Origin of the sequence: Streptomyces mexicanus (assembly GCF_902506575.1) — a bacterium.
Taxonomy (GTDB): Bacteria; Actinomycetota; Actinomycetes; order Streptomycetales; family Streptomycetaceae; genus Streptomyces; species Streptomyces mexicanus.
Genome location: NZ_LR732544.1, coordinates 246,145 through 298,050, shown reverse-complemented (window position 1 = coordinate 298,050; position 51,906 = coordinate 246,145). Strand labels below are relative to the sequence as shown.

Annotated in this window: 48 protein-coding genes and 6 pseudogenes; 29 read left to right on the top strand and 25 right to left on the bottom strand. The window is 70.1% G+C overall.

Annotated features, from left to right (window positions below):
- Nucleotides 1-51 precede the first annotated feature (51 nt).
- Complete coding sequence (locus tag GV126_RS01375) at nt 52-750, top strand: response regulator transcription factor (RefSeq protein ID WP_438947870.1); 699 nt, start codon at nt 52-54, stop codon at nt 748-750.
- Nucleotides 747-2,324, top strand: a complete 1,578-nt coding sequence (locus GV126_RS01370; RefSeq protein ID WP_236569833.1) for a HAMP domain-containing sensor histidine kinase — start codon at nt 747-749, stop codon at nt 2,322-2,324. Before GV126_RS01375 ends, GV126_RS01370 begins: the two co-directional genes overlap by 4 nt.
- On the opposite strand, the gene GV126_RS01365 is transcribed toward GV126_RS01370, so the two are convergent.
- Nucleotides 2,304-2,891: a pyridoxamine 5'-phosphate oxidase family protein gene (locus GV126_RS01365; protein WP_159662043.1), complete on the bottom strand. Its 588-nt coding sequence runs from the start codon at nt 2,889-2,891 to the stop codon at nt 2,304-2,306. The two genes, GV126_RS01370 and GV126_RS01365, sit on opposite strands and share 21 nt — an antisense overlap.
- Before the next feature lie 247 nt (nt 2,892-3,138).
- Between GV126_RS01365 and GV126_RS01360 the strand changes: the two genes are divergently transcribed.
- The 5 genes from GV126_RS01360 to GV126_RS01340 all read left to right on the top strand — a co-directional run bounded on the left by GV126_RS01360 (nt 3,139) and on the right by GV126_RS01340 (nt 9,097).
- Nucleotides 3,139-4,332 carry an argininosuccinate synthase gene (locus tag GV126_RS01360; protein ID WP_159662042.1) on the top strand — a complete coding sequence of 398 codons (1,194 nt, stop codon included), beginning with the start codon at nt 3,139-3,141 and terminating at the stop codon, nt 4,330-4,332.
- Nucleotides 4,333-4,455: 123 nt separating this feature from the next.
- A complete protein-coding gene (gene argH, locus GV126_RS01355) occupies nt 4,456-5,883 on the top strand; it encodes an argininosuccinate lyase (protein ID WP_159662041.1) in 1,428 nt (475 codons plus the stop codon).
- Nucleotides 5,884-5,949: 66 nt separating this feature from the next.
- Nucleotides 5,950-6,921 (top strand): aldo/keto reductase, encoded by a 972-nt coding sequence (locus tag GV126_RS01350; RefSeq protein ID WP_159662040.1) that lies wholly within the window; start codon nt 5,950-5,952, stop codon nt 6,919-6,921.
- Nucleotides 6,922-7,009: 88 nt separating this feature from the next.
- On the top strand, nt 7,010-7,558 hold the full coding sequence (locus GV126_RS01345; protein ID WP_236569832.1) for a TetR/AcrR family transcriptional regulator: 549 nt from the start codon (nt 7,010-7,012) through the stop codon (nt 7,556-7,558).
- A 27-nt stretch (nt 7,559-7,585) separates the two neighbouring features.
- Nucleotides 7,586-9,097: an MFS transporter gene (locus GV126_RS01340; RefSeq protein ID WP_159662039.1), complete on the top strand. Its 1,512-nt coding sequence runs from the start codon at nt 7,586-7,588 to the stop codon at nt 9,095-9,097.
- A gap of 45 nt (nt 9,098-9,142) precedes the next feature.
- On the opposite strand, the gene GV126_RS01335 is transcribed toward GV126_RS01340, so the two are convergent.
- The gene (locus tag GV126_RS01335; protein ID WP_159662038.1) at nt 9,143-9,814 is read right to left on the bottom strand and encodes a lysophospholipid acyltransferase family protein; all 672 of its coding nucleotides are present in this window, start codon (nt 9,812-9,814) and stop codon (nt 9,143-9,145) included.
- 1,438 nt (nt 9,815-11,252) lie between these two features.
- Between GV126_RS01335 and GV126_RS37415 the strand changes: the two genes are divergently transcribed.
- The gene (locus GV126_RS37415) at nt 11,253-12,188 is read left to right on the top strand and encodes a universal stress protein (protein WP_159662037.1); all 936 of its coding nucleotides are present in this window, start codon (nt 11,253-11,255) and stop codon (nt 12,186-12,188) included.
- Nucleotides 12,189-12,284: 96 nt separating this feature from the next.
- Here GV126_RS37415 and GV126_RS01325 read toward each other — a convergent pair whose 3' ends face one another.
- Nucleotides 12,285-14,045, bottom strand: a complete 1,761-nt coding sequence (locus GV126_RS01325) for an MOSC and FAD-binding oxidoreductase domain-containing protein (protein WP_159662036.1) — start codon at nt 14,043-14,045, stop codon at nt 12,285-12,287.
- Nucleotides 14,046-14,300: 255 nt separating this feature from the next.
- Here GV126_RS01325 and GV126_RS01320 point away from each other — a divergent pair, with 255 nt between their 5' ends.
- The 3 genes from GV126_RS01320 to GV126_RS01310 all read left to right on the top strand — a co-directional run bounded on the left by GV126_RS01320 (nt 14,301) and on the right by GV126_RS01310 (nt 17,529).
- Complete coding sequence (locus GV126_RS01320; protein ID WP_185947060.1) at nt 14,301-14,516, top strand: VOC family protein; 216 nt, start codon at nt 14,301-14,303, stop codon at nt 14,514-14,516.
- Between the two features lie 559 nt (nt 14,517-15,075).
- The gene (locus tag GV126_RS01315) at nt 15,076-16,653 is read left to right on the top strand and encodes a GMC family oxidoreductase (protein WP_159662035.1); all 1,578 of its coding nucleotides are present in this window, start codon (nt 15,076-15,078) and stop codon (nt 16,651-16,653) included.
- Nucleotides 16,654-16,854: 201 nt separating this feature from the next.
- On the top strand, nt 16,855-17,529 hold the full coding sequence (locus GV126_RS01310) for a helix-turn-helix domain-containing protein (RefSeq protein WP_159662034.1): 675 nt from the start codon (nt 16,855-16,857) through the stop codon (nt 17,527-17,529).
- Nucleotides 17,530-17,626: 97 nt separating this feature from the next.
- Here the strand turns inward: GV126_RS01310 and GV126_RS37070 are convergent, their stop codons facing one another.
- The 4 genes from GV126_RS37070 to GV126_RS01295 form a co-directional block, all read right to left on the bottom strand.
- On the bottom strand, nt 17,627-18,106 hold the full coding sequence (locus tag GV126_RS37070; protein ID WP_268977480.1) for an aminotransferase class III-fold pyridoxal phosphate-dependent enzyme: 480 nt from the start codon (nt 18,104-18,106) through the stop codon (nt 17,627-17,629).
- A 43-nt stretch (nt 18,107-18,149) separates the two neighbouring features.
- Nucleotides 18,150-18,395: an aminotransferase class III-fold pyridoxal phosphate-dependent enzyme gene (locus GV126_RS37065; protein ID WP_268977479.1), complete on the bottom strand. Its 246-nt coding sequence runs from the start codon at nt 18,393-18,395 to the stop codon at nt 18,150-18,152.
- A 405-nt stretch (nt 18,396-18,800) separates the two neighbouring features.
- Nucleotides 18,801-19,229, bottom strand: a complete 429-nt coding sequence (locus tag GV126_RS01300; protein ID WP_185947059.1) for a hypothetical protein — start codon at nt 19,227-19,229, stop codon at nt 18,801-18,803.
- The gene (locus tag GV126_RS01295; RefSeq protein ID WP_159662033.1) at nt 19,226-19,600 is read right to left on the bottom strand and encodes a hypothetical protein; all 375 of its coding nucleotides are present in this window, start codon (nt 19,598-19,600) and stop codon (nt 19,226-19,228) included. Before GV126_RS01295 ends, GV126_RS01300 begins: the two co-directional genes overlap by 4 nt.
- Nucleotides 19,601-20,576: 976 nt before the next feature.
- Here GV126_RS01295 and GV126_RS01285 point away from each other — a divergent pair.
- Nucleotides 20,577-21,221, top strand: coding sequence for a hypothetical protein (locus GV126_RS01285; protein WP_328707319.1), 645 nt, complete (start codon nt 20,577-20,579; stop codon nt 21,219-21,221).
- 518 nt (nt 21,222-21,739) lie between these two features.
- Here the strand turns inward: GV126_RS01285 and GV126_RS36120 are convergent.
- Nucleotides 21,740-22,040, bottom strand: a pseudogene (locus GV126_RS36120) (dihydrofolate reductase family protein); the annotation flags it as partial.
- Nucleotides 22,041-22,223: 183 nt separating this feature from the next.
- On the opposite strand from GV126_RS36120, the gene GV126_RS01275 reads away from it, so the two are divergent.
- Nucleotides 22,224-23,027, top strand: coding sequence for an SDR family NAD(P)-dependent oxidoreductase (locus tag GV126_RS01275; protein WP_159662032.1), 804 nt, complete (start codon nt 22,224-22,226; stop codon nt 23,025-23,027).
- A 533-nt stretch (nt 23,028-23,560) separates the two neighbouring features.
- Here GV126_RS01275 and GV126_RS01270 read toward each other — a convergent pair.
- On the bottom strand, nt 23,561-23,851 hold the full coding sequence (locus GV126_RS01270; RefSeq protein ID WP_159662031.1) for a hypothetical protein: 291 nt from the start codon (nt 23,849-23,851) through the stop codon (nt 23,561-23,563).
- Nucleotides 23,852-24,010: 159 nt separating this feature from the next.
- On the opposite strand from GV126_RS01270, the gene GV126_RS01265 reads away from it, so the two are divergent.
- From GV126_RS01265 to GV126_RS01255, 4 genes and pseudogenes are all read left to right on the top strand, one after another.
- Nucleotides 24,011-24,643, top strand: coding sequence for a hypothetical protein (locus GV126_RS01265; RefSeq protein WP_159662030.1), 633 nt, complete (start codon nt 24,011-24,013; stop codon nt 24,641-24,643).
- A 264-nt stretch (nt 24,644-24,907) separates the two neighbouring features.
- Nucleotides 24,908-25,219, top strand: coding sequence for a hypothetical protein (locus GV126_RS01260; RefSeq protein ID WP_159662029.1), 312 nt, complete (start codon nt 24,908-24,910; stop codon nt 25,217-25,219).
- Between the two features lie 232 nt (nt 25,220-25,451).
- Nucleotides 25,452-25,707, top strand: a pseudogene (locus GV126_RS37570) (restriction endonuclease); the annotation flags it as partial.
- Nucleotides 25,708-26,139: 432 nt separating this feature from the next.
- On the top strand, nt 26,140-26,709 hold the full coding sequence (locus GV126_RS01255; protein ID WP_159673181.1) for a GNAT family N-acetyltransferase: 570 nt from the start codon (nt 26,140-26,142) through the stop codon (nt 26,707-26,709).
- Between the two features lie 179 nt (nt 26,710-26,888).
- On the opposite strand, the gene GV126_RS36110 is transcribed toward GV126_RS01255, so the two are convergent.
- Both GV126_RS36110 and GV126_RS36105 read right to left on the bottom strand, forming a co-directional pair.
- On the bottom strand, nt 26,889-27,353 hold the full coding sequence (locus tag GV126_RS36110) for a hypothetical protein (RefSeq protein ID WP_236569831.1): 465 nt from the start codon (nt 27,351-27,353) through the stop codon (nt 26,889-26,891).
- Between the two features lie 98 nt (nt 27,354-27,451).
- The gene (locus tag GV126_RS36105) at nt 27,452-27,631 is read right to left on the bottom strand and encodes a hypothetical protein (RefSeq protein WP_236569830.1); all 180 of its coding nucleotides are present in this window, start codon (nt 27,629-27,631) and stop codon (nt 27,452-27,454) included.
- Here GV126_RS36105 and GV126_RS37565 point away from each other — a divergent pair.
- Nucleotides 27,605-27,760, top strand: a complete 156-nt coding sequence (locus GV126_RS37565) for a Tn3 family transposase (RefSeq protein ID WP_201299906.1) — start codon at nt 27,605-27,607, stop codon at nt 27,758-27,760. The genes GV126_RS36105 and GV126_RS37565 overlap by 27 nt on opposite strands.
- 370 nt (nt 27,761-28,130) lie before the next feature.
- On the opposite strand, the gene GV126_RS01240 is transcribed toward GV126_RS37565, so the two are convergent.
- The gene (locus tag GV126_RS01240; protein WP_185947093.1) at nt 28,131-29,093 is read right to left on the bottom strand and encodes a zinc-binding dehydrogenase; all 963 of its coding nucleotides are present in this window, start codon (nt 29,091-29,093) and stop codon (nt 28,131-28,133) included.
- A 94-nt stretch (nt 29,094-29,187) separates the two neighbouring features.
- Here GV126_RS01240 and GV126_RS01235 point away from each other — a divergent pair.
- The 3 genes and pseudogenes from GV126_RS01235 to GV126_RS37560 all read left to right on the top strand — a co-directional run.
- Nucleotides 29,188-29,827 (top strand): annotated as a pseudogene (locus GV126_RS01235) (TetR/AcrR family transcriptional regulator).
- 120 nt (nt 29,828-29,947) lie between these two features.
- Nucleotides 29,948-31,015 carry a tyrosine-type recombinase/integrase gene (locus GV126_RS36095; protein ID WP_236569829.1) on the top strand — a complete coding sequence of 356 codons (1,068 nt, stop codon included), beginning with the start codon at nt 29,948-29,950 and terminating at the stop codon, nt 31,013-31,015.
- A 221-nt stretch (nt 31,016-31,236) separates the two neighbouring features.
- Nucleotides 31,237-31,466: pseudogene (locus GV126_RS37560) on the top strand (helix-turn-helix domain-containing protein); the annotation flags it as partial.
- Between the two features lie 70 nt (nt 31,467-31,536).
- Here the strand turns inward: GV126_RS37560 and GV126_RS01215 are convergent.
- The gene (locus GV126_RS01215) at nt 31,537-31,710 is read right to left on the bottom strand and encodes a winged helix-turn-helix transcriptional regulator (protein ID WP_236569828.1); all 174 of its coding nucleotides are present in this window, start codon (nt 31,708-31,710) and stop codon (nt 31,537-31,539) included.
- A gap of 907 nt (nt 31,711-32,617) precedes the next feature.
- Here GV126_RS01215 and GV126_RS35580 point away from each other — a divergent pair.
- From GV126_RS35580 to GV126_RS36080, 7 genes are all read left to right on the top strand, one after another.
- Nucleotides 32,618-33,229, top strand: a complete 612-nt coding sequence (locus tag GV126_RS35580; RefSeq protein ID WP_185947057.1) for a hypothetical protein — start codon at nt 32,618-32,620, stop codon at nt 33,227-33,229.
- Between the two features lie 238 nt (nt 33,230-33,467).
- Entirely contained in the window at nt 33,468-34,070 is a 603-nt protein-coding gene (locus GV126_RS01205; RefSeq protein WP_159662027.1) for a TetR/AcrR family transcriptional regulator, read from the top strand.
- A 229-nt stretch (nt 34,071-34,299) separates the two neighbouring features.
- Nucleotides 34,300-35,478, top strand: coding sequence for a cytochrome P450 (locus tag GV126_RS01200; RefSeq protein WP_236569827.1), 1,179 nt, complete (start codon nt 34,300-34,302; stop codon nt 35,476-35,478).
- Between the two features lie 33 nt (nt 35,479-35,511).
- Complete coding sequence (locus tag GV126_RS01195; protein WP_159662025.1) at nt 35,512-35,709, top strand: ferredoxin; 198 nt, start codon at nt 35,512-35,514, stop codon at nt 35,707-35,709.
- 21 nt (nt 35,710-35,730) lie between these two features.
- Nucleotides 35,731-36,117 carry an FAD-dependent oxidoreductase gene (locus tag GV126_RS36090; protein ID WP_236569826.1) on the top strand — a complete coding sequence of 129 codons (387 nt, stop codon included), beginning with the start codon at nt 35,731-35,733 and terminating at the stop codon, nt 36,115-36,117.
- Complete coding sequence (locus tag GV126_RS36085) at nt 36,111-36,557, top strand: FAD-dependent oxidoreductase (RefSeq protein ID WP_236569825.1); 447 nt, start codon at nt 36,111-36,113, stop codon at nt 36,555-36,557. Before GV126_RS36090 ends, GV126_RS36085 begins: the two co-directional genes overlap by 7 nt.
- A gap of 76 nt (nt 36,558-36,633) precedes the next feature.
- Complete coding sequence (locus GV126_RS36080) at nt 36,634-36,945, top strand: oxidoreductase C-terminal domain-containing protein (protein WP_236569824.1); 312 nt, start codon at nt 36,634-36,636, stop codon at nt 36,943-36,945.
- 89 nt (nt 36,946-37,034) lie between these two features.
- Here the strand turns inward: GV126_RS36080 and GV126_RS01185 are convergent, their stop codons facing one another.
- The 5 genes from GV126_RS01185 to GV126_RS01165 form a co-directional block, all read right to left on the bottom strand.
- Nucleotides 37,035-38,015, bottom strand: a complete 981-nt coding sequence (locus GV126_RS01185) for an alpha/beta hydrolase (protein WP_159662024.1) — start codon at nt 38,013-38,015, stop codon at nt 37,035-37,037.
- A 50-nt stretch (nt 38,016-38,065) separates the two neighbouring features.
- Nucleotides 38,066-39,694, bottom strand: a complete 1,629-nt coding sequence (locus GV126_RS01180; protein ID WP_159662023.1) for a flavin-containing monooxygenase — start codon at nt 39,692-39,694, stop codon at nt 38,066-38,068.
- Between the two features lie 85 nt (nt 39,695-39,779).
- Nucleotides 39,780-40,628, bottom strand: a complete 849-nt coding sequence (locus tag GV126_RS01175; protein WP_159662022.1) for a helix-turn-helix domain-containing protein — start codon at nt 40,626-40,628, stop codon at nt 39,780-39,782.
- A 412-nt stretch (nt 40,629-41,040) separates the two neighbouring features.
- A complete protein-coding gene (locus GV126_RS01170) occupies nt 41,041-42,141 on the bottom strand; it encodes an acyl-CoA dehydrogenase family protein (protein WP_159662021.1) in 1,101 nt (366 codons plus the stop codon).
- A 46-nt stretch (nt 42,142-42,187) separates the two neighbouring features.
- Nucleotides 42,188-43,420 (bottom strand): acyl-CoA dehydrogenase family protein, encoded by a 1,233-nt coding sequence (locus GV126_RS01165; protein ID WP_159662020.1) that lies wholly within the window; start codon nt 43,418-43,420, stop codon nt 42,188-42,190.
- Between the two features lie 280 nt (nt 43,421-43,700).
- Between GV126_RS01165 and GV126_RS01160 the strand changes: the two genes are divergently transcribed.
- Entirely contained in the window at nt 43,701-44,648 is a 948-nt protein-coding gene (locus GV126_RS01160; protein ID WP_159662019.1) for a LysR family transcriptional regulator, read from the top strand.
- A gap of 4 nt (nt 44,649-44,652) precedes the next feature.
- Here GV126_RS01160 and GV126_RS01155 read toward each other — a convergent pair whose 3' ends face one another.
- The 7 genes and pseudogenes from GV126_RS01155 to GV126_RS01135 form a co-directional block, all read right to left on the bottom strand.
- Complete coding sequence (locus GV126_RS01155; RefSeq protein WP_159662018.1) at nt 44,653-47,076, bottom strand: CaiB/BaiF CoA transferase family protein; 2,424 nt, start codon at nt 47,074-47,076, stop codon at nt 44,653-44,655.
- 193 nt (nt 47,077-47,269) lie between these two features.
- Nucleotides 47,270-47,395 carry a hypothetical protein gene (locus GV126_RS37060; RefSeq protein ID WP_268977384.1) on the bottom strand — a complete coding sequence of 42 codons (126 nt, stop codon included), beginning with the start codon at nt 47,393-47,395 and terminating at the stop codon, nt 47,270-47,272.
- A 3-nt stretch (nt 47,396-47,398) separates the two neighbouring features.
- Nucleotides 47,399-47,539 (bottom strand): annotated as a pseudogene (locus GV126_RS37410) (TetR family transcriptional regulator C-terminal domain-containing protein); the annotation flags it as partial.
- Nucleotides 47,494-47,880: pseudogene (locus GV126_RS01150) on the bottom strand (TetR/AcrR family transcriptional regulator); the annotation flags it as partial. The pseudogenes GV126_RS37410 and GV126_RS01150, both read right to left, overlap by 46 nt.
- Nucleotides 47,881-47,968: 88 nt before the next feature.
- Complete coding sequence (locus GV126_RS01145) at nt 47,969-50,356, bottom strand: acetyl-CoA acetyltransferase (RefSeq protein ID WP_159662017.1); 2,388 nt, start codon at nt 50,354-50,356, stop codon at nt 47,969-47,971.
- A gap of 103 nt (nt 50,357-50,459) precedes the next feature.
- Complete coding sequence (locus GV126_RS01140) at nt 50,460-51,578, bottom strand: MBL fold metallo-hydrolase (protein ID WP_159662016.1); 1,119 nt, start codon at nt 51,576-51,578, stop codon at nt 50,460-50,462.
- Nucleotides 51,579-51,649: 71 nt separating this feature from the next.
- Nucleotides 51,650-51,906: electron transfer flavoprotein subunit alpha/FixB family protein (locus GV126_RS01135; RefSeq protein WP_201299783.1), on the bottom strand; the 257-nt coding region annotated here is incomplete at its 5' end.

Here is a 51,906-nt window from a genome sequence, read left to right as displayed (position 1 = left end):
GCGCGCGCGGCGGGCGCCGGCGGGCGCCCCGGGGGGGGGGCCGGCGGGGGGGTGGGGCGGGGGGGGGAAGGGCGGGCGCCGGCCGGGGCGCACGGGGGCAGGCGGGCGCGGCGGGGGGAGGCCGTCGGGGGGGGGGGGCGTCGCGGCCGGCCCGACGGCGTGGGGCCGGCGCTCGCCGCCGCCCGCGAGCTGCTGCCCGACGCGGTCGTGCTGGACGTGATGCTCCCCGACACCGACGGCTTCGCCGTGCTGCGCTCGCTGCACACCGTGCGGCCCGACGTGTGCGTGCTCTTCCTCACCGCGCGCGACGCCGTGGAGGACCGCATCGCCGGGATCACGGCGGGCGGCGACGACTACGTGACCAAGCCGTTCAGCCTGGAGGAGGTCGTCGCCCGGCTGCGCGGCCTGCTGCGGCGCGCCGGGATGGCCCGGCAGTCGGCGGACGGCCCGCGGCTGATGGTGGGCGACCTGGTCATGGACGAGGACGCCCGCGAGGTCACCCGGGCCGGCGAGCTGATCGAGCTGTCGCCGACCGAGTACGAGCTGCTGCGCTTCCTGATGCGCAACCCGCGCCGGGTGCTCAGCAAGACCCAGATCCTGGACCGGGTGTGGTCCTACGACTTCGGCGGCCGGGCCCACGTGGTCGAGCTGTACATCTCCTACCTGCGCAAGAAGGTCGACGCGGGCCGCGAACCCATGATCCACACGGTGCGCGGCGCGGGATACGTGCTCAAGCCGGCGGTCCGGTGACCGGGGCGGCGCGGGCCGCGGCCCGGTGGACACGGCGGCTGCCGCGGCCGCGCACGCTGCGGGCCCGGCTCACCGCCGGACTGGTGGTGCTGCTGGCCGTCAGCTGCGCCGCCGTGGGCGTGGCCGCGGTGGTCGGGCTGAACGGCTTCCTCACCGGCCGGCTGGACGAGCAGCTGGCGCAGACGGGGCCGAGCTTCGCGCAGAGCCTGGAGCACGGCACCGCCCGCGGCCCGGCAGAGGGCACCGGCGCGGCCAAGCCCTCCGACCACGACGGCGACGAGCACGGCGACACCCGCCGCCAGGCCGCCGAGACCTTCGGCGCCCGCCTGGTGGACGGCACGGTGACCAACGCCGCGGTCGTCCCCTCCCGCGCCCACCCGGACTTCGCCGTCGCCCTCACCGCCGCCGACCGCAGGGCGCTGGCCGCCCTCCCGGCGAACCGCACCGGCCACACGGTGTCCGTCTCCGCCCTGGGCGACTACCGGCTGATGGCCTGGCCGGGCCGGGACGGCGACGTCCTGATCACCGGGCAGCCGATGGAACCCGTCCGGGCCACCGTCCACCGGCTCGAACGGGTCGCCGGGGTCGTCTTCGGCGCGGCCCTGGCGCTGGCCGGCGTCGCCGGAGCGGTGTGGGTGCGCTGGTCGCTGCGGCCGCTGAGCCGGGTCGCGGCCACCGCCACCCGGGTCAGCGAGCTGCCGCTGGCCAGCGGCGAGGTGGCGCTGCCGGCGCCGCGGACCCCGCCGGCCGACCCGCGCAGCGAGGTGGGCCGGGTCTCCACCGCCTTCGACCGCATGCTCCACCACGTGCAGGACGCGCTGACCAAACGGCACGCCAGCGAGAAGCGGCTGCGCAGCTTCGCCGCCGACGCCAGCCACGAGCTGCGCACCCCGGTCGCCTCGGTGCGCGGCCACGCGGAGCTGGCGCTGCTGCACCCGGGCCCGGTGCCCCCTGAGGTCACCCGCGCCCTGGAACGCATCGCCGCCGAGTCCGCCCGCATGGGCGAGCTGGTCGACGAGATGCTGCTGCTGGCCCGGCTGGACGCGGGCCGCCCCTTGGAGCGCCGCCCGGTGGACCTGACCCGGCTGGTGCTGGACGCGGTCACGGATGCGCGGGCCGTGGGCCCCGGGCACCGCTGGACGCTCGACCTGCCCGAGGATCCGGTGACGGTGCCCGGCGACGCCCACCGCCTCCAGCAGGTGGTGTCCAACCTGCTGGCCAACGCGCGGCTGCACACCCCCGAGGGCACCGAGGTCACCGTCACCCTGGAGACCGGCGCGGACACCGCGTCCCTGTGCGTCCACGACGACGGGCCCGGGGTCCCGGCGGAGGTCCGGCCGGGCGTCTTCGAACGCTTCACCCGCGCCGACCGCCGCCGCACCGACCTCTCCGGCGGTGCCGGGGCGGGCCTGGGCCTGTCCATCGTGGCGGCGGGGACGGAGGCGCACGGCGGAAGCGTGGCCCTGGACAGCCGCCCGGGCGCGACGGCGGTCACGGTCCGGCTGCCCCTGCACCCCCCGGGCACGGGCACCCCGGACCGCGAGCGGCCGGTGTCAGACCGGGGACGGCGGTAGCGGCAGGGGCAGCCCGGGCAGCCCGTCCAGGCTGGTCGCCACGTGCTCCTTCTTGGCGAAGTAGCCGCTGAGCGAGGCGTCGTCCTCGCGGGCGAACCGCTTGCCGTGCAGGTCGCGGTCCTGCTCGTACGCCATGAAGGGCACCGCGTAGCCGCAGGTGTCCCGGATCAGCTCGGCGTGGACGACGATGACGGCGCGCAGCCCGTGCACGCTCCAGTCGATGCCGGGGAAGTGCCCGAGGAGCTGGGCGAAACGCGGGTCGTCGCGGAAGACGGGCTCGCCGCGCCCGTGCACGCGCACGATGTTCGGCGGGCCCTGGAACGCGCACCACATGAGGGTGATCCGGCCGTTCTCCCGCAGGTGCGCGATGGTCTCGGCGTTGGACCCGGCGAAGTCGAGATAGGCCACGGTGTGCTCGTCGAGCACGGCGAAGGAGCCCTTGAGGCCCTTGGGGGAGAGGTTGACCGTGCCGTCGCCGGAGAGCGGGGCGGTCGCGGTGAAGAAGAGGGGCTGTTCCTCGATGAAGGTGCGGAGCCTGCCGTCTATGCGGTCGTAGGTCTTTCCCATACCCGGCGATTGTCCGGGCTTTTCTTTCGCCTGTCTAAGGGATTCCAGGGTCCGGACAGCCGCCCCGCGCATCCTCCGGTACGCCCGCAGGCGCCCGTGCGCACGCCCACGGACCGCCCGCGCCCGCAGACCTCGCCGGGTACGCCCGCAGGCCCCGCGCGGCGACCCGCCGCCCGCCCGGATTGACGAACCATGCAGAGTTCTGCATACTCATGCATGTCAGCGAATGCACTGTGAGGAGAAACCCGTGACCGAGCGCGTCGTACTCGCCTACTCAGGCGGTCTGGACACCTCCGTCGCCATCGGCTGGATCGCCGAGGAGACGGGCGCCGAGGTCATCGCCGTTGCGGTCGACGTCGGCCAGGGCGGCGAGGACCTGGACGTCATCCGCAAGCGCGCGCTCGCCTGCGGTGCCGTCGAGGCCGAGGTCGCCGACGCCAAGGACGAGTTCGCCGACGAGTACTGCCTCCCGGCGATCAAGGCCAACGCCCTCTACATGGACCGCTACCCGCTGGTCTCCGCCCTGTCCCGGCCGACCATCGTCAAGCACCTGGTCGCCGCCGCCAAGAAGCACGGCGCCACCACCGTCGCCCACGGCTGCACCGGCAAGGGCAACGACCAGGTCCGCTTCGAGGCCGGCATCGTCGCCCTCGCCCCCGACCTGAAGTGCATCGCCCCGGTCCGCGACTACGCGATGACCCGTGACAAGGCGATCGCCTTCTGCGAGGCCAAGGGCCTGCCCATCGCGACCACCAAGAAGTCCCCGTACTCCATCGACCAGAACGTCTTCGGCCGCGCCATCGAGACCGGCTTCCTCGAGGACATCTGGAACGCCCCGATCGAGGACATCTACGAGTACACCTCCAACCCGGCCACCCCGCGCGAGGCCGACGAGGTGATCATCACCTTCAAGCAGGGCGTCCCGGTCGCCATCGACGGCAAGCCCGTCTCCGTCCTGCAGGCCGTCCAGCAGCTCAACGAGCGCGCCGGCGCCCAGGGCATCGGCCGGATCGACATGGTCGAGGACCGCCTCGTCGGCATCAAGTCCCGCGAGGTCTACGAGGCCCCCGGCGCCATCGCCCTGATCACCGCCCACCAGGAGCTGGAGAACGTCACCGTCGAGCGCGAGCTGGCCCGCTACAAGCGGCAGGTCGAGCAGCGCTGGGGCGAGCTGGTCTACGACGGCCAGTGGTTCTCCCCGCTCAAGCGCGCCCTGGACGGCTTCATCGACGAGGCCAACCAGCACGTCTCCGGCGACATCCGGATGACCCTGCACGGCGGCCGCGCGGTCGTCACCGGCCGGCGCTCCGAGCAGTCGCTGTACGACTTCAACCTGGCCACCTACGACACGGGCGACAGCTTCGACCAGTCCGCGGCCAAGGGCTTCATCGACATCTACAGCCTGTCGTCGAAGATCGCGGCCAAGCGCGACCTCGCCTAGGGCGCGAGCGGACCTCCGCCGCGACGCGCGGGTCCCCCTCACGGCATCAGCCTGACAGCCGCCTCCCCGCCTGGAAAGGTGGGGAGGCGGTGGCACCTCCGTACCTTCTCTCGGAGCAACGCAGTGAGCAGCAACAGCGGTGACGTACGGCTCTGGGGCGGCCGTTTCGCCGACGGTCCCGCCGAGGCCCTGGCGAAACTGTCCGCGTCCGTCCACTTCGACTGGCGGCTCGCCCCCTACGACATCGCCGGCTCGCGCGCGCACGCCCGCGTGCTGCACACGGCGGGACTCCTCACCGAGGACGAACTGACCCGGATGCTCGCCGGGCTCGACCGGCTGGAGGCGGACGTGGCCTCCGGCGAGTTCACCGGCACCATCGCCGACGAGGACGTCCACACGGCCCTGGAGCGCGGCCTGCTGGAGCGGCTCGGCCCCGACCTCGGCGGCAAGCTGCGCGCGGGCCGCTCCCGCAACGACCAGATCGCGACCCTGTTCCGCATGTACCTGCGCGACCACGCCCGGATCATCGGCGGCCTGATCGCGGACCTGCAGGACGCGCTGATCGGCCTGGCCGAGGCCCACCCGGACGTGGCGATGCCCGGCCGCACCCACCTCCAGCACGCCCAGCCGGTGCTCTTCGCCCACCACGTCCTCGCCCATGTGCAGGCCCTGTCCCGGGACGCCGAGCGGCTGCGCCAGTGGGACGAGCGCACCGCCGTGTCGCCGTACGGCTCCGGCGCCCTGGCCGGCTCCTCCCTCGGCCTGGACCCCCAGGCGGTGGCGCGCGACCTCGGCTTCGAGCACGGCAGCGTCGGCAACTCCATCGACGGCACCGCCTCGCGCGACTTCGTCGCCGAGTTCGCCTTCGTCACCGCGATGATCGGCGTGAACGTCTCCCGGATCGCCGAGGAGATCATCATCTGGAACACGAAGGAGTTCTCCTTCGTGACCCTCCACGACGCCTTCTCCACCGGCTCGTCGATCATGCCGCAGAAGAAGAACCCGGACATCGCCGAGCTGGCGCGCGGCAAGTCCGGCCGGCTGATCGGCAACCTGACCGGTCTGATGGCCACGCTCAAGGCGCTGCCGCTGGCGTACAACCGTGACCTTCAGGAGGACAAGGAGCCGGTCTTCGACTCCTGCGACCAGCTGGAGGTGCTGCTGCCCGCCTTCACCGGCATGATCGCCACCCTCACCGTGCACCGCGAGCGCATGGAGGAACTGGCCCCGGCCGGCTTCTCCCTCGCCACCGACATCGCCGAGTGGCTGGTCAAGCAGGGCGTGCCGTTCCGCGTCGCGCACGAGGTGGCCGGCGAGTGCGTCAAGGTCGCCGAGTCCGAGGGCAAGGAGCTGGACGAGCTGACCGACGAGCAGTTCGCGAAGATCTCCGCCCACCTGACGCCCGAGGTCCGCACGGTCCTCAACGTTCCCGGCGCCCTCGCCTCCCGTAACGGCCGCGGCGGTACGGCGCCCGACGCGGTCGCCGCGCAGCTGGCGGAGCTGAAGGCGGACGTGGCCGCTCAGCACGCCTGGGCCGACGCCAAGAAGTGACGTCGCGGCGTCGCGGGTTACGTTGGTCGGCGACCGCAGGGAGTTGCCGACCGAACGGAGCCCGCGATGCCCTTCGCCCGACTGGCCGCCGCCACCACGCCCACCTGCCGCATCGGCCTCGGCCTGGCCGCCGTCGGGCGCCCCGGATACATCACCCTCGGCCGGGAACGCGACCTGCCCGCCGACCGCACCGTGGACGCCCTGCGCGCGCGCACCCACGACCTGCTGGACGCCGCCTACGCGCAGGGCGTCCGCTATCTCGACGCCGCCCGCTCCTACGGCCGCTCCGAGGAGTTCCTCGCCGACTGGCTGCGCGCCCACCCCGAGATCGACGACGTGGTGATCGGCAGCAAGTGGGGCTACACCTACACCGCGAACTGGACCACCGACGCCGAACGGCACGAGGTCAAGGACCACGGCCCGGCCACCTACGAGCGCCAGCGCGCCGAGACCGCCGCCCTGCTCGGCGACCGGCTCGACCTCTACCAGATCCACTCGGTGACCCCCGACAGCCCGGCCCTGACCGACAAGGACCTGCACGCCCGGCTCGCCGAGGCCGCCGCCCAGGGCCTGACCATCGGGTTCTCCACCAGCGGCCCCGCCCAGGCCGACGCGATCCGCGCCGCGCTGGAGGTGAGCGTCGGCGGTGAGCCGCTGTTCCGGACCGTGCAGTCCACGTACAACGCCCTGGAGACCTCCGCCGGCCCCGCGCTCCAGGAGGCGCACGACGCCGGGCTCACGGTGATCGTCAAGGAGGGCATGGCCAACGGGCGGCTGGCCGAGCCGCACGCCCCCGAGGCGTTGCGGGCCGTCGCCCGGGAGACGGGCCAGGGCTGCGACGCGGTCGCCCTCGCCCTGATCCTGCGCCGCCCGTGGGCCGGCGTCGTCCTCTCCGGCGCCGCGACCGTCCCCCAGCTGATGTCCAACCTGCACGCCGCGGCCGTCGACCTGGACGACGAGCAGCTCGCCCGCCTGGCCACCCTCGCCGAGGACCCGCGCGCCTACTGGGAGCGGCGCGCACAGCTGCCCTGGCACTGACGCACGCCGCAGCCGGATCCGCCTCCCCCGGTGATGCACACATGCCCAGAATGAGACAAGAATGTCTCACCTGGGCTACGCTTGTCTCATGGCCCTCGATCGTGACCACGTACTGCGCAGCGCAGCCGCCCTGCTGACCCGGAGATCCACCGCGACCATGGACGAGGTCGCCAAGGCCGCCGGGATCAGCCGGGCCACCCTGCACCGCCACTTCGCCGGGCGCGACGCGCTCGTGCGCGCCCTGGAGGACCTGGGCATCGCGGAGTGTGAGCGGGCGCTGGAGGCCGCCCGCCTGGACGAGGGTCCGGCCGCGCAGGCCGTGCACCGTCTGATCCGCGCGATCGAGCCCGCGGCCGGTCTGCTGGCCTTCCTCTACACCGAGAACCAGCTGTTCGAGGGCGAGGAGCAGAACGCGGGCTGGGCCAGGATCGACGAGCGCCTGACGGCCCTGTTCCGGCGCGGCCAGGCGAGCGGCGAGTTCCGCATCGACCTCACCCCGGCCTGGCTCACCGAGGCGCTGTACGGCCTGCTGGCCTCCGGCGCCTGGGCCGTGACCGAGGGCCGGGTCGCCCGCAAGGACTTCACCTACATGATCGCCGAGCTGCTGCTCGGCGGCGTACGGCGTACGAACGCCTGAGAAGAAACGCCTGAGAAGAGAGGAACCATGACCAGCACCCTGCAGCCGGCCCCGGTGACGGAGGCGGACCGGCGCCCGGGCCGGTGGCTCGCGCTGGGCGTCCTCGTCCTGGCCGTGCTGCTGGTGGCCGTCGACGCGACCGTCCTCGGTCTCGCGACCCCCTACATCAGCGACGACCTGGAGCCGTCCGGCACCCAGTTGCTGTGGATCGGCGACGTCTACTCCTTCGTCATCGCCGGCCTGCTCGTCTCCATGGGCAGCCTCGGCGACCGCATCGGCCGCAAGCGGATCCTGCTCGGCGGCGCCACGGCGTTCGGCGCGATATCCGTGCTCAACGCCTACGCGAGCAGCCCCGAGCTGATGATCCTGGCGCGGGCCCTGCTCGGTGTCGCGGGCGCGACCCTGATGCCGGCCACCCTCGCCCTGATCCGCAACATCTTCCACGACCCGCGCGAACGCAGCCTCGCCGTCGGCATCTGGGGCGCCACCGCCTCCGCCGGCACGGCCGTCGGCCCCATCGCCGGCGGATTCCTGCTGGAGCACTTCTGGTGGGGCTCGGTCTTCCTGATCAACCTGCCCGTGATGGCCGTCCTGGTCCTGGTCGGGATCAAGCTGCTGCCCGAGTCCCGCAACCCCGACCCGGGCCCGTGGGACCTGCCCAGCGTCCTGCTGTCCCTGGTCGGCATGATCGCCGCCGTGTACGCGGTCAAGGAGGCCGCCGCGCACGGCATCGCCTGGCCGGTCGTGGTCACCGCGCTGGTGGGCGTCGGTGCCCTGTCCTGGTTCGTCCACCGCCAGCTGACCCTGCCCACGCCGCTGCTGGACGTCCGCCTCTTCGCCAACCGCGGCTTCAGCGGCGCGGTGGTGGCCGACCTGTTCACCGTGCTCGGCATGTCCGGCCTGGTGTTCTTCCTGTCCCAGTACCTGCAACTGGTGCAGGGCAGGCGACCCTTCGAGGCCGGGCTGGCCGAACTGCCCGCCGCCGTGGGCGCGGTCGCGGCCGGCCTGGTGGCCGGACGGGTCGCCCGGCGCTTCTCGGTGCGGGCGGTGGTCTCCGGCGGGCTGGCCGCCGTCGGCCTGGCACTCGCCGCGCTGACCCTGCTCGACGCCTCCACCGGCTACCCGCTGCTGGGCACGGCCCTGCTGGTGGTCGGCGTGGGCGCCGGCTTCTCCTTCACGGTCACCGCCGACGTCATCCTCGCCGGCGTGCCCCGGCAGCAGGCGGGCGCCGCCTCCGCGGTCTCCGAGACGGCGTACGAACTCGGTGCCGCGCTCGGCATCGCGCTGCTCGGCTCGATCGTGACCGCCGCCTACCGCGGCTTCACCGGCCCGCGGGGCACCCCGCCGCAGGCCCACGAGTCACTGGGCGGCGCGGTGGAGGCGGCCGCGGACCTGCCCGCCCACACCGCCGGGGAACTGCTGTCCGCCGCCCGTGACTCCTTCGTCCACGGCCTGCACCTGGCCTCCGGCGCGGGCGCGGCGGTCCTGCTGGCGACGGCGGCCGCGGCCTGGTTCCTGCTGAAGGGCCACAAGCTCTGAGGCCGGTCCCCGCGGACGCGGGGCGACGGCCCCGCGCGGCCGGGGCTACGCGGCCTTCGCCTTGGTGGCGTACATGTCCACGTACTCCTGCCCGGACAGCCGCATGACCTCGGCCATCACCGAGTCGGTCACCGCCCGCAGCACATAGCGGTCGCGGTCCATGCCCTCGTAGCGCGAGAACTCCATGGGCTCGCCGAAGCGGACGGTGACCTGGCCGGTCCGGGGCATGCCCGTGCCGCCCGGCTGGATCTTGTCGGTGCCGATCATGGCGAACGGCACCACCGGGGCGCCGGTCATCAGCGTCAGCCGCGCGATGCCGGTGCGGCCCCGGTACAGGCGCCCGTCGGGGGAGCGGGTGCCCTCGGGGTAGATCCCGAAGACCTTGCCCTCCTCCAGGATCCGGCGGCCCGTCATCAGCGCGGCGACCCCGCCCTTGCCGCCGTCGCGGTCGACCGGGATCATGCCGACGCCGGTGAAGAACCAGGCCATCAGCCGGCCCTTGAACCCCTTGCCGGTGACGTACTCGTCCTTGCCGATGAAGAAGACCTGACGGTCGCAGACCAGCGGCAGGATCATCGAGTCGATGAACGTCAGATGGTTGCCGGCCAGGATGACCGGACCGTCACCGGGGATGTGCTCCGCGCCCTCCACCCGTGGCCGGAACATCAGGCGCATGACCGGGCCGAGCACTGCCTTGATGAGCGCGAAGCGGGACAACTGGCCCTCCGGTGTCCAGGGATTCCTTATGAGTCTGTGCAGGTGAGGACGATACTCGCGGCGCGGGTGCGCGCGCACATCGGGCTCACCACCTCTTACACACTGTTGACGTACGTTTACCTGCACGTCCCTGCCGTCGCCCGACGGCGACACGGCCGGAGGGCTGTGACGGAGATTACGGATCGTCACCCGTCCCGCTCGCGCCCGTCCGTGTCCGGCACCCGCGCCCGCCCCTCTGCCCCGCGGCGGCGCGCACCCCGCGTGCGCGTCCCGGGCGGCCGGCCTCGGGGTCGTCATCCGCGCGACACCGGGCGGCGGCGCCGTGTTCGGCGCGAGGTCTCCCGGATGTCATGCCCACGCACCTACGATCGGCGCGCACGGACGACACGAGCGCAGGAGGCGGTCATGGGGACGCAGCAGCCGCGGGAGCGGGCCGGGGCGGGGGAGAGCGGCGAGAGCACCGGGAGAACGGGGACGGGGGAGACCGGCGGGACGGGCCGCCGGGCGCCGCCCCGCGCCGCGGGGGCCGGGGGCCCCCCGCCCGGCCCCCGGCCGCCCCCCCCGGCCCGGGGCCCCGCCCGGCCCGCCGCCCCCCGGGGGCCGCGGCCGCGGGCGCCCCCCCCCCCGCCCCCCCCCCCCCCCCCCCCGGCGGGGCCGGCCCCCCCCCCCCCCCGCGCCGCCCCCCCCCCCGCCGCCCCCGCCCCCCCCGCCCCGCGCGCCGCGGGGCCGCCCCGCGCCGGCGCGGGGCGGCGCCGCCGAGGCGCCCGCAGATAGGGCAGTGCCCCTGGACCGATCGGGGGTATCGGTCCAGGGGCACCGGGTGAGGGACTGCCAGCCGGCGACAGGGGGGCGCGGGCCGACGGTCCGGCCGGCTGGGCCAGGGGATGTGACGTCCCGTTCCGGTCCAGCCGGGGTCTTCTACAAGGGGCGGCGCAGCACGAGCGCCAGGGCGGCAAGCGCAGTACCGAGGATCCAAGTCTGCCGCCAGGTCCACCATGGCAGTGCGCGACGCGGGCGCCGGCGGTGCCGGTTCACCCGTTCTCCCAGGTGCCGCGGCGGGCAAACAGTTCGATGGCCGCCCATGTCGTCGGCCAGGAGTCGGCGAATCCTCCGCCGTACAGGGGCCGCAGGTAGGAAACGCTGGCCCGGACATGAGCCCGTCGCCGAGGAAAGCGGGCGTGGACGGTTTTGGCCCGGCTGGAGCGTGGGTGATGGTCACCGCGCTGGTCAGAAGGCGCCAGCCTCATTCCCCCGCCCCCGCCCCGCCGGTGCGGGGGCGGGAGGTCCTCCGGCGGTCGGCGCAGCCTGACCACAGAGAGCGGCAAGACACCCTCCGGCGGGAGGGCCAGGAGTTCCCGGACGGGCAGGTGGGATTCTGCTGGGTGGGGCAGGGGACGGTCCAGGTGGAGGGTGTAGTGCTGGCGGCGGCCGTGCGGTGATGCAGGGCTGGTGGGCCGGCGAGGCGACGGCGCGGCGGAAGTTCTCCGGCTGGATCGGCGAGTACGGCAACCTCCACGGCGTCCGGATCACCCTCGTTGACGAGGACACCGAAGCCACCTTGTTGCGCGAGGCCCGACGCGCCACCGTCGTCGTCACAGGCTGCCGGGGAAGAGGACCCATCACAGGTACGCTGCTGGGCTCGGTCAGCCGCTCCTCGGCGACGCGCGCCCCCTGCACCGTCGTCGTCGTACGCTGCCCCCGAAAGAACCGGCAACCAGCCAATGGTCCGATCGTGGTCGGCGTGGACGACCCCGCAAGCGGCGCTGCGGCGATCCGCTTCGCCTCCACGAGGCCCAGGCGCGACACTCCGTCCTGGAAGCCATACACACCTGGCGTCGCCCCGGCCACAGGGCCCAGGCGCATCCCCTATTCGTCGGGAACCCCGCGCACGAACACGAGGATCAGGCAGCGGCCATGCTCGACCGTGCTCTGTGCGATGCAGAACGTGATCATCCCGACATGCCGGTGCGCCGTGTCATCACGGAGGGCTCCGCCCGCCACGTGTTGCTCGCCCACTCGGCCACGGCCGACCTCCTCGCCCTTGGCGCTCCACGACGGCGCGGCCCCCTCGGGCTGCCCTCGGGAGCATGGCACATGCAGTGCTCCGTCACGCCGTCTGCCCGGTCGCAGTGGTACCTCAGCACTGAGGTGTGTCCCTGCCGCCGGAGGACTTGCATGCCCTCCTGGCCCCGGTCGGCCTGGTGCGGGCGCGCCGCCTGGACCGCCCTGCTGCCCGGAAGCTGGTGGTGGCTGCCGTCCGCAGCGAGCTCAAGGCCGTCCAGGGGTCACGGGCCGCGCGGATGCGCTCAAGGTCCTCGCCGACCGGCTAATCGTCAACCGCAGCGGCTTGCCCCGTAAGCGGCATGTCCCGTAAACCGACAGCCGCCGTTGCGTTCGGCGTCGTGGTATGGGGCGCTGAAGAGGGCTCGATGGGCTTCGGCAAGATCGCATTTCGACAGCTGCCAGCTCATTAGAGATCGAGGACGACCTCGGTGGTCGGTGCACTGCAGCAGACGAGGATGGTCCCGGCCTCGGGCAGTTCGAGGGGCGGGGTGGTGTAGGTGATGTCACCTGCCACGAGCTGAGTGATGCAGGTGTGACAAACGCCAGTGCGGCAGGACCAGCGTGTGGGGATGTCGCAGGCTTCGGCGAGATCGAGGAGGGAAGCATGTGCGGGTGACCATGGGGTGGTGACGCCGCTGCGAGCGAAGGTGATGAGGGGGCCGGTGCCCCTGGGACCGGCTGGTTGGTGCGGCCGGACGGCGCCAGTGGGCGCGATGCCAGGGTTGATGGCTGGGAGGGCGCTGAATTGTTCCGTGTGGATCCTCTCGGGGCTCAGGCCGCGATCGCGCAAGAAGCCGGCAATGTCGTCCATGAAGGCAGGCGGTCCGCAAAGGTAGGCGTCGGCGTCGGCGGGGATGCCCAGGACCGCGAGGGATGAGGCAGTAGGGCGGCCCTGGGTGATGTAGGACCTTTCGGGGCCTGCGGTTTCGCAGGTGTAATAGATGTGCTCGTGGGCGTTGGGGAGTCGCCCGAGAAGCGTGTGCGTCTCGTCCGCGAAGGCGTGGTGGGCGCGGTCGTGTGCGGTGTGGATCCACCAGACAGGCCGTGGATCTCTTTTGGCGGCTAGGTGGTGAAGCATGGCGAGCACCGGAGTAGCACCGATCCCCGCGGAGATGAGAGCGATCGGGCGGGTGCCTTCTTGGAGTACGAACGTTCCGCGAGGGCTGGCGACGCCCAATAGGTCCCCTGGGAGAAGCCTGGTATGGATGTAGCTGCTGACTTTCCCGTGGGGTTCGTGCTTGACGCTGATGCGGTAGGTGCCTTCTTCGGAAGTGGACGAGAGTGAGTAGGTGCGCACGGCGGGGGCGGCGTCGGCGACGGGTAGGCGGAGGGAGAGGTACTGGCCTGGGCGGGCCTCGGGTAGGGGTGTGCCGTCAGTGGTCTTGAGGTAGATCGACGAGACGGTGGGGGTCTCGGGGACGATGCGTGCGACGCGCATCGTTTTGAACCCAGGCCATCTTGGCGCCTCTCTGGGTTGTTGGGCGGTGGCGCGTTCGCCGGGCCATCCCGGCTCCTGTGTGGGTTGTTGGGCGGCGGCGAGCTCGCGGAAGGACTGCTGCCATCCGGGGCTGAGCGCGGGGATGTCCAGGGCTTTGCGTAGCTTCGCGGGGTCACGGCCGGGGAGGTAGAGCAGTGCGTCGGTGTCGGCGACGCTGAGTTCTTCCGGGCCCTTGCGGGTAAGGGTGATCTCGTCGCCGGCCTGGACGTGTCCCTCGCTGATGACGCGCAGGTAGAAGCCGGGGCGGTGGTGGGCGACCAGCAGGGAGGCCATGGCGGGTTCGCCCAGGCGCATGCCGACGCGATAGCAGGTGACGCGTGGCTGGGTGACTTCGAATTCGGCTTGGCCGATGCGGTACCGGTCGCCGATGCACACGTCGTCGTCGGGCAGTCCGTCGACGGTGAAGTTCTCCCCGAACATCCCGAAGGTCAGGTCGTCACGACCGAGTTGCTTCTGCCAGTACTGGTAGGACTGCAGCTGGTAGACGAGGACGGCGCGGATTTCGCCACCGTGTCCGGCGAGGTCTCCTTGGCCGTCTCCTTCGACGTTCAGCCGCCGGACCATGCGTGAGCCTTGGACGGGGACCTTCCAGGCTCCGGTGCGGACGGTCCTTCCCTGCCAGGAGACATCCTTGGGCATGCCTACGTTGACGGACAGCAGCGTGGCCATTGCGGACCTCCTGCGGGGTGGCCGGCCGGGTAGCTTTTCTGGCTCTGTGATCTGTTCCTTGGGGCCGATCCTAGTTCCGGGCCGGTGCCGCCGCGATTTCGTGATCATGGATCTGGTGGTGCATTCACTGAGACTCTTCGAAATCGTGGAACCGGCGCGGAAGGACTGTGTCCATTCGTTTTCCCTGGGCAAATCATTCGTATCGTGCATGCTCGCAAGGTGGCGGGGTCGCGCGGTACTGACCAGAATGATCAGATGGACTACACGCTCGAAGTCGTCATCCTCCCTGTGACCGATGTCGACCGCCCTTTGGCCTTCTACACCGAGCGTCTGGGTTTCCACCTGGACGTGGATTACGGGTCCAGTCCCGATTTCCGTGTCGTACAGCTGACGCCTCCTGGCTCCGCGTGCTCGGTGCAGATCGGAGTGGGTCTCACCGACGCCGAGCCTGGCTCCGTGCGGGGCCTGTAGTCGAGGATTTCGTCGGCGGTCTTCGTCCAGACGAAGGGTCTGGGGTGTTCGTTCCAGTCCGCGAGCCAGGTTCGGATGTCGCGCTCGATGTCGGCGCCGGACGTCGGTGCGCTTGGGGGGCGCCTCGCCTGAAGAGAGCCTTGACGGTCCTGCCGGGATGGGCGTCGAAGACCGACGTCCTACGTAGGCCGGGGCGGACAGCGCGGCCGGCCCACACTGGTCTCCCGCAGCGCCACCGCCCAGGACGCCGCCCTTGCCGCCGAGCTCTGGGACCTCTCGCACGGCTCACGGCCACGTCCTTCCCCCTCGGCTGACAGCTGGGAGGCGCACCCCGCCACCTGCCCCCGGTGTGCGCGGCGCCGCCTCAAGAGACGGACGCGCTGTTCGTGGGGCCGGGACACCGGTCAGGCCGTCAGCGCATCGAGGTCGTAGGCCGCCGCGCTGTTCAGGGCCGGGCCAAGCGGACTGGGGAGGCTGTTCCGCTGACTGGCACAGGCTTGGGGAGGAACGGGCCTGCGGGGTTGTATCGAGAGGACCGTATCAGAAAGGTCCTTTCATCATGGCTTGTGTCATTGGTTACGACTATGTGGTGGTCGGTGCGGGGACGGCCGGGAGTGTGCTCGCGGCTCGGTTGTCGCAAGACGCGGCAGTGCGAGTGCTGCTGATCGAGGCAGGGAGCGCGGAGATCGAGGCACCGGTGCGGACGCCGCGGGCGTGGGTGTCGTTGATGGGGTCTTCCGCGGATTGGAACGATGTGTCTGTGACGCAGGCGGCCACGGGTGTGTCGTATCCGCTGCCGCGGGGGCGGGGGATCGGCGGTTCGAGCAGCATCAATGGAATGGTCTTCCTGCGTGGGCACCATTCCTCCTATGACGCCTGGGGCCAGGCCGGCGCCCGGGGATGGGGGTTCGCGGACTTGCTGCCCTTCTTCCGGCGCAGCGAAAGTACTCAGGGGCGCGATCCGTCTGTGCGAGGTGTGCACGGGCCGATGCGGGTGGCGCCGGCGTCCCGGCCCCATCCGGTATCAGTGGCAGGCGTGGAAGCGGCCGTCGAGGCCGGACATGCGCGTGCCGCCGATCCTGCCGGCGGTCTGCAGGAGGGGGCGGGCCTTCACGATCTCACCATCGTCGCAGGACGTCGGCAGAGCGCGGCGGATGCCTACCTGCGGCCCGTGCTGTGTCGATCGAACCTGGACGTCGTCACCGATGCCTTTGTCCATCGTCTCCGGATGGTGGGTGACCGTTGCGTCGGGGTGTGCTATTCCCTGGGCGGGGAAGAGGTGACGGTCGACTGCTCGGGCGAAGTGGTTCTGGCGGCGGGGGCGATTGGCTCACCACACCTGTTGATGCTGTCGGGCATCGGGCCCTCGGAGCATCTGCGGGATGTAGGGGTCGACGTGGTAGTGGACCTTCCCGGAGTAGGAGCCAACTTCCAGGATCACCCGCAAACCAGCATCGTCTACAGCGCCGCGGCACCGATCCCGGTGAGCCGCAACAATCATGGCGAGGCCAGTGTCCTGTGGCGCAGCGAACTGACCGGGTGGCCTGATCTGCAGGCTTTGTTCGTAACGCTCCCCTATCACAGTCCCGCCTTGCACGGGCCTGCGGAGGGTTACTCGATCGCTGTGAGTCTCATGACGCCGCGGAGTCGAGGGTGGGTGCGCCTCGCTAGTCGTGAGCCGGATGTGGCGCCGCTGGTGAACCCGAACTACCTGAGAGACAGTCGCGACGTCGAGGCCCTGGTACTGGGTCTGCAACGTGCCCGCGAGATCGGTGAGGCACGTGCTCTTTCCGCGTGGCGGGGATCCGAAGTGCTTCCCGGCCCCGGCCTGCGTGATGCATCAGCCCTGCGAAAGCATGTACATGAAAGTCTCACCACCTACTTTCACTACGCCGGTACCTGTCGGATCGGAAGCGATGAAGAGGCCGTCGTAGACGATCACCTGCGAGTTCACGCTGTCCACGGTCTGCGTGTAGCAGATGCTTCCGTCATGCCGTCCATCGTTTCAGCCAACACGAACGCCGCGGTACTCGCCATTGCCGAACGGGCCGCTGACCTCATGTCTCAGAACCCCCCATATGGCAGTCAGCGTCGACTCCCTCACCCACAGCGACCGCCGTTTCGGGTCATTCGATAGTGATCCCGCATTGATTCGACATTGTCTAAACAATGCAAAGATCCTCCCCTCGCCCGCCGGGGCACCTTCCACTAACCTCTCACGTGTATCAAGTTTTCGGCGTCGGCGCCGAGGATAACTGTGGTGGTGTGCTTTTGCCGCACCCGCCTCCTGTGACAGGCCGACGTCGGAAGAGTCAAGAACCGTCGGAAGAGCGAATAAATGACCGACGACTCCACCGCTGCCCCCGCGGTGACAAGCGAGGAAGCAACCCCCGCTGGAGTGGTGCACAACACGTTCGCGCTCGTACGTGTCCTGAGCCAGGTGCATCGGCCGGTCGGCGTGACGGATCTGGCGTCGGTGGTGGGTATACCGAAGACCACCGCGCACAGGCTTCTGGAGCAGATGGCCCGGGAAGGTATCGTGACGCGCCGTGATCACAAGTGGGCACTTGCGCCGGGCTTCGGTGATCTGGCACGGCCGGCGCACCAGCCCTCGCCTGTGGCGCTGGTTGCGCGTCCGCGGCTGCAAGCTCTGTCACAGGCCACCGGCGCGACCCTGTTCCTGCACCGGCAGTCCGGGGACACCTTGGAGACCTTGTGGTGCTGGTTTGGACCGCACTTCCGCCGTGTGATGCCCCCGGCGGAACAACGGCTGGCCGCCGTCCACCCGGCCTCGGCAATCTGGCGCGCACTCCGCTTCGGACAACTGGCCGCCGAATATCAGGAGGTGCACCCGGGGTGCAACTGCATCGCTGCGCCCGTCTGCCTCCCGTCCGGTGGCACCGGCGTCGTCACATTGGTTCGGCCGGACAACCTGGAGGTCGAGTCCCTCAAGCGTCCTCTGGAGAGGGTCGCGTCCAGGATCCTCTCCGACATGCGTCGCCTCGGGTGTTGACGGCAGACGACGTTCGCGCGCACGGCGCTGGACGGATACAGCCCATCGGCCGGTGCCTGGTGCCATACCCCTCCCATTGTTTCGTTCGCCGTCGGCGCTACCGGGACACGCCACGAGGCTCGGCCAGAACCGAGCGATACGACTTCTCGAACAGGTCCGCCATCACCGTGATCTCCTCGGCGGTGGTGACCAGCGGCGGTGCGAAGGCGACGGTGTCGCCGATGGCCCGGAGCAGGAGACCGTTGTCGACCGCCTTGGCCATGACGGCCGCACTCATATCGCCTTCCTTCCTGCCTCCGACGCCCGCAGTGAAAGTAACCGCAGCGAATCCGTAGCCCCTGACGTCACGGACGGCCTCCGCACCGCGAAAGACGTCGAGACATTCCATGAGCCGGGGTGCTGTGTCCCGTACGTGACGGGGAATGTCTTCGTCGACGAGGACGGCGAGGGCCTCGCGCGCGACGGCCGCGGCCACCGGATGCCCGGAGTAGGTGAAGCCGTGACCGAAGGCGCCGATGCTCTTGGAGCCCTCGGCGATGGTGTCCATGACCCGCTGCCCCACCATGACTGCGGAGATCGGTGCATAAGCGGAAGAGAGCCCCTTCGCCAGAGTGACCAGGTCAGGGGCTGAGCCCGAATTCGGCGGTGGCGAACATGGACCCTGTGTGGCCGAAGGCGGTCACGACCTCGTCGGCGATGAAGAGAATGTCATACCGGGCGAGAACCTCCTGTACACGGGCGTAGTAACCGGGCGGGGGGATGATAATTCCGCCCGCGCCGAGGATCGGTTCCGCGATGAACGCGGCGATCGTGTCGGCGCCCTCGGCTGCGACGAGCTGTTCCAGACGGGCGATGAGATGGCCCACGTACTGTTCTTGTGTCATGCCACGCCTGCGCCGCTCGGATCGCCCCGGCACCGAGCCGGGCAAGCCGGTTCTGCAATCGCTCGAACACGAGGCGGCCTGCGGCGTCCCATACGACCAGCCCGCTTTTCCATCGCGGCCGCATCCGGCAGCTGCACGGCCCCTGCTATGACCCCGGAAACGCTGGCCCCATGCGGTCACCTCGACCGGCTGCACCGGGAGCACCGCCTTGTCGTCCTGCGGGGGCAGATTGGGATGATCGACAGTCGCCTGGCCAGGGCCCGCGCCAGTGGGGCTGGGCCACCCTCCACCAGGACGCCGGTGGTGTTGGTACATGCCGTCCCACCTGGTCGACCACCCCGGTTGCTGCGCCGCTTCGTGGATGTGACAGGTCCCATGGACGCAAGCTCAGGGAGTGCCGGCGATCGCGCAGGCGCGGCACGGGGGACGGCCGCAGGTGCACTGCAGGATTCCGTCCAGCACCTCGTGGTCGTGGTAGAGGCACTCGTCGCGGCAGGTATGGCGGGGGACGAAACCCGCCTGGAGCTCGTCCGGCCACGGCTCCTCGCCCTCCCGGCAGCGCGTGAAGCGCTCGGGGTCCATAGCGTGCAGCTGCTGCATGCCTGCCCGGGCCTCGCCTTCCAGGGTGCCCGCCTGGGCGAGCATGCCCTTGAGCTGCTCGGCGAAGCCGGAGAACCTGGCGTCGCCGGTTCTCACATGCGCCGCGTTCAGCGCCATGATGGCATTGCCCAGGAATCGCCGCGCATCTTGAAGATTGGTGACGTGGTGCAGCTGAATGCCCGTCACGCCCCTGACCCACACAGCCTCGTTGCTCACTTGCCCACCTTCCGGACGAGAGTCATCCTCTGGTTAACCGGCGAGCTGACGACCGTGTCCGGATAGGCGTGCCAGCCCACGCTGACGGTGATCAGGATCTTGGAGTGGCCGGGGCCCTGGGGCAGCACTCTTGAGTCGATGTGGTACTGGTCGATCACCTGGCGCAGTTCGTCGACGCGGTCCGGGAACAGCCTGAGATCCTCGACCTCCTTCACGTCGGTCAGCGGGTCAAAGGGATGGTCGGCGGCTCGCTTCAGCCAGTACGCCGACCCGGTGTCCGAGCCGAAGTGCCAGCGCATGGCCGTGCGGATGAACCTTTCGGAGTCGGGGCGCACCGTCGGCCACAGGTCGAGCACGAAGAGGTATGACATGGGGTGCCTCCAGTAACTGCAGTCGCCCCTTCGTCGGTGGAGCTCGCGACCGCGCTGGTGACGAGCCCGCGAAGAGCGACCTTCTCCAGACAAACCCGTACCGCCGAACGGCTCAACGGGTGTTCCAGCCAGTGGAACGCTCCTCCGGTCGGAAAAGGGAAGGGCCCTGAGCTGGGCGCGCGTCGCCGGCACAGCCTTCTACAGCGACATCGGCTTCGGCGTGCTCACACCTCGCCGGCTTCACGTACGCGACGCAGCAGGCGAAGCTGCCAGACCACTAGATGTGGCGGTGCAATTACGCTGAAGACCACGGCCTCACACGTCCCGCAGGCAGAGCAACCTCGCACGCATCGAGGCGACAGCAGGAGGACATCCCGGATCAGCGGCTCTATCCATACCGGAGCCGTCCGCGCCTGCAACCTGAGGCGGATACTTCCGCGCCACGGTCACCCGACCTCGGTGGGTGACGCGATCCTCCACCATGGCTCAGCGAGATCTTCAAGATCCTGAGACTGGCTGACGGGCCCGGCTACCGGCGGCGATCAAGGTGCACAGGCTAGCCCCAGGGCTGGTACGCGCTCACCCGAATGATCTTCCACGGCCATGTCGGATAGCGTCACCAGCGCTACCAGGACGGCGTGGAAGACCAGATCGGCGCCCTCGGACTCGTCGTTGTCCGGCACGCGCGACACGCGGGTCCGCCACCCCTTCAGCTCCCCGTCAGTCCGGCGGAGAGCTCCTCTGCGCGATCCGGACACCGCCATGGGCTGAGCCCCGCGCATGTCTCGCCGGGCACTCGGCCAACGTAAGCGCGTCGGACCGCGTTGGGCGCCGGGTGGAGCGTTCGGTTCGAGGACGTGCCGCCGGTACGCGGGTTCGGCTGGAGCAAGGGGGACCGCAGTTTCCCCGGCTGGTACTACGCGGTGACGACCAGCCACCATGTGGTTACGAGTCGTGGCTGGAGCGCGACCGGCTAATGCTGCTGGACTTCGCCCCGGACGTGGTGGGGATCGCCTCTACGCATGGAGAGATCGTCATGACCCACGGCATCACCCGTGCCTACCGCCTCGTCGCCGGCTCAACCCCTGAAGAAACTCTGGAAGCGTTCTTGACCCAGGCGCGCGTCGATCCCCGGGTGGTCGGGCTCATTCTCAGCGGCTCCCAGGTCCACGAAGGCATGCCCACGATTCACTCCGACTACGACGTCCATGTCATCGTCGGAGACGACGGCACGGACCTGCTGAAGGAGCTGGAAGGCTTCCGATCTTCACACCTGGACCTGGCTGTCATGCCGCTTGCGGACTTCCGCTTCTGCGGGTTGCCGGGCCATCCACTCAGCTGGATGCGATACGCCTACGTTCACGCTCGCGTGGTCCTGGACCGCCTCGACGGCAAGATCGCCGACATCCTCGACAGCAAGCGAACCCTCGCCCCTGAAGAGGCCCACAGCCACGTCGACACCTTCCTGGACGCCTACATCAACTCCGTCTATCGCTCGTTGAAGAGCAGCCGGGACGGAAGAGACGCCGAGGCCCATCTGGATGCCGCTGAGAGCATCCCCTACGTTCTTGAGGTGCTGTTCGCTCTGCACCAGCAACAAGTACCTTCGGTGGGAACTTGAGCAGCACCCGCTGAGCCAGCCTGGATGGGGCGTCGACCAGCTCCTCCCTGAGCTCCACCGCATTCTTGCTACAGGCAGTCCCGCCTCACAGCGAAGCCTGTTCGCGCGGATCGATCAGGCAGCCCGCGCTGCTGGGCACGGTGACGTTCTTGACGGCTGGGGCACTGATTTGACCTTGATGCACGGTCAGGACCAGGGCAGCCTCCCGCCTCCTGCGAGACCCATTCATCCACTCGCCGACAAACGTCGATTGGGTGAGACACACGAACGTGAGCGGCTTCAGCTGGACAGCTGACCCAAACGCGCTTCAGACGGACCCGGAGTGCAGGGCCGTCACATCGACCGTTCAAACTTCGGTGAGAATGCTCAACCTTCGCCGCGACAGGTCACATGCCCGTCGAGCGCTACCACCTCACCCTGACCGCCGGCGGCCGTGCGGTGATGCAGGGCTGGTGGGCCAGCGAGGCGACCGCACGGCGGAAGTTCTCCGGCTGGATCGGCGAGTACGGCAACCTCCCCGCGTCCGGCCAGTCCAGCGGCTCCTCCAGGGTCGTCGACACCACTGTGGCGGGCAGGCTCCGCGTCCGTGTGACCCACGGGTCGCGCACCTCGGACTCCTCGGTGCTCGACGCCGGTATCTGCGCGAACGCCCGGTACGTGGTGGCCCCGAATATCATCCGCTGCTTCTCGCCGTAGTGGGCGAGGCGGTGTTCGAGCAGCTCGGGGCCCTGCTTGCCCCCGGTAGCCGGTCCAGTCGCCGCCGGCCGCGCCGAAGCCGTCGAGGCTGGAGAAGACGTCGAACGTGTAGGCGGTGGTCATGACGCTCTCCTCAGATGCGGGCGTTCGGGGATCGCTGGTGGTCGTGTCTCCGTTACAGACCGGCCCGTGGGGCGAACCTCGTCGAGCGGCGCGGCCCTGGCGTCCGGGACGCGGTGGTTGGCTGGTACAACGGTGTTTGCACGCGCACACTGCAGGTCAGACGGGCTGAAAGGCGGCACACAGGTGAGCACACGACGCGGTACGGCCCTGGTGACGGGCGCATCCTCCGGCATCGGCGCGGCCTACGCGGAGCGCCTCGCCGCCCAGGGATGGGACACGGTCCTCGTGGCCCGCAGGGCCCAGCGGCTGGACGACCTCGCCCGGCGGTTGCGCGAGGAGACGGGCACCACGGCGGAGACCCTGGTGGCCGACCTGTCGGTGCCCGACGACCTGGCCCGGGTGATGAGCCGGGCGGCGGGCGACGACATCGGGTTCCTCCTCAACAACGCCGGTATCAACGGGTACGGCCCGTTCGCCGAGCTCGAACCGGACTTGCTGGCGAAGGTCCTGCACATCAACGTCCTGGCCGTCACCGCTCTCACCCGGGCCGCGGTCCCGGGCATGCTGGCGCGCGGTGACGGCACCGTGGTCAACGTCGCCTCGCAGCTGGCCTTCGCGGGCTCGCTGCCGCCGCACCCGCTGCCCGAGCGCGCGGTGTACGGCGGAACCAAGGGCTACGTCGTCACTTTCACCCGCACTCTCGCGGCCGAGCTGGCCGCCACACCGCTGAGGATCCAGGTGCTGTGCCCGGGGCTGACCGCCACCGAGTTCCATCGTTCCCGCGGGCAGGAGCCGGTGCCGGCAGGTGACCAGGCCGTGCACGCCGAAGGCGGCATGCCGGTGGGCCAAGTCGTGGACGCCTCACTCGAGGCGCTGGACGGCGACCGGGTGGTGTGCGTACCGGGACTCGACGAACCGTCCCTGATCGACGGTCTGGCGGAGGCCGAGGCGGCGATCCGCGCGGCGGCCCGACGCGGCGCGAGCTGACCGGGAACTCCATCCGCAGGGCCCTGCCGTGCCCGACACGGCCGCGCGGCAGCTCTCAAACGGACAGGCCGTGCGAACCCTGACCAGGAAACGCTCCGCCGGCCACCGAGCAAGCGCCGTCTGAAGAGGCGAGAGAGGCGCCTGCCATCCTGAGGGCATGCCCGTCGAGCGCTACCACCTCACCCTGACCACAGGCGGCCGTGCGGTGATGCAGGGCCGGTGGGCCGGCGAGACAATCGCGTGGCGGAGTTCTCCGGCTGGATCGGCGAGTACGGCAACCTCCACGGCGTCTGCATCACCCTGGTCGACGAGGACACCGGCGAGACGTTGACGACCTGGCCCAAGGAGTCGTAGCCGTCTGCCGAGCTGGGGATCATGGCCCATCGCCCGTACCCGGTCCGCGGCCGCGCGCTGCGGCAGATCATGCACCGGCACCGCAACGAGATCCCGGCCCATCTGCTGCCGCCGTCGGCCCGCGCGTGGGATCCAGGGCACGTTCCCGTGTACCGGCTGTCAACGCGGCGCGGCTTTGATCACCCGTCCTGAGGCTCGGGCTGCTCGGGGTGCCGGGCCGTCTTCTGCACGTCAGCCTCTGCCTCGGTCCGCGACTGTCCTTCCGCTTGGGCGTGTTCGGTGATGGCGGCCTGGACGTCGCGGGCGAGGTCGCGCCAGGCACGCCAGGCCGTCTCGTAGGTTGCGGTCTGCTGCTCGCTCCACGCCTTACGGGTGGGCGGCCCGTACTGGTCCCGGAGCCGTTCGACCTGTGCCTGCGCCGCGTCCGAGGCCCGCTGCATCTCCACGAGTTCTTCGAAGGTGTGTGCCACGCGCGGATCCTAAGCGAGCCTCGAGAGGGCCTGATCGTCCGGCGTGCCGCCCGATCGGGTAGAGCCGTCGCTGTTCCCGGGCGTGCCGCCGGCACGCGCGGGTCCCACAGAACCGACCGCGCACCGGGCGTGATCCCCCGACCTTCTAGAGTGATCAACATGCGATTGAAGCTTGTTATCACCCTGGCTGCGGCCGGTCTTCTCGCGACGGGATGCGGGGGCGGGAAGTCTGATTCGAGTGATGCTGACGCCAAGGCATCGGCGCCGGCAAAGGTGACGATGACGCAGAGACTCACCGACCCGGGCAGCAGCCCCGATCTGGAGCCTTCGCCTTCGCCCGCCGACTCGGCGCCGTTCAATGAGCAGGTTGCCTACGAGTTGCAGAAGCGGACCTTGAAGATGGCTCACGCCCCGGGCAAGACGACGGGAGAGTGCCCCAAGGGTCTGTCGTCGAAGGAGGGCACGAAGGCCACCTGCACGACCACGTACGAGGGCCTGAAGGTCCAGTGGAAAGTCACCGTCGGCGACAAGGCTGCCTGGTCATTCTCCGGCGATTACGTCACCTTCGACGCGACACCGAGCACGGGGATCATCACTCGTGACGGCGTGGCACGCGTGCTGTTCGGCAACTTCAGCCCCGAGTACGTGCTGTGCAACAACATTCCCAAGGCCATCCTTGCGCCGCTGAACGTCGCCTCCAAGTACAGCTGTGAGCCGGTTTACAAGGGCGACAAGCCGCACGGCTACGGGACTCCTGTTCGGGCTACCGAGGACGGCCCCCGCTCCTACTGACCGTCGCCCTTGCTCGCGTCCGGCGTGCGCGGTTGTGTAGGTTCCGGTTTGATCTGTCGTCCGGCGTTGGACTGACCTGCGGCTTCGTGCCGCGTCTGGACGGTGCGTCAGCGGATTCGTCCAGTCGATCTGTCGAATTGCTCAGCCGACACAGTTTGGATGAGGTCTGGGACTGCGGGGGAAGAATGCAGTCACCTGTCGTGGGGGGAGTGATCCGTGTTTCGTTGGGCTCGTCGCCGGATGGCGGCTGCAGATCATGAGGCCATGCTGCGGCAGAGAGTCGATCCGGAGTTGCTGAACAGGATCGTCAAGCGTCGCGTAGCCGAGGTGTGGGGTGAGGCGCGTCGGTTGACCGATCCGATACTCGCGGACGCTGCCCAAGCTGTGGCGGAAGAGGCCGAGAGGCGCAGTAAGCAGTTCATGACCGATGCGCTGGTCATGTGGCATCTACGTGCCAGGGACGCTCAAGAGGCCGAGGAGCGCCGGTACGAGGTGGTGCAGAAGTACCTGCGCTGGCGGGACTACATGGACGGGAGCGTGGAGGGCATCCGTCGTTACGCAAGCCGGGATAAATAGGCGCATAGCGCTCCTGTCGTCCGTGGTCGGCGGGTTGGCCGTTCCGCGGACGGCCCGCCTCGGATCGACGCGACTAGGACGACAAGTTGATGACGAATCACATGGACAACGACATCTCCAATCGGAATCTACAGGTTGTTCACGGACGGGTGGCGGCGCAGCCGCTCGGCCGTGAGGTCGAGGGCTTCCACGTCGGTGCGGTACTCCCGCAGGGCCCGCAGCGCCGTCACGCCCCGCCGACTACGAGCAGATCGCCTTCCAACTGACCGGGCACGCCCGCGCCGTCGTCGCCGAAGCCACGCCGCCGCCCTGCCGAAGAACGACGGCCGCGGCGCCCTCGCCGAAGTCATCCTCCGCGAAGCCACTGGCCGCCTCTCCCAACCGATCCAGGGCACGCACACTGCGCCCAGACCCGAGCCCGGCTCGTGCGGGCTCTCTACGAGTGCCTGGGCCGCCTGGAGGCCGCGCCCGCCAACCGGTCCGTCTGAGTACTATCGGTCATCTTGTAGTGACGGCACGGGCCACCACGGTGGCCAGGGCTGGGTGCGGGTGGTCTTGCTTGGCTGTGCGCGGCCCTCGTGTAAGCCGCGCGCTTGACGCCCCCGCGCAGGGGTGTGATGGGCTCGACCCCCCTGATAGGAGGGGCGAACCGTGAACGACCTCACCCTTTCCACGCAGCAGTACACCGACCGCACTGTGATCACCGTTGCTGCTGAGATAGGCCTCCACAGATGCTCGGCCCTGGCGGAGCCCCTCGTCCAACTTGCTAGGCGTGTGGGTAAGTGAACAACTGCTGGTGGTGGCCTCGTGGTGGAGTGTGGCTGTCGGGGCGCTGCTGTTGAAAAGGCGTGGCTGCCCGTCCGTCGTGGTGCGACGATCAGTTCCGCATCGTGACCCACGTCCGCATCCCGGAGGTCCGTATGGACGTCACCTCGCTGTTGCCGTTGACCACGCCGCGTTTGTCGCTGCGTCTGTTCACTCCCGGCGACGCCGACGATCTGTACGCCTACCAGAGCCTGCCGAGCGTGGCGCGTTACTTGTACCGGCCGCCGCACACGCGGGAGCGCAGCGAGCAGGTCGCGGCCGAACGCGCGGCGCACTCGGTGTGGTGCGCCGACGGGGACAAGCTGGCGCTTGCTGTGTGCCGGCGTGATGAGCCCGGCCTCCTTGGTGAGGTGACGCTCACCCTGGCCAGTGCACGCGCCGCCCAGGCCGAGATCGGCTGGACTGTTGACCCACGCCATCAGGGGCACGGCTATGCGACGGAGGCGGCCAGGGCGCTGGCCGGGTTTGCCTTCGACAGACTGGGCGTGCATCGGCTCTACGCACGGCTGGATGTGGAGAACACCGGGTCCGTGCGGGTCTGTGAGCGCCTCGGGATGCGTCGGGAGGCGCACCTGGTGGAGAACGACCTCGACGGGGATCGCTGGGGCAGCGAGTACATCTATGCGGCGCTGGCCGCGGACATCGGCGGTCGAGCAGGTAGTTGAGCCCGACGCCGCCTCCTTTGCGCGATCTTCCACATGGAAGAATCCTGGCATATCCGTAATGAGGTCTTGTCTCTTCGGCCTGACGGAGGAGTGGCCTACGGAGTCAGATGCAGGGTGTGCAGCGGGTAGGTGGTGCCGTCATCGACGCGCCCTCGCGATGAGGTCCTCGACGACCTGGATCACCGCGTCCGCCCGCTCCTCGTGCAGCCACCCGTGCCCCGCGTCGTCGAGGACTCTCTGCTCGCCGCGCGAGGACTCGGCGGCCAGCTCGGCATGCAGGGCGCGCTTGCCCTCGTGATCTCACGCAGCAGTTCCGCGGGCCACAGATGGGCTTGGGTGGCGTCGTGCCCCATGGCCGTGAGCACGATCAGCGGCACGTCGGGGGTGGTCGGGGCCTGCCGGAACTCGCTGGCGACCTCGTCGTAGAGGTTTCGGTTCTCGCGCGAGGCCACCCGCCAGGTGGCGAGGTGACGTGTGACCAAGGGCTCGCGCACCGGCTCCGGCCAGGCGGCGAAATGCCGGAGCATCTGGGCTCGGGACTGTTCCAGCTGTTCCGGCGTGGGCTCGGCCGGCTCTTGGGTCTCCATCTGCTCCAGCATCTCGTCGAGCTTTTCCCGTACCTGCTGGGGAACCAGGGTCGCCATGTCCTCATGGAAGGGGTCGAGCAGGAGCAGGCCGGCCACCTCACCGGGAAAACGCCTGGCCTAGTGGCGCGCGTAGGCCCCGCCCAGAGAGTGGCCTATCAGCAGGTGGGGGCCGGGAACGCCGGCGGTGTGGAGCAGTTCGCGAGTTCGTCGGTGACTTCGGCGGCGGTGCGGGGCAGCTCGGCGGGGTAGCTCCAGCCGGTGCCTGCGCGGTCGTAGAGGACGCTTGTGGTCAGCTCGGCGACGCGGTTGTGGATGTTCAGGTAGTCCACGCTCACCTGCGGCTTCGGGATCTTCAGCGGGAGATCGAGGAGGGCTTGAACGTCATGGAGTCCTCCAACGGCGCCAACTCCGTGATCGCCTACGGCAAGGGCGGAGAGATCGCCTCGAACCGGCGCGACGAGTAGGAGATGTTCGTCCTGTGCCTGCGCATCCTGCAATCGGCCCTGGTCTACGTGAACACGCTGATGCTCCAGGACATCCTCGGCGAAGAGGAGTGGGCGGACCTTCTCACACCCGCCGACCGTCGCGGCCTGACCCCGCTTTTTCTGGTCCCACGTCCGCCCCTACGGGGAGGTCAACCTCGACATGGGCGCCCGCCTCAACCTCGCAGAGGCCTCCGTTCCGGTCCCCCGGGCCCCGGCCGAACGGGCGGCACCACCGTAGAAAACGAGTGAACCTGCGCCTGTGCAGCACCGAGAGAGGGCCGCACCGGCGTCTCTCATGACGGGCGGCCCGTGGATGCCCCAGGCGCCCCCGGAGGAGAGAGCGCGGGGGCTATGGTGTCAGCACGATCCTGCCGAAGACTTCACCCGCGTCCATCTTCTGGTGCGCCAGCACAGCTTCATCCAGTGGCAGCACTTCGTGCACCACCGCTTCGATCTCGCCACGGCTGGCAGCGGCGAACTGCTTGCCGCGTACGGCACTCAGGTCGGCTGGGGTGACGGTAGCTGCGCTGAAAGCGGCGAAGGACATCGACTTCTGGAACGCCGCCATGATCCTCATGCCGAAGTCCGCGGGCGGCTGACCTGCGACAGCGCCCACGGCCACCATGCGGCCGTTCGGGTTGAGCCTGTCGAAGAACGACGGCATGTCCTCACCGGCCACAACATCGATGATGACGTCATAGCCCGCGGGAGCCTCTTCCCCTCCGTCGCCGGAGCGGTCCAGCACATTGGTCGCGCCGAGGCGGCGCAGCCGCTCGCCGCGCTCGGATGACGATGTCGTGACCGCCACCGCGGCGGCACCACCGCGAGCCGCGAGCTGCACTGTCATGATCCCGATACTGCCGGCCGCGCCACGCACCAAGACCGTCTCCCCGGGAGTGAAACGGGCGTGGCGAAGCCCGAAGTGGGCCACCGCACCGGAACTGCCGAGCGTCACCGCGTCGACGGCGGACAGGCTCTCGGGCAGGGGAAGAATCTGCTCGACCGGCGCGACGGCCTGTTCGACGTAGCCTCCGCCGGTGCCGGTGAAGCCCCACACCCGCTGGCCGATCCACGACGCGTCGACGTCCTCACCGACCGCGGTCACGGTGCCCGCCACTTCGCCACCCGGGATGTGGCCCTCCTTGAAGCCGTAGGCGGCCAGAGCCCCGCTTCGGATCACGGCGTCGACACCACCGACGCCCACCGCCTCGGTGGCTATCAGTACCTGTCTGGCAGCAGGTGCGGGTACCGGCAGGTCGACAACAGCCAGACCGTCAGGACTTCCGAACGTCTGGATCGAGATTGCCTTCAATGTGGTCTCCAGGTTCTCGGACCGCTCAAGCACGAGAGCTTCTACGTCTCGGACGGTAGCGGACGCCCCCGTCCAATTAGATAAGGTGAGAGTGGTGACCGACCGTTTGCCTCATACGTTGCGCTCCGACGCGCTGGACAACCGCGAACGCATCCTCGACGCGGCCCGAGCGCTGTTCTCCGCCGACGGCCTGGACGTGCCGATGCGGGAGGTCGCGCGGCGCGCCGGGGTGGGACCTGCCACCTTGTACCGTCGCTTCCCGACCAAGCAGATACTGATCGCCGAGGCCTTCGCGGACCAGCTCGATGAATGTCGCGCCATTGTCAACGAGGGGTGCGCCGATCCTGATCCGTGGCGTGGCCTGTGCCTGGTGATCGAGAAGATCTGTGAGCTGCACGCACGTGATCGGGGCTTCACCGAAGCCTTCCTGTCCACCTACCCGGAGGTGAAAGGATGTCGCCGCAGGCCGTGAGTACACGGTGAAAGCAGTCGCTGAACTGGCTCAGCGAGCCAAGGAAGCGGGGCACCTGCGGTCCGACTTCGTCCTGGACGACCTGATTCTCGTACTCATGGCCAACAAAGGGATCCACGCCACATCGACCGCCACCCAGGTCAAGGCATCCCGACGCTTCGCAGGGCTGGTGATCCAGGCGTTCGAAGCCTGCCCTCAGCGCCCACCACTACCACCAGCGGCACGACTGACACCCACACCATCCCACGATCTGTCGCGGTAAATGCCGGATTGACTGCGGCGGAGCCCCTACGGTGATCATCGCGACCTGCGGCGGGCTGTCCGGCCACCTCAGGCGAGGTGTACGCATTTACTGCGGCAGGATCGGAAGGGCGGGGCGGGCATGGCGATCGAACCAGTGACCGAAGTCGGGGGCCGCGGCGCGCTCCGGCTGCCGCGCGCCCGGGTCGTACCCCTGTCCGCCCCGCCCGCGTCGTACATCGCGGCGGTCGAGCGGTACCTCACCAGCGCGGGCATCGCGAAGTCCTCCGCCTGGATCTACCGGATCTCACTCACGACGTGGGGGTGGATGTTCGCCGGCGAACCCGCGCCGACCGGTCCCGCCCGCCGGGGCGCGAAGCCGCCCGTCTTCCCCGTCGCCGCGATCGACGATCCGGCGCTACCGGAGGCGCTGGCCGAGCTGGCGGCGGCGCGGGCGGACGAGATGGACGCCGACACCGTCAACCGGGAGCTGTCCATCGCGCGCAAGGCGATCGGCTGGTGGCAGCGCCAGGGCTGGATCGAAGGCGACCCGACGATCGGCATCGAGCGGCGCCCGGCGCCGCCGGACCGCACCAAGGCCCTGGCCGAGAACCAGATCGCAGCCCTGTGGCGCCTGGACGTCTTGCTGCGGGAGAAGACGTTCTGGAAGATGCTCTACGAGTCCGCCGCGAGGGCGGACGAGGTGCTGTGCCTGAACGTGGAAGACCTGTACCCGCAGGACAAGCGCGGGAAGATCACAGCCAAGGGCGGGGCGACGGCTTGGATTCACTGGCAGTCCGGCACCGCCCAGCTGCTGCCCAGGCTGATCGCCCGCCGTACCCGCGGCCCGCTGTTCCTCACCGACCGCAGGGCCCCGGCCGGGACGCCGACGCTCGACGTGTGCCCCGAGACCGGCCGGGCCCGGCTCTCCTACCGCCGGGCTGAGGAGATCTTCGAGGAGAACACCCGACTGCTGGCCAACCCCCTCGCTTCACCCGAGGACACCGAGAACTTGGACGGCTTCACGCTGCACCGGCTACGCCACAGCGCCCTCACCCACGACGCGGAGGGCGGCACATCGACCCCCATGCTGCTGGCCCGGTCCAGGCACGCTTCCGTCCGTTCCCTGGAGCGGTACGCCCGTCCAGGTGTCGACGCAGTCGCTCGACACGTCGCCGAACGCGACCCCGCCGCACGTCGCCGGACGTGACGCCCCTCGTTTGCGGCTGGTGACAGCATTCTTACCGTCACCCCATGTCCCTCGGCTGCGTGAAGGAGGAAGGGGCGGGCGGGATGGATGGCGCGGCCGCGGCCGGGGATCGGGGCGCGCTCAGCCGGTTGCGCGTCGGCCGGGGCCGCCGCGTCTCGCCGCCGTCAGCCCGGCGGCGGGAGCCGGGACAGACATCGCCGGCGTCTCGGGGCTGTCCGGCGAGCTCGGTCATCGCCAAGGCCCTGCGCATCAACGTCCGCTCGGTACAACGGTGGCGGCAGAAGTGGAAGGAGGGCGGTCCGCGGGCCCTGCGGTCCGCAGGGGCCGGCATCGTCTGCCGAGGCTGAGCCTGGAGCAGTTCGCGCAGCTGGACGCGGAACTGGTCAAGGGGCCGGCAGTGCACGGCTGGGAGGACCAGCGCTGGACACTGGAGCGGATCAAGACAGTGATGCGCGGTCAGCTCATACCCCCCGTGCGGCGGCACCTCTGGGTAGACGGTCCGGCTGACCAGCCCGTCGCGTTTAGGTGCGCAGCGTCTGAGTGAGCATCTTCGCGCTCACGCCTGCCAGCGCCTGCCGGAGCTGGCCGAACCGGGAGGACCCGTTCCGGACGAGTTCACCCAGCTCGGCCAGACGCTGCGGGAACCGCTGAAGGCGCTCACGGAGTGGTCCTTGCTGCACATCCGAAGAAGTCATCACCGCCCGCGAAGAGTACGACGACCGCACCAGGTAATCGGCGGCGGTCGGCGGTCTGGTCGTAGACGGCTGCCTCGTCGAGAACTGGCCCGACAATCAGACTCACCTGAGCAACCCGGCGACATCACGAGTTCAACCGCAGTACCTGCGCAGACGCGGGATTGGGCACACGGTCCCGGAAACGACGGGCAGTCGGGCCGGCCGCCTGCGCAAGGGTTCACGCGGCGGGCAGCCGCCAGGTTTCGACGAGGAGCGGTACAGGAAACGCCCCCGCCGCCACCTCGCCGCCCCGCCAGCGGCGCCATGACGGCCGCAGCCCTGTACCCGCCCGGTCCTGCCCGCCGCCGCCCCGCACGTGGGAGCCGGGGCACGTTCCCGAGTACCAGCTGTCAACGCGGCGCCGCTTTGATCACCCGTCCTGAGGCTCCTGTGCTGGGCCGCCTTCTTCAGATGGCGGTCTGGACGTCGCGGGCGAGGTCGCGCCAGCCGCGCAAGAGCGCCATGCGGTCGGGGAGGTTGCGGTCTGCTGTTCGCTCCACGCCCTCAAGAGCAGTGCAGGCAACGAGGGGGGGGTGCTTACCGCGCGGTAACCGTGACCGTTTTCCACTGTCCACAACTGCGCCAATCTCACGCGGACATTCGTCGACCACGACGGCTGCCCGGAACCCGTCCCACTTGGGTTCTCCCGTCCAGCCCGGCCGTAGCTCCGGCGCGGGTACGGGAGTGCTCAGCATCGGCTCCGGCAGCATCCACTTGACTCAGCCCTGCCATTCGCAGCCGCGCTGCAGAGTACCGGCCGCCTTCCGCGTCGACCCAGCTCGCCGCGAGAGGTGCGGGAAGCGGTCACGGCGAAGCTCTGGTCAGCCGTTCAGCGCCTGTGGCTTTCCAGGCGAGGGGAGCATGCCCGATGGAAGGCTTCGCAAAGACGGAAGGCGAGTTGTGCCTGGACTGCAAGGTGGGCCCGAGCCCGGAGAACGCCTGCGTCGAGAGGGGGCTGCCCATCCAGATGTGGCACACACCGGACTGCCCGCAGTGGACCATCATGCAGATCGACTGGGAGGCGAGCTCCAGGCGCGTCAAGGAACAGGACGAGTGGGCCAAAGGCGTCTTCCCTGCCGCGGCAGAGCGCCTGGAGCAGGCTGCCGCCGCGATCGAGCCGGGCACGGCCGCTCAGCCGTTCATCGACGCGCTGACCGAGCTGGTCCAGGCGCAAGCGAGCACCAGCGGTTTCGTCGTTCTGCACCGATGGGCGGAGATCTTCTGCGTCGCGAAGGTCGATCTGCAAGCTTCCCTTGGGGGCGGCGTGTGCCCAGCCCTCGATGGGCTGCACCCTTCGCACACTGTCAGCGAGTCGCCGCAGGTGACGGGCTCGTTCACGGGCAGGTTGAAGCGTTTTCGACTGCCTTCTCTGCGTAGAGGTCAACCACCCCGAAGCCCCGCCGCACAGGTCAAGGATGAAGCTAGCCGGTGTGCCCGACGGACGTCGCCTCCCTGGAGCGTCGACGCGGTCGTGAACTGAGGATGCTGAGTGAAGGTCGCGGGTGACCGTTTCCGCCTTGGAGGAATGGCGCCCCGTCAATACCAGCTCCAGGCCGGCGGCCCGGTGCCACCTCCCCCGCCCGGGAAGACCCCTGCCGGGTGAGGGGCCACACGTCACTACGATGGTGGGCGATCTGAGGCCTGGCCGCACGCTGTCGCGAGTCGCGAGAGCGATGCATGTGCGGGCCGGGCAGCGATGTGGCAAGGGTTGATGGGTGATGGCCGAGGCACAGTCGGGGCCGGGGCGCGTCCGTAACCGGTGGGGCCAGGGTGAACGGCTGCGCGGCGACATCCTGGACGCTGCCAGCCGCCTGCTGTCCGAGATCGGCGGCGAGGACGCGCTGACCATCCGCGGTGTCGCCAGGGCCGCCGGGATCGCCCCGGCCAGCATCTACCAGCACTTCACCGACCGTGCGGCGCTCGTGCGCGGACTGCTGGAGCACGAGTTCGGCCGGCTGCGGGAGGCCATGCGGGAGGCGGACCGAGCCGCGCCGGACGACGACCCGGTGGCCCGGGTACGTGCCCAACTGCGCGGCTACTACACCTTCGCTGTGGAGAACCCCGGACATTACCGCCTGATGATCAACAGCGGCGCGCTGCGCGTCGAGCCTCTGGTCGAGGTCATCACCATGGTGTGCACGGCACTTGAGCGCTGCGAGCAGTCCGGGCTCACGCTGCGGCTGCCCGCCCGTCAGTCGGCCGTGACGCTGGTGGTGGCCGTGCACGGGCGCGTCGCGCTGCAGCACAGCAGCGCCCGGCGTCAGGGGACGCAAGCACTCCGGACCTTCGTCGACGATCTTCTCTCGCTCGTCATCGAGTAACCCCGCGCCTGGGCACCCTATGCTGCGCGGCCCGTCACAAGTACTGACGAACCGTCATTGCCCTTGCTGCCAGGCCATTTACACGTCGCGCACACCCATTTTGCTGGGTGTTGACCTGCCCCGCTGGACGTGTGTGTATATGCCATCTACTCTCTGTTCGGCACCTTCCCAAACAGTCGTTCAGTAACCCTGCGAAGGGAACGGCATGACGGAGACCCCCACTTATCCGATGCCTCGCGGTCGCTGCCCGTTCGACCCGCCGCCCGCTCTGGCCCGCATCCAGGAGAACCAGGCCGTCACCCGGGTCCGCATCTGGGACGGCAGCACCCCCTGGGTCGTCTCGGGCTACGACAACGCCCGTGCCGTGCTCGCCGACCCGCGTGTCAGCGCGGACAGTCTCCTGCCCGGTTATCCCTCGCCCAGCGCCGGCGTGGCTGCCGGCAGGCAGAAGTCCCGCTCGTTCATCAACATGGACGACCCCGAGCACGCCGCGCAGCGACGCATGCTCACCCCGAGCTTCATGGTCAAGAAGATGGAGGCGCTGCGGCCGCGCATCCAGGAGATCGTCGACGGACTGATCGACGACATGCTCGCCGGGCCCAAGCCCGCGGACCTCGTGCAGGCCTTCGCGCTGCCGGTACCGTCCCTGGTCATCTGCGAACTCCTCGGTGTCTCCTACGAGGACCACGACTACTTCCAGGACGTGTCGCGCAAGCTGATCTCCCGTGACACCACCGCCGAGGAACTCGCCCCGCTCATGGACGACTTCCTCGCCTTCCTCGGCAAGCACGTCGACAGCAAGGCCGACAACCCCGGAGATGACCTCATCAGCAGCCTCGTCGTCGACCAGATGTCCTCGGGCGCCCTCACCCGCGACGAGATCGTCCACATGGCCCGCCTGCTGCTGGTCGCCGGGCACGAGACGACCGCCAACATGATCGCCCTGGGAACCCTCGCACTTCTCGAGCACCCCGACCAGCTCGCCGCGCTCCGCGACACCGACGACCCGAAGCTGGTCGCGGGCGCCGTCGAGGAACTGCTGCGCTACCTCACCATCACCCACTCCGGCCGACGCCGCGTCGCTCTCGAGGACATCGAGGTCGGCGGCCGTACCATCCGGGCCGGTGAAGGCATCATCGTCGCTTCCGACATCGCCAACCGCGACGCCACCGCCTCCCCCGAACCCGACTCTCTCGACATCACCCGCAAGGCCCGCCACCACCTCGCCTTCGGCTACGGCGTACACCAGTGCCTCGGCCAGCCCCTGGCCCGCGTCGAACTGCAGGTCGTCTACAGCACCCTGTACCGGCGGATCCCCACCCTCGCCCTCGCCGAGCCCCTCGACCAGGTCAAGTTCAAGCACGACATGCTGGTCTACGGCGTCCACGAGCTGGCCGTCACCTGGTAGTCCCTTCACCGGCAGTCCCGAAAGGCCCCCCACATGAAGATCGAAATCGATCAGGACAAGTGCGTCGGCGCCGGCCAGTGCGTCTTCGCCGCCATGGACGTCTTCGACCAGCGTGACTCCGACGGCATCGCCGTGCTCCTCACCGACGAACCCACCGAGGAGCACTGGGAGGGCGTCCGCGAGGCCGCCGCCGTCTGCCCCGCCGCCGCGATCACCCTCCACGAGAACTGACAGGCAACGGGAGCATCACCCATGGCAACTCCCGGACGGATCACGGTCGTCGGCGCCTGCGCCGTCGACCTGACCGTCGTCGAGACCCTGCGGCGCTCCGGCTTCGACGGGCACCTCACCGTGATCGGTGAAGAGCCCCACCTGCCCTACGACCGGCCTCCCCTGTCCAAGGAGGTCCTCTCCGGAGCCTGGCCGGAGGAGCGGGTACAACTACGGCCGGCCGCCGCCGTCGAGGCCCTCGGTCTGGATCTGCGGCTCGGTGTCCGGGCCACCGGCCTCGACCGCACCCACAGGCGCGTCCTGCTGTCCGACGGCAGCAGGGCCGGGTACGACGAACTCGTCATCGCCACCGGCACGCGCCCGCGCCGGCTGCCCGGACCGAGGGCATCACCGGCGTGCACGTGCTGAGTACTCTCGAGGACTCCGTGGCACTCCGCGGCGACCTGCTCCCCGGGCGCCACCTGGTCGTCGTCGGCGCGGGCTACCTGGGTGCCGAGGCCGCCGCCGTCGCCCGTGGCCTCGGCTGCGAGGTCACCCTCGTCTGCGACAAGGAGGCCCCGCTCGCCGACGTCCTCGGCCCCGATGTCTCCCGGATGCTCGCGGAGGTGCATACGGCCCATGGCGTGCGCCTGGTCACCTCCTCCCGCGTCCGTGGCGTCCCCGTCCACCAGGGGCGTGCCACCGGCGTCCTTCTCGAGGACGGCACCCGCATCGACCTGACACCGTGCTCGTCGCCATCGGCTCGTCCCCGCCGTCGACGGGCTCGCCGGCACCGGCCTCGATCTCGCCGACGGCGTCCGCTGCGACCCCTGCTGCCAGGCCGCACCCCACATCTGTGCCGCCGGTGACGTCGCCTCCTGGGAACACACCGGCTTCGGTGAACGGCTGCGTGCCGAGCACCGCACCAACGCCGCCGAACAGGCTATGGCAGTCGCACGCAACATCCTCGCCGCGGAAGAGGACCGCAAACCGTACACACCCATCCCCTACGTCTGGTCCGATCAGTACGACCTCACGATCCAGATCTACGGATTGCCGCGCGGGGCTGAGCGATCCATGATCACCGAAGGCAGCGCCGGAGAACGCTCCCTGCTCGCGCTGTACGGCGCGCAAGGCCGTGTCCGTGCCGCGGTCGGCATCAACCGCATCCGCCCCGCACGCCAGGCCCGCGCCTTGATCTCCGCTGCCAGTCCGTGGAACGAGGTGACCGCCGCGGCGCCCACCGCCGCCGCCTGACCCACTCTGGTGGGCCCGGCGTCCGTCCTTCACAGGTACAGGACGCTGGCGACGATGGACTGCAGCTCGGCGGGTCGAGGGCGAGCTCCTCACCCGTTGAAGTGTCGGCCGAGCGCCCCGATGGAGTCGCGGAAGTGGGCCTGTGTCACGTGGGCGTCGGGGACCATGTCGTATGCGTGGTAGGCACCGGGATAGACGTGCAGCTCGGTGGGGATGCCGGCACGTATCAGTCTGGTGGCGTAGGCGATGTCCTCCTCGACGAAGAGGTCGAGCGCGCCGACGCTGATGAAGGCCGGGGGCAGACCCGCCACCGACTCCACCCGGGCCGCGGCCGTGTACGGGGAGACGTCGTCCCCGCCGGGCTCGCGGCCCAGAATCGAGGTCCAGCCGAACCGGTTGTCGGCCGGGGTCCAGATGAACTCGCCGGCGTAGGGGTGGGCGTGGACGGTGCTGCCGGTGCGGTCGTCCAGCATGGGGTAGATCAGCAGCTGGAAGGAGACGGGCACCTCGCCGCGGTCGCGTGCGAGGATCGCCAGGGTGGCGGCAAGGCCGCCGCCCGCACTTGCGCCGCCGACGGCGATGCGGTCCCGGTCCACCCCGAGGTTCCCGGCGTTCTCGTGCACCCACCGCAGGGCGGCATAGCAATCGTGGACCAGGCCCGGCTCCTTGGTCTCCGGAGCCAGCCGGTAGTCGACCGAGACGACCGACGCCCCTGTCTCGGTGACGATCCGACGGCAGAGGATCTCGTCGATGTCGGCCCTGCCGAGGACATAGCCGCCGCCGTGCATCCACACCAGGGCGGCGGCCGGTGTGGTGCGGGCCTTGGACTCGTAGTGGAGGATGCGGACGTCGGGATCGCCTTCGAACCCGGGTATCCACTTCTCGGTGGTGGTGACATCGGGGTAGAGCGCCTGCGGGTCGGGGGCGTCGGGAACCGGGGCCGACTGGGCCTCGCGGACCTGCGACAGGCTTTCGGCGCTGAGGCCGAGCGGCGGGAAGACGTCCAGGACCGGTGCGATTTCGGGGTCGACCAGGTGCCGGCTGCTGACCGGGCCGTCGATGGTGGTCATGGGGGTTTTTCTCCTTCTCTTGCGGACGAGGACACGCCTCTCCTCACGGGTCAGGCGGGCTGAGCCGTGGCGGCGGCCGGGGTAAGCGTGAAGCCGCGGTAGCCGGCGCGGGCGACTTCGTCGCAGATCTTGCGGTAGGCGCCGACACCTCCGAGGTAGGGCATGAAGACCCGGGGTTTGCCGGGGATGTTGGCCCCCATGTACCAGGAGGCGGCGCGCGGGTACAGGGTGTGCGACGCCGCCTCGTTGACGTGCTCGACCCAGTCGTCCTGGGCCTGGCGCTCCGCCTCGATCCGGACGATGCCGGCCCGGAGCGCGTGGGCGATCGCGTCGGTGATCCAGTCCACGTGCTGCTCGATCGAGACGATCATGTTGCTCAGGACGGAGGGGCTGCCCGGTGCCGTGACCATGAACAGGTTCGGGAATCCGGCCGCCGCGACCCCGAGGTAGGTCCGCGGGCCGTCCGCCCATTCGTCACGGAGTGCGATGCCGTCGAGGCCGCGGATGTCGATGGCGTTCAGCGGGCCGGTCATCGCGTCGTAGCCGGTGGCGAAGACGATGGCGTCCGCCTCGTGGTCGATACCGCCGACCCGCAGCCCCGTCGACGTGATGCGCTCGATCGGGTTGTCGCGCAGGCTGACCAGCGTCACGTTGTCGCGGTTGTACGTCGCGTAGTAGTCGGTGTCGACGCAGATGCGCTTCGTGCCGATCGGGTGGTCCTTCGGGCACAGCAACTCGGCGACCTCGGGGTCCTTCACGATCTCGCGGATGCGCTCGTGCACGTACTCCGCCGACACCCGGTTGGCCGCCTCGTCGAGGACGGTGTCGTCGAAGGCGCTGACGAAGGCCGCCCCGCCCGCGGCCCACCGCCGGTCGAGCTCCGAGGTGCGCAGCTCCTCGTCCACCTCCAGGGCCTTGCCCAGCGCCGGCGGCGTGCCCCCTCCGGAGGCCGAGGCGCGGGCGTCGGCACGCAACTGCCGGTAGGCGGCCTTGATCCGCCGCTGCTCGTCCTCGGACAGGGGGGCGTTGCGGGCGGGGACGGAGAAGTTGGGTGTGCGCTGGAAGACGGTGACATGGGCCGCCTGTTCGGCGATCACCGGAATCGCCTGGATTCCGGAGGATCCGGTGCCGATCACGGCGACCCGCTTGCCGCTGAAGTCGACTCCCTCGTGCGGCCAGCGGCCGGTGTGGTACGTCGGGCCGGTGAAGGAGTCGATCCCCTCGAAGTCCGGAACCCGCGAGGCGGACAGGCAGCCGACGGCCGTGACGAGATACCGGGCGGTCGCCTGGCTTCCGTCGTCCAGGGTGACGGTCCAGGTGTCGGTCGCGTCGTCGTAACGGGCGCCGTCCACCGAGGTGTTGAACTCGATGTCCTCGCGCAGGCGGAAGCGGTCGGCCACATGGTTGGCGTAGCTCAGGATCTCGGGCTGGCTGGGGTAGCGCTCCGTCCACTCCCACTCCTGCTCGAGCTCCTCCGAGAAGGAGTAGGAGTAGAACATCGACTCGACGTCGCACCGGGCCCCCGGGTACCGGTTCCAGTACCAGGTGCCGCCGACGCCGTCGCCCCGCTCGTAGACCCGCACGCTGAGCCCCAGGTCGTCGCGCAGGCGATGCAGGAGGTACATGCCGGCGAATCCGGCACCGATCACGATGGCGTCGTACTTCCGAGTGGTCCGCATGGTGCCCCACACCCCTTCTCCCGGCGGCGTTGCCGGGAACAGGCCAGGTCGATCACCAGCAGCATCGCCGAGCACGTGACGTACGTCATGGGACAGGTGGCGCAGGTGGAGCGCCATCTGTCCCGTCCACGGGGAAGAGGTGCCCGGAGTCCTGCAGCCGCCGCAGGACGAGGGTGAGGAAGAGGCGGGGACGGCCGTACGGCTCGGTGAAGCTGAAGCCCATGTGGCGCTCGGCGCGCTCGGCCCGGTGGGTGACCGAGTTGTGGTGCCGGTGCAGCAGGCGTGCCGCCTTGCGCACGGACTCGGTGGCGGCCACCGCCTCCAGACACACCAGCATGTCCTCGCCGTACTCGTCGACCAGGCGGTTGAGCCGGCGCACGTCGGGGACCAGCGCGATCCGCTCGGCGCTCAGGGTCTCGGCGAGCACGGCGTGCGCGCCGAGACGGGTCGCGTCGACCAGGGTCGCCTCCTCCACGGAGTACGGTCCGTGCGCGCGGGGACTCGGGCGGGTGAAACGGAGCGCGATCCGGGCCAGCCTCCATGCCTCGGGTGCCTGCGAGGCGGGGCACGGTCCGGCGAAGGCCGCGCGGGCCCCGACGGGCACTCCCAGCGCCGCGGTGGGGTCCAGGTCGGCCGCCATGACCAGGTGAACGTTGTCCATGGGCGCGTCGAGCACGACGCGCGCGTGCGGCCGGAGCCCTTGGACGAACATCCACGTCGATTCGGCGGATGCGTGGAGAGCGAACGCCGTCACCGCGGAGGTCTCCTTGAGCCCCAGGCGCAGCAACATGCGGGCCCGTGTCGTCACTTCGAGGCCGCCGTCGACCACCGACCTGAGCGCCAGGCTGTCGGTGGCGGGTGGAGCATGGCTCAGGAGGGCCACCTTCACCGCGATCCCCAGGCGGCGCAGCAGCAGTGCCGCCTGCGCGTCCACCCGCGGCAGGTTTTGGGCATCGATCCAGACCCGGCCCGTCCCGGGGACGTCGTGCGTCCGTGCATGCGGCGGTTGCTGCCCCGCGTGGTCGACGCCACGAGGGGTCGCCACGCAGACGTCGCCGCGCACCGTCCGGACACCGACGGCGCATCCCAGCGCTGCCGCGGTCCGGGTCAGAAGCGACTCCAAGTCGGCGTCCTGCTCGGTCAGTTCGTCGATGACATCGAGGACCGCGTCGACCTCTGCCGTGCCCTGCGGCGGCGGCCCGGCCTGCTGTGCGCGACCTTCGGCACCGGACGTCTGCGAAGCCTCCGTGGCGAAGCCTCCCTCCTGATGGCGGCGTCGGAACTCCGCGGTCCACCCGCCCCGCCCCGCCGGACGCGGCGGCCGTGCGGGTGGGTGGGCTCGCGACTCAGAAGCCCAGGCGCTCCGCCACCTGAGCCCGGTGGTACTCCGGCTCCCCGAGCAGCAGCTGGCTGGAGCGGGCACGCTTGAAGTACAGGTGCGCCGGGATCTCCCAGGTGAAGCCCATGCCGCCGTGGAACTGGATGTTCTGGTGAGCCGTGCTGACGAACGCGTCCGTGCAGTACGCGGCGGCGAGCGACGCCGCGACCGGCAGCTCGTCGCTGTCGTCCTCGGCGGCGAACAGGGCGTAGTAGGCGGCCGAACGCGCGGTCTCGACCTCCACCAGAGCATCCGCCGCCATGTGCTTGAGGGCCTGGAAGGCGCCGATCGGCTGGCCGAACTGCACCCGTACCTTCATGTACTCCACGCCCATGTCGAGCGCGGCCTGCGCGCCACCGACCTGCTCCGCGGCCAGGCCCACGGCGGCCAGGTCGAGGGCGCGGGCGAGGGTCTTTGCGCCGTTGCCCGGCTCCCCGAGGGGGGTGGCCGCGGCGCCGGTGAGTTCGACGTCGGCGAGCTTGCGGGTCTGGTCGAGGGTGGGCCGCAGGGTGGTCCGCAGACCGTCCGTGCCCGCCTCGACGGCGAACAGGCCGAGACCGTCACCGGTGTCGGCCGCCACCAGCAGGAGCTGCGCCACGTGCGCGTCGGTCACCAGCGGCGCGGTGCCCGTCAGGCGCCAGCCGCCGTCCGCCTGCTCGGCCTTCACCCGCAGGGGCGTGCCCGGCCGGGGGAAGGCCAGCGTCGCGATGACCGAGCCGTCGGCGATGCCGGGCAGGAAACGCTGTTTGGCGTCGGTGTCCTCGGACGCGAGCAGTGTGTTGGCGGCGAGCACGACACTGGAGAAGAACGGGGCGCACAGCAGGGCGCGGCCCATCTCCTCCAGGACGATGCCCAGTTCGGGCCAGCCGAAGCCCTGGCCGCCGTACTCCTCGGGGATGGCGATGCCCTGCAGCCCGAGCTGGGCGGCCATCGTCTGCCAGACCTCGGGGTCGTAACCCTGCTCGGTGTCCATCAGGCGGCGGACCTCGGTCTCGTCCGAGTGGTCGGACAGGAACTTGCGCACCGTCGTGCGCAGTTCGTCCTGCTCCTCGGTGAACTCCCTGATCATCGGTGTGTCTCTCTCGTTCTCGGAGTGTCGTGGTGAAAGCCGACGCTCAGGCCTGGCTGACGGAACGGGTGGCGGCGCCCTTGCGGACGTCGCGGAAGGGGACGCCCTTGTCGGGCTCGTAGCCCTTCGGCAGGCCCAGGACGCGCTCGCTGATGATGTTGCGCTGGATCTGGTCGGAGCCGCCGCCGATGGAGTTGATGAAGGCGAACATCAGGTCGCGGTCGACCGGGCAGGCCAGCGGATTGTCGTAGTCGTAGACGAGGGATTCCTCGCCCTGCATCCGGTAGGTGAAGTCGGCGCCGGCGTGCAGGATCCGGGACATCGCCAGCTTGCCGAGCGAGGCCAGGGACGAGGGGCCGCGCTTGATCTCGGCCGCCGCGCGCCGGCCGGTCCAGGCGTTGGTGAGGCGCCACGACATGATCCGCACGATCTCCTGACGGGTCTGCGGGTCGTCGAGCCGGCCGGCGCGCCGGGCGGCCTCGACCAGGTCGTCGGCCGCGTCGCGCAGGCCGGTCTTGATCGCCGTGCCCGACATGGACGAGGACATCGAGCCCATGCCGGTGCGCTCGGCGGCGAGGGCGATCTGGAGGGCCTTCCAGCCCTGCCCGGGGGCGCCGATCATCCAGGCCGCCGGCACGCGCGCGTCGGTCAGGAAGACCTCGTTGAACTCCGTGTCACCGGTGATCTGCCGGATGGGTCGGACCTCGATGCCGGGCTGCTGCATGTCGATGACGAAGAAGCTGAGGCCGGCGTGCTTGGGCACGTCCCAGTCGGTGCGGGCCAGGAGCAGGCCGTACTTCGCCTGGTGACCGCCGGTGGTCCAGATCTTCTGGCCATTGACGACGTAGGTGTCACCGTCCAGCTCCGCCCTGGTCTGGACGCCTGCCAGGTCGGAGCCGGCACCCGGCTCGCTGTAGAGCAGGCAGCCGACGCTGACCTCGCCGTTGAGCAGCCGGGGGAGGAAGTACTCCTTGATCTCCGCGCTGCCGAAGGCCAGCAGAGGGTTGCCGAGCAGGTGCAGCCACGGGTGCTCGTGGAAGGAGGCCAGGTCGAGGAAGCCGCCCGGGGCGCCCGCGGCCCGGAACTCGTCGGCCGCCGCCCTGGCGGCCTCCCGGCTCAGACCGCGCCCGTAGGTGTCCGCGGGCCAGGTCGGCGCCGCCCAGCCGGCGCTCAGCAGGGCATCGTGCCACGCGGCGTCGTCGGTGCCGTGCCAGTGATCGGACAGCCACGACCGCGCGGCCTCCGCCGCCTCGTCGGGTGACATCGTGCTCTTGCCCATCGTCGGCCTTTCTCCGTGCAACACAGGGGGTGGTATGCGGCGACGGTAATACGGACGGGCACCGTTCACAATATTCTGGGCGGATTTTCTGTCGGAGTCCGTCCGTAATGGAGTTCGCGCGGTGGTGAGGCAGAGTGGAAGCGGGCGGTGTGCCCGATGCCCCTGAGGGTTTGCCTGTAGTCGGCTCTTGTTTAGAGTTCTTGCCTGCAGGCCGGTGCGACCGGAGAGCCGCGGAGATGTCCGGCCCGGCGCAACGTAGTGACAAGGAGGTCGCGGTCGTATGGACCTCGCGAAGCTCACAGCCTTCCTCGCTGTCGCGGACGAGCGGAACTTCGGGCGGGCGGCGCAGCGGCTGCACATGACCCCCTCGCCTCTGAGTCGGCAGGTCGCCCAGCTCGAGCGCGAGCTGGGAGGAGCGCTCTTCGTCCGCGAGTACCACCGTGTGGCTCTCACACCGATGGGAGAGGCGCTGGTGGGCCCGGTCCGGAGAATCCTGGAGCAGGCCGGCGAACTTCCCGCGATCGCGGCACAGGCCAGGGGAGAGGTGCGTCCGCTGCGGGTCGCGGCCACCGCCTGGGCGCCGACGGCACGCGTCACGCGCTTCGCGGAGGCCGTCGGCAGAACCGGAGGGGAGAGTGCTTCCGGGCTGGAGCTCGTCGAGGACTCCGACGACGTGGTCCCCGGCCTGCTGGACGGGCGCCTCGATCTGGCGCTGCTGCATCTGCCGGCGCCGGACAGCGACGGTGGGCTGTCGGCGGTGCCCTGGCTTCGCTATCCGCTCGCCGTCGCCGTGCGGGCCGACGACCCTCTCGCCGGGAGGGAAAGCGTCTCTCTCGCCGAGCTGAGCGGCCGCACATTCGTCGAGTCGGTCATTCCGCCGAGGGTCACCAACGCCATGCGGAGAGTCTCGACCATGCTGAAGAACGCGCGTGTCACGCGTACCGAGCAGGTGCAGGGAGCTCCTGGTGGGGTCGAGATCTCCCGCGAGGTGCTGCTTCGCGGCCTGGCGACCTTCGTCCCCCATCTGCCCGGGTCGCCGCTGCCGTCCTTGATGTCGCCGCCGGCCTTCGCCACCATTCCGGTCGAGGACGAGGGTTTCGGTATGGATGTGGGCCTTGTGTGGTGCGCGGAGCAGGTCGGCCGCCGCCCCGACACGGCACGCCGTGTCGAGGAGGCGGTGGAGGCGCTCACCGGGGCACCGCTTCCAGCCGGTGCCCCGGTGACATGAGGTTCTACTCGCCGCCCACGTCAAGGAGTTGCGGGATTCGCGGGTCCTCCTGGAGAACCCCGGCCGCGAACAGTTCGGCGACGGCCCCCTCGTCAAGCCCGAGGAGACGGGTCGCGATCTCCCGGGTGTGTTGTCCGATGAGCGGGGCCGGCTTCAACTCGGGGTCCGGAACGTTGGTGAAGAGGCCACCGGGCAGGTTCTCACTGGGCATGACGCGGTCGATCAGCGGGTGAGTGGCCATCCGGAACGTACGCCGGGCGACGAGATGCGGGTTGTCCGGGAACTCGGTGATCCGCATCATCTTGGCGGCGGGAACACCGGCCTCCTGCAACAGGACCATGGCCTTCTCCGGGGTGCGCCCGCTCGTCCAGGCACCCACCTCCTTGTCGATCTCCTTGCGGTGCGACACCCGTGAGGCGGCGTCCGGGAAGCGCGCGGCGTCGATGCCGCAGACCGCCGCGAGACGCTGCCACTGCTCGTCCCCCTGGACGTCGACGACCAGCCACTCGTCGTCACCCGCCGCCGGGTAGACGCCACGCGGGGCATCACCCGGGCCGGCGTTGCCGACGGGGACCGTGGTGCCCGGCGCCAGCGACTCGGCGGCGAAGACATGCGCGTGCTGGGCGAGCACGACGTCCGTCTGGGCCAGACGCACGGTGCCGCCGACCCCGGTCCTCCGGAGCTCGACGAGCTTGGCCAGGATGGCGAACACCCCGGCGCGTGCCGCCACATGGTCCGGGAAGATGGTGGTGTCGTCCTGGAAGCGGTGCTCGTCCTCCGGGTAGCGCCACAGCCCGCTCACCCCGACCGCGCAGCGCACCAGCGGGCCGTATCCCGGGTTGCCGGCCCAGGGGCCGGTGTGGCCGTAGGCGGACGACTCCAGGACCACGATCCGCGGATTGACCTCCTTCAGGTGCTCGTAGGAGATGCCGAGTTTGTCGAGGGTGCCCGGCTTGAAGTTGCTGAGGACGATGTCGGCCTGCTCGGCGAGCTTCAGGAAGAGGTCACGTCCGCCGGGGTTCCTGAGGTCGAGGCCGAGTCCGAGCTTGTTGCGGTTGCCCCAGGCGAACACCGGGCTCACCACATGACCCAGGATGGACTGACGGGAGCCGTCGGGGGCCTGGAGATTCTCCACCTTCAGCACCTCGGCGCCGAGGTCCGCGAAGAGGCGGCCCGCCTCGGCCCCCGCCACGATGATCCCCAGGTCGAGTACGCGCAGCCCTTCGAAGGGCCGGCGCCCGACGGCGGACGACGGCTCCGGGGCGGGCCGCCGCTGCTCGGTTCCGGCGAGGACCTCGGCCGTGTCCCGGCCGATCGCCGGGGCCGGCACGCGGTGGCCCAGCCGCACCCCGTCCACCTCCACGAAGCCGTCCACCACGTCGACCTCGCGACCGGAGGCGACAGCGGTACGGGTGAAGACCCGCCGGGCGGCGAAGTGCTCGTTGTCCGCGACCTCTTGAGGCGACAGCACAGCCAGGGCGGCGACACCGTACTGCCGTGCCTCCCGCACGACCTGGTCGCGGGTCTTCGTTCGCAGCAGTTCGCCGATGGCCGGATAAAGGACGTGAGCCTCCTGGAACCGCACGGCCAGGCTGTTGAAGCGCTCGTCGGCGAACTGCTCCGGGCTGCCCATCCAGGCGAACATCCCCTGCCACTGCCGTGGGCTGAGGATGGTCAGCCGCACCGCGCCGTCGGCGCAGGCGAAGAAGGGATACTTGTGACCGTCGTCGATCCTTCCGCGCGGACCGTCGGCCGCCGGGACCCCGCCGGTGGCCGAACCGCCCATGCCCCAGCCCGGGTCGAAGCCCTGGACCACGCACTCGAAGACGGAGATGTCCACCGCGTCACCGACGCCGGTCTCCAGCCGGTTCCAGTAGGCCAGCAGGGCCGCCCATGCGGCCGAGAAGCTCGCGGTCTGCAGTGCCATGTCCAGCGGCGGAAGCAGCGGCTCACGGCCCGGGTCGCCGGAGCGGGAGAGGATGCCGCCCATCGCCAGGTGCGTCCACTCGGTTCCCGTCCAGTCGCGGTACGGGCCGGTGAGGCCGAAGTCGGTCAGGGAGAGGGCGACCAGCGCGGGGTTGTGTCCGAGGAGTGTCGCCGGCTCGATGCCGAGGGCGGCCTGCTCGGCCGGGGAGAGGCTGGTGAAGCAGATGTCGGCGTTCGGCAGGAGGCGGTCGAAGAACACGGCACGGTCCTCGGGCGCGGCCAGGTCGAGTGCCACGGACCGCTTGTTGGCGTTGAAGACCTCGTGATAGAGGCTGACCCCGTCGACGAGGGGGCCCTGGGCCCGGCTCCTGTCGGTGGCGGCGGACTCGACGCGTATGACGTCGGCGCCGAGGTCGGCGAACAGGCGGCTGCCCAGTTCACCCTTTCCGTTCGTGAGGTCGAGGACCCTTACCCCGGTCAGGGGGAGTGCGTTGTCGGCCACGTTGCCTTCTCCACAGCATTGTGCCGGGGCGGATGCAGGCGCCCGGCTGCCCTGTTACGGGCCCACCGTGGCACCGGGCTCCTGACCTCGTACATCGCTGAATTCGCGCCGTACCCATGTCGCGAAAGGACATGTGCACGGCGCGCGCTCCACTTGCGGGGCAGGGGGTGGATGTGATGCGGCCGACACGACCTCAGGCGGCCGGCGTGCCGACCAGCACCGAGGCGAGGACGAAGTCGACGAATCGCTCGGCGTACTCGCCGGCGGCCTCGGCGAGGCCCGCGCGGAGCTCGGGCGGCGTGGTGAGTGCGTGGTTCATGGCACCGCCGCACAACGCGTCGAGCAGGAAGGTCACCGAGGTGCCCGCGGGCAGCTCGCCCCGGCAAATGCCGCGCCGGACGATGGCGCGCGCCGCGAGGATCTGGCGAGCTCCTCGTACCGCTCGGCCAGTCTGGGAATCGTGCGGGCCTCCATGGCCAGGCGCAGCACGGCCCCGCCGTGTTCGCCCGCGTACTGCTGCAGCAGCTGCCGCACCAGGGCGACGAGGTCCCCGCGGACGGTGCCGGTGTCGACGTCGGTGACGCCGGCGAGACGCATGGTCAGGGCCTGCGCCAAGAGTTCTTCCTTGCTGTCCCAGCGCAGGTAGACGGAGGCCTTGCCGACGCCGGCGCGGCGTGCCACCGCCTCGATGCTGAAGGACTTCCAGCCGTGCTCGCCGAACAGCTCGACGGCGGCGTCCGCGACGCGCCGGTCCACGTCGTTGTCGCGTGGGCGGCCGGCGGAGGGTCTCGCGTGCTGCGTCATGCACACATGATTCTCCACCGGCCCACGGAAATCTATTACTGAACGCTATCGGTCCGATTCCGGTCGGCGGCCGTGGGTCGTCGCCGGGTCAGCGGTTCTTCCACTGCGGGCGGCGCTTTTGGGCGAAGGCCGTCATGCCCTCGATCGCGTCCTGGCTGACCATCAGGTTGTCCAGCGCGGATGAGGGATGGTCCACGGCGTCCACCGTGTCGGCGATGCCCTCGGTCTCCGCCATCACCTGCAGGGAGGCGCGGACGGAGGTGGGGGAGCCCTCGAGGATCTCGGCGGCGAGCGCGCGGGCCCCTTCCAGGGCGGTGCCGGCCGGGACGACCCGGTTGACCAGGCCCAGGCCGAGGGCCTCGTCGGCGGTGACCTGGCGGCCGGTGAGGATCATCTCGGTGGCGATCTTCCGGGGGATGGCGCGCGGGAGCCGGACCAGGCCGCCGGCGCCGGCGGCGAGCCCCACCTTGACCTCGCTGAGCGCGAACTTCGCGGTCTCGTCGGCGACGGTGAGGTGGCAGGCGAGGGCGATCTCGCAGCCGCCGCCCATGGCGTAGCCGTTGACCGCGGCGATGACCGGCTTGGTCATGTTCCGGCGAGAGGTGAGGCCGGCGAAGCCGTTCTTGGGCACCCACATCGGCTTGCCGGAGGCGGAGTACTTCAGGTCGTTGCCCGCGCTGAAGGACTTGTCGCCGGCGCCGGTGAGGATGGCCACCCACAGGTCCGGGTCGGCGAAGTAGGCGTCGAAGACCTCGTCGAGTTCGTCGTTGGCCTGCGGGGTGAGGCTGTTGCGTGCCTCGGGCCGGTTGATGGTGACCTCGAGCAGGTGACCGTCGCGACGGACGGTGACGAACTCGTAGTCGTCCCGCAACACCGGCTCGCGACGAGGCAAGAGGGCGTCCATGCGCTGCTCGTCCGTGGTGACGCGGTTGCCGAAGCCGAAGGACCGGACGTACACCCGCCGGCCGATGGGCTCGCCGGCCGAGAGCAGGTCCAGCATGTCCTCGTCGCCCTGGTGGGTGAGGGCGATGAACCGGCGGTCGTCGGCCTCCAGCCGGCCGATGACCACTCCGGTGCGGGACCCGTCGCGGCCGTACTTGATCGTGTAGGTCTCGATGGTGGCCCAGCCGTCGGCCCGGCGGGCCTCCTCGGGGGCATCCCAGGAGTCGATCTCGGCCTGGAGGGCGGCGGAGCGATCGGGACGCCAGGCGGTGGGGGTGGTGGAGTAGACGCCGACCGAGTACTTGCTCAGCGAGCCGCCGTTGGCACCGACCAAGCCGAAGGTGCCGGGGGCGGTGCGGGCGCGCTGCACCGTCTCGGCGATGGCGTGCATGGAGTAGTTGTTGCCTGCCCCGCCGAAGAAGGGCAGGCCCCCGGTGAGGGTCAGGCCACGCGGGTCGTCCGCCTTGAGCCCGAGTCCGTCGGCGACGTTGGAGACCGCGATCGGGAAACAGCTGTACAGATCGATGGTCGCCAGCTCGCCGACGCCGATTCCGGCGACCTCCAGGGCGTGCTCGGCGGCCATCACCGCGGCCGGGCTGCGGCTGAGGTCGGCGCGCTCCATCAGATCGCGCTCGCGCAGGTCGGCATGGCCGTGCAGGAACACCCACCGCTCCTCGGGCACACCCAGCCGGCGCGCGGTGCTCACCGACATGACCAGCACGGCCGCCCCCTGGTTCACCTTGTCCCGGGCGACGACGTACCGGGGGTAGGGGTCGGCGATCATCCGGTTCTTCTCGGTCACGGTGACCAGCTCCTCCGCGGAGCGGCGCACCGGGGCCGACGCGTGCGGGTTCTTCGCCGCCACCTCCGTGAACGGCGCGAACAGCGCGCCCATACCGGCCGCGTACTCCTCCCGCGACTGCCCGAGCCGCGCCCGGCGGGCGTTCTCGAACAGCGCGTACTGACTGGGTGCGTCCGTCAGCCCGTGCGACGCCTGGTGCAGCGACATCAGACCCTCGAGCCCCCAGCCCCGGTCCTCGAGCTGCCCGCCCACGTGCTCGGTGAAGTCGGGACGGTCCTCCGCCTTGGCCAGCGCCTGGGTGGTGGAGATCGCCTCGGAACCGAAGATGAGGGCCGCCTGAGCCTCGCCGCGCGCGATCGTCGCGGCCATCTCGTTGAGCAGGTGCTGCGGTGACTGGCCGCCGACGACCTCCAGGATCGCACGGGCGGGATCGGCGCCGATCCGCCGGGCGACCGATCGGGGGTAGTTGTCGGACTTGCCCAGGGGGGCGGGCGCCCCTGGAGTGGAGATCTCGAACTGCCGGACGCCGGCGACCATGTCGATCGCGGAGGCCACGGTCGCGGTGTCGGCGCCGGTGTCGGCCAGCGCCTCGCGTGCCGCGGCGGCAGCCAACTCCACGGCGGACATCCGCCGGTAGCCGGGGTCGTCCAACCGCTCGGAGGACTGACCGACACCGACCACCACGGGCGTGTTCGGGTCCTGGCCGGAGAGGTCGGGGGTCTCGGAGGTCATGATGGTGCCTTTCGATACCGGCGGGAAAAAGAGGAGGAGGGGGGAGGAAGTTGCCTGTTCCGGAGCCGTGGTCGTCGTACGGGGGAGCCGTCGTCGCTGTACGTCAGGCCCCGGGCGCACGGCTGAGGCGTACCGGGCGCTCACGCTCGCCGGACCGGACGACAAGTCCCAGGTCGACGAGGTGCTCCGCATGGGCCTCGGTCTCGGCCAGGGCGGCGACACGCATCGCTCCGACCTGGTCCCAGGGGCGGGACCAGGACAGGTGGGCGGTCACCTCCCAGATGGTCGGGCGGCCGAGCGCGTCCACGACCGCCAGGAGCTCGTCCAGCCGTTTCGCGTGGTGCTCGCGCAACTGCCCGGTGCGGGCCGCTAGACCCCGGAACCGGTATTCGTGCGCGGGCAGCGCCTCGTGGTCGTCCCAGCCCGCGAGACGTTCCAGGGAGGAGAGGAAGTCGGCGAGCGGCGCCCGCCCTGGTTGGCGGCCGTGCAGGCCGATGTTGGGAGTGATACGGGGCAGAACGTGGTCGCCGGTGAGGACGACCCGGGCGGCGGGCTCGGCCAGGCAGAGGTGACCAGGGGTATGACCGGGCGTCCACAGGGCGACGAGCTTCCGCCCGTCGAGCGGTACCCGGTCCTTGTCGTCGAGCAGCAGGTCGGGTTCCGCCATGTGGAAGGCGTCTGCCGGCTTCTCCTCGTCCGGAGGACCGAACAGTTCCCGTACCTCGCTTTCGGAGGCTCCGGCCTCCAGCAGCCAGGTGCGACCCGAGGCCCGAGACGGCTGTCCCTGCCCGGGCTGCCGCTCGGTCTGCCGGTGCGGGAGGCTGTCGCGTTCCGCGGGATGCATGGCCACCCAGGCGTCGCTCGCCGCCTTGAGCCGGGCCGTCATGCCGTGGTGGTCGAAGTGGACGTGGGTCGCGACGATGCCGGTGACATCGGCGGGCGTGGCTCCGGCCTCGGCCAGGCCCCGGCACAGGGCGTCCCAGCCTTCCGCGCTGTCCCAGCCAGGATCGACGACGACCAGCTCCGAGTCCCCGGGGACGAGATAACTGAGCGTGTAGCGCAGTGGGTTGGCCGGTATCGGGACCGGCACCGACCAGATGTCGCCGGCCAGATGCTCGACCGGCGGCAGGACGCGTGCCGCCCAGGCCGCCTTCTGCCGATCGCCCGTCACGACGACGGGCGAAGCGGCGTCGAGCGTGGCGGGGTCACCGGGTGCGTGCAATGTTCGTGCCTCTCGCTTGGTGCGGCCGGGGACGCTGTCGTCCCGGGGCGGGTCGGTTCCTCGGGGGGACGTCAGCCCTTGCGGGTCTTGATCTCCTCGGTCAGCTGCGGGACGACCTCGAAGAGGTCGCCGACGACGCCGTAGTCGACCAGGTCGAAGATCGGGGCCTCGGGGTCCTTGTTGACCGCGACGATCGTCTTGGAGGTCTGCATGCCGGCGCGGTGCTGGATGGCGCCGGAGATGCCGTTGGCGATGTACAGCTGCGGCGAGACGGACTTGCCGGTCTGGCCGACCTGGTTGGTGTGCGGGTACCAGCCGGCGTCCACCG

What these genes read in the sequence shown, in the direction of transcription:
- GV126_RS01365 (WP_159662043.1), bottom strand. Translation starts at nt 2,891, where the DNA reads ATGGGAAAGACCTACGACCGCATAGACGGCAGGCTCCGCACCTTCATC.
- GV126_RS01350 (WP_159662040.1), top strand. Translation starts at nt 5,950, where the DNA reads ATGCCCTTCGCCCGACTGGCCGCCGCCACCACGCCCACCTGCCGCATC.
- GV126_RS01345 (WP_236569832.1), top strand. Translation starts at nt 7,010, where the DNA reads ATGGCCCTCGATCGTGACCACGTACTGCGCAGCGCAGCCGCCCTGCTG.
- GV126_RS01340 (WP_159662039.1), top strand. Translation starts at nt 7,586, where the DNA reads ATGACCAGCACCCTGCAGCCGGCCCCGGTGACGGAGGCGGACCGGCGC.
- GV126_RS37415 (WP_159662037.1), top strand. Translation starts at nt 11,253, where the DNA reads ATGCAGGGCTGGTGGGCCGGCGAGGCGACGGCGCGGCGGAAGTTCTCC.
- GV126_RS01325 (WP_159662036.1), bottom strand. Translation starts at nt 14,045, where the DNA reads ATGGCCACGCTGCTGTCCGTCAACGTAGGCATGCCCAAGGATGTCTCC.
- GV126_RS01320 (WP_185947060.1), top strand. Translation starts at nt 14,301, where the DNA reads ATGGACTACACGCTCGAAGTCGTCATCCTCCCTGTGACCGATGTCGAC.
- GV126_RS01315 (WP_159662035.1), top strand. Translation starts at nt 15,076, where the DNA reads ATGGCTTGTGTCATTGGTTACGACTATGTGGTGGTCGGTGCGGGGACG.
- GV126_RS01310 (WP_159662034.1), top strand. Translation starts at nt 16,855, where the DNA reads ATGACCGACGACTCCACCGCTGCCCCCGCGGTGACAAGCGAGGAAGCA.
- GV126_RS01295 (WP_159662033.1), bottom strand. Translation starts at nt 19,600, where the DNA reads ATGTCATACCTCTTCGTGCTCGACCTGTGGCCGACGGTGCGCCCCGAC.
- GV126_RS01285 (WP_328707319.1), top strand. Translation starts at nt 20,577, where the DNA reads ATGCTGCTGGACTTCGCCCCGGACGTGGTGGGGATCGCCTCTACGCAT.
- GV126_RS01265 (WP_159662030.1), top strand. Translation starts at nt 24,011, where the DNA reads ATGCGATTGAAGCTTGTTATCACCCTGGCTGCGGCCGGTCTTCTCGCG.
- GV126_RS01260 (WP_159662029.1), top strand. Translation starts at nt 24,908, where the DNA reads ATGCTGCGGCAGAGAGTCGATCCGGAGTTGCTGAACAGGATCGTCAAG.
- GV126_RS01255 (WP_159673181.1), top strand. Translation starts at nt 26,140, where the DNA reads ATGGACGTCACCTCGCTGTTGCCGTTGACCACGCCGCGTTTGTCGCTG.
- GV126_RS36110 (WP_236569831.1), bottom strand. Translation starts at nt 27,353, where the DNA reads ATGGCGACCCTGGTTCCCCAGCAGGTACGGGAAAAGCTCGACGAGATG.
- GV126_RS36095 (WP_236569829.1), top strand. Translation starts at nt 29,948, where the DNA reads ATGGCGATCGAACCAGTGACCGAAGTCGGGGGCCGCGGCGCGCTCCGG.
- GV126_RS01215 (WP_236569828.1), bottom strand. Translation starts at nt 31,710, where the DNA reads ATGACTTCTTCGGATGTGCAGCAAGGACCACTCCGTGAGCGCCTTCAG.
- GV126_RS35580 (WP_185947057.1), top strand. Translation starts at nt 32,618, where the DNA reads ATGGAAGGCTTCGCAAAGACGGAAGGCGAGTTGTGCCTGGACTGCAAG.
- GV126_RS01205 (WP_159662027.1), top strand. Translation starts at nt 33,468, where the DNA reads ATGGCCGAGGCACAGTCGGGGCCGGGGCGCGTCCGTAACCGGTGGGGC.
- GV126_RS01200 (WP_236569827.1), top strand. Translation starts at nt 34,300, where the DNA reads ATGCCTCGCGGTCGCTGCCCGTTCGACCCGCCGCCCGCTCTGGCCCGC.
- GV126_RS01195 (WP_159662025.1), top strand. Translation starts at nt 35,512, where the DNA reads ATGAAGATCGAAATCGATCAGGACAAGTGCGTCGGCGCCGGCCAGTGC.
- GV126_RS36090 (WP_236569826.1), top strand. Translation starts at nt 35,731, where the DNA reads ATGGCAACTCCCGGACGGATCACGGTCGTCGGCGCCTGCGCCGTCGAC.
- GV126_RS36080 (WP_236569824.1), top strand. Translation starts at nt 36,634, where the DNA reads ATGGCAGTCGCACGCAACATCCTCGCCGCGGAAGAGGACCGCAAACCG.
- GV126_RS01185 (WP_159662024.1), bottom strand. Translation starts at nt 38,015, where the DNA reads ATGACCACCATCGACGGCCCGGTCAGCAGCCGGCACCTGGTCGACCCC.
- GV126_RS01180 (WP_159662023.1), bottom strand. Translation starts at nt 39,694, where the DNA reads ATGCGGACCACTCGGAAGTACGACGCCATCGTGATCGGTGCCGGATTC.
- GV126_RS01170 (WP_159662021.1), bottom strand. Translation starts at nt 42,141, where the DNA reads ATGATCAGGGAGTTCACCGAGGAGCAGGACGAACTGCGCACGACGGTG.
- GV126_RS01165 (WP_159662020.1), bottom strand. Translation starts at nt 43,420, where the DNA reads ATGGGCAAGAGCACGATGTCACCCGACGAGGCGGCGGAGGCCGCGCGG.
- GV126_RS01160 (WP_159662019.1), top strand. Translation starts at nt 43,701, where the DNA reads ATGGACCTCGCGAAGCTCACAGCCTTCCTCGCTGTCGCGGACGAGCGG.
- GV126_RS37060 (WP_268977384.1), bottom strand. Translation starts at nt 47,395, where the DNA reads ATGAACCACGCACTCACCACGCCGCCCGAGCTCCGCGCGGGCCTCGCC.
- GV126_RS01145 (WP_159662017.1), bottom strand. Translation starts at nt 50,356, where the DNA reads ATGACCTCCGAGACCCCCGACCTCTCCGGCCAGGACCCGAACACGCCC.